40 protein-coding genes and 1 pseudogene (2 of these 41 cut by a window edge) are annotated in these 57,671 nt (G+C 64.0%); 19 read left to right on the top strand and 22 right to left on the bottom strand.

Features of this window, described 5'->3' with window-relative positions; translation table 11 throughout:
* Positions 1 to 1,371: pseudogene (locus GA615_RS27375) on the top strand (hypothetical protein); its annotated part reaches 248 nt to the left of the window's first position; the annotation flags it as partial.
* A 44-nt stretch (positions 1,372 to 1,415) separates the two neighbouring features.
* Here GA615_RS27375 and GA615_RS06120 read toward each other — a convergent pair.
* Positions 1,416 to 2,360 carry a WD40 repeat domain-containing protein gene (locus GA615_RS06120; RefSeq protein WP_161602197.1) on the bottom strand — a complete coding sequence of 315 codons (945 nt, stop codon included), beginning with the start codon at positions 2,358 to 2,360 and terminating at the stop codon, positions 1,416 to 1,418.
* A gap of 525 nt (positions 2,361 to 2,885) precedes the next feature.
* Here GA615_RS06120 and mutL point away from each other — a divergent pair.
* Together mutL and aroE are read left to right on the top strand one after the other, a co-directional pair.
* A complete protein-coding gene (mutL, locus tag GA615_RS06115) occupies positions 2,886 to 4,871 on the top strand; it encodes a DNA mismatch repair endonuclease MutL (RefSeq protein ID WP_152050376.1) in 1,986 nt (661 codons plus the stop codon).
* Positions 4,872 to 5,040: 169 nt separating this feature from the next.
* Complete coding sequence (aroE, locus tag GA615_RS06110; protein WP_152050375.1) at positions 5,041 to 6,537, top strand: shikimate dehydrogenase; 1,497 nt, start codon at positions 5,041 to 5,043, stop codon at positions 6,535 to 6,537.
* Positions 6,538 to 6,563: 26 nt separating this feature from the next.
* On the opposite strand, the gene GA615_RS06105 is transcribed toward aroE, so the two are convergent.
* The 5 genes from GA615_RS06105 to GA615_RS06085 form a co-directional block, all read right to left on the bottom strand.
* Positions 6,564 to 9,128, bottom strand: a complete 2,565-nt coding sequence (locus tag GA615_RS06105) for a YfhO family protein (protein ID WP_235905135.1) — start codon at positions 9,126 to 9,128, stop codon at positions 6,564 to 6,566.
* Positions 9,129 to 9,140: 12 nt separating this feature from the next.
* Positions 9,141 to 10,796: a hypothetical protein gene (locus tag GA615_RS06100; RefSeq protein WP_152050374.1), complete on the bottom strand. Its 1,656-nt coding sequence runs from the start codon at positions 10,794 to 10,796 to the stop codon at positions 9,141 to 9,143.
* Positions 10,797 to 10,910: 114 nt separating this feature from the next.
* Complete coding sequence (locus GA615_RS06095) at positions 10,911 to 11,510, bottom strand: hypothetical protein (protein WP_152050373.1); 600 nt, start codon at positions 11,508 to 11,510, stop codon at positions 10,911 to 10,913.
* A 39-nt stretch (positions 11,511 to 11,549) separates the two neighbouring features.
* Complete coding sequence (locus GA615_RS06090) at positions 11,550 to 12,110, bottom strand: Uma2 family endonuclease (RefSeq protein ID WP_152050372.1); 561 nt, start codon at positions 12,108 to 12,110, stop codon at positions 11,550 to 11,552.
* 48 nt (positions 12,111 to 12,158) lie between these two features.
* The gene (locus GA615_RS06085; RefSeq protein ID WP_152050371.1) at positions 12,159 to 13,952 is read right to left on the bottom strand and encodes a TIGR03960 family B12-binding radical SAM protein; all 1,794 of its coding nucleotides are present in this window, start codon (positions 13,950 to 13,952) and stop codon (positions 12,159 to 12,161) included.
* A 383-nt stretch (positions 13,953 to 14,335) separates the two neighbouring features.
* Here GA615_RS06085 and GA615_RS06080 point away from each other — a divergent pair, with 383 nt between their 5' ends.
* The 3 genes from GA615_RS06080 to pdxA are packed head-to-tail and all read left to right on the top strand — an operon-like array spanning position 14,336 to position 17,180.
* The gene (locus tag GA615_RS06080) at positions 14,336 to 15,823 is read left to right on the top strand and encodes a DUF2254 domain-containing protein (RefSeq protein ID WP_152050370.1); all 1,488 of its coding nucleotides are present in this window, start codon (positions 14,336 to 14,338) and stop codon (positions 15,821 to 15,823) included.
* The gene (locus GA615_RS06075) at positions 15,820 to 16,122 is read left to right on the top strand and encodes a hypothetical protein (RefSeq protein ID WP_152050369.1); all 303 of its coding nucleotides are present in this window, start codon (positions 15,820 to 15,822) and stop codon (positions 16,120 to 16,122) included. Before GA615_RS06080 ends, GA615_RS06075 begins: the two co-directional genes overlap by 4 nt.
* Positions 16,122 to 17,180, top strand: coding sequence for a 4-hydroxythreonine-4-phosphate dehydrogenase PdxA (pdxA, locus tag GA615_RS06070; protein WP_235905133.1), 1,059 nt, complete (start codon positions 16,122 to 16,124; stop codon positions 17,178 to 17,180). The genes GA615_RS06075 and pdxA overlap by 1 nt, the downstream gene beginning before the upstream one ends.
* Here the strand turns inward: pdxA and GA615_RS06065 are convergent.
* Both GA615_RS06065 and GA615_RS06060 read right to left on the bottom strand, forming a co-directional pair.
* Positions 17,167 to 18,384, bottom strand: a complete 1,218-nt coding sequence (locus GA615_RS06065) for a hypothetical protein (protein ID WP_152050368.1) — start codon at positions 18,382 to 18,384, stop codon at positions 17,167 to 17,169. The genes pdxA and GA615_RS06065 overlap by 14 nt on opposite strands.
* Before the next feature lie 135 nt (positions 18,385 to 18,519).
* Positions 18,520 to 19,632, bottom strand: coding sequence for a PfkB family carbohydrate kinase (locus tag GA615_RS06060; RefSeq protein ID WP_152050367.1), 1,113 nt, complete (start codon positions 19,630 to 19,632; stop codon positions 18,520 to 18,522).
* 138 nt (positions 19,633 to 19,770) lie between these two features.
* Between GA615_RS06060 and GA615_RS06055 the strand changes: the two genes are divergently transcribed.
* Positions 19,771 to 20,646 carry an MBL fold metallo-hydrolase gene (locus GA615_RS06055; protein WP_390622216.1) on the top strand — a complete coding sequence of 292 codons (876 nt, stop codon included), beginning with the start codon at positions 19,771 to 19,773 and terminating at the stop codon, positions 20,644 to 20,646.
* A 42-nt stretch (positions 20,647 to 20,688) separates the two neighbouring features.
* Here the strand turns inward: GA615_RS06055 and GA615_RS06050 are convergent, their stop codons facing one another.
* The gene (locus GA615_RS06050; RefSeq protein WP_152050366.1) at positions 20,689 to 20,997 is read right to left on the bottom strand and encodes a Rieske (2Fe-2S) protein; all 309 of its coding nucleotides are present in this window, start codon (positions 20,995 to 20,997) and stop codon (positions 20,689 to 20,691) included.
* Positions 20,998 to 21,131: 134 nt separating this feature from the next.
* Here GA615_RS06050 and GA615_RS06045 point away from each other — a divergent pair, with 134 nt between their 5' ends.
* The 6 genes from GA615_RS06045 to GA615_RS06020 all read left to right on the top strand — a co-directional run bounded on the left by GA615_RS06045 (position 21,132) and on the right by GA615_RS06020 (position 29,903).
* Complete coding sequence (locus GA615_RS06045; RefSeq protein WP_152050365.1) at positions 21,132 to 22,058, top strand: NHL repeat-containing protein; 927 nt, start codon at positions 21,132 to 21,134, stop codon at positions 22,056 to 22,058.
* 66 nt (positions 22,059 to 22,124) lie between these two features.
* Positions 22,125 to 25,250 (top strand): VWA domain-containing protein, encoded by a 3,126-nt coding sequence (locus tag GA615_RS06040; RefSeq protein ID WP_152050364.1) that lies wholly within the window; start codon positions 22,125 to 22,127, stop codon positions 25,248 to 25,250.
* An 81-nt stretch (positions 25,251 to 25,331) separates the two neighbouring features.
* Positions 25,332 to 26,357 carry an AAA family ATPase gene (locus tag GA615_RS06035; protein WP_152050363.1) on the top strand — a complete coding sequence of 342 codons (1,026 nt, stop codon included), beginning with the start codon at positions 25,332 to 25,334 and terminating at the stop codon, positions 26,355 to 26,357.
* 49 nt (positions 26,358 to 26,406) lie between these two features.
* Complete coding sequence (locus tag GA615_RS06030) at positions 26,407 to 26,778, top strand: hypothetical protein (RefSeq protein WP_152050362.1); 372 nt, start codon at positions 26,407 to 26,409, stop codon at positions 26,776 to 26,778.
* A 60-nt stretch (positions 26,779 to 26,838) separates the two neighbouring features.
* Positions 26,839 to 27,732 carry a DUF58 domain-containing protein gene (locus GA615_RS06025; RefSeq protein ID WP_152050361.1) on the top strand — a complete coding sequence of 298 codons (894 nt, stop codon included), beginning with the start codon at positions 26,839 to 26,841 and terminating at the stop codon, positions 27,730 to 27,732.
* A gap of 23 nt (positions 27,733 to 27,755) precedes the next feature.
* Positions 27,756 to 29,903 (top strand): vWA domain-containing protein, encoded by a 2,148-nt coding sequence (locus GA615_RS06020; RefSeq protein ID WP_152050360.1) that lies wholly within the window; start codon positions 27,756 to 27,758, stop codon positions 29,901 to 29,903.
* Between the two features lie 15 nt (positions 29,904 to 29,918).
* Here GA615_RS06020 and GA615_RS06015 read toward each other — a convergent pair whose 3' ends face one another.
* Together GA615_RS06015 and GA615_RS06010 are read right to left on the bottom strand one after the other, a co-directional pair.
* A complete protein-coding gene (locus tag GA615_RS06015) occupies positions 29,919 to 31,118 on the bottom strand; it encodes a metallophosphoesterase (protein WP_152050359.1) in 1,200 nt (399 codons plus the stop codon).
* An 87-nt stretch (positions 31,119 to 31,205) separates the two neighbouring features.
* Positions 31,206 to 32,924 carry a response regulator gene (locus tag GA615_RS06010; RefSeq protein ID WP_152050358.1) on the bottom strand — a complete coding sequence of 573 codons (1,719 nt, stop codon included), beginning with the start codon at positions 32,922 to 32,924 and terminating at the stop codon, positions 31,206 to 31,208.
* A 279-nt stretch (positions 32,925 to 33,203) separates the two neighbouring features.
* On the opposite strand from GA615_RS06010, the gene GA615_RS06005 reads away from it, so the two are divergent.
* Together GA615_RS06005 and GA615_RS06000 are read left to right on the top strand one after the other, a co-directional pair.
* A complete protein-coding gene (locus tag GA615_RS06005; protein WP_152050357.1) occupies positions 33,204 to 33,833 on the top strand; it encodes a hydrolase in 630 nt (209 codons plus the stop codon).
* Positions 33,834 to 33,948: 115 nt separating this feature from the next.
* The gene (locus GA615_RS06000) at positions 33,949 to 35,154 is read left to right on the top strand and encodes a pyridoxal-phosphate-dependent aminotransferase family protein (protein WP_152050356.1); all 1,206 of its coding nucleotides are present in this window, start codon (positions 33,949 to 33,951) and stop codon (positions 35,152 to 35,154) included.
* A 77-nt stretch (positions 35,155 to 35,231) separates the two neighbouring features.
* On the opposite strand, the gene GA615_RS05995 is transcribed toward GA615_RS06000, so the two are convergent.
* The 3 genes from GA615_RS05995 to GA615_RS05985 form a co-directional block, all read right to left on the bottom strand.
* The gene (locus tag GA615_RS05995; RefSeq protein WP_235905128.1) at positions 35,232 to 37,094 is read right to left on the bottom strand and encodes a CRTAC1 family protein; all 1,863 of its coding nucleotides are present in this window, start codon (positions 37,092 to 37,094) and stop codon (positions 35,232 to 35,234) included.
* Positions 37,091 to 40,273: a tetratricopeptide repeat protein gene (locus GA615_RS05990; protein WP_152050355.1), complete on the bottom strand. Its 3,183-nt coding sequence runs from the start codon at positions 40,271 to 40,273 to the stop codon at positions 37,091 to 37,093. The genes GA615_RS05995 and GA615_RS05990 overlap by 4 nt, the downstream gene beginning before the upstream one ends.
* 168 nt (positions 40,274 to 40,441) lie before the next feature.
* Positions 40,442 to 40,837 carry a hypothetical protein gene (locus GA615_RS05985; protein WP_152050354.1) on the bottom strand — a complete coding sequence of 132 codons (396 nt, stop codon included), beginning with the start codon at positions 40,835 to 40,837 and terminating at the stop codon, positions 40,442 to 40,444.
* A 342-nt stretch (positions 40,838 to 41,179) separates the two neighbouring features.
* Between GA615_RS05985 and GA615_RS05980 the strand changes: the two genes are divergently transcribed.
* The gene (locus GA615_RS05980; protein ID WP_152050353.1) at positions 41,180 to 43,135 is read left to right on the top strand and encodes an ABC transporter permease; all 1,956 of its coding nucleotides are present in this window, start codon (positions 41,180 to 41,182) and stop codon (positions 43,133 to 43,135) included.
* Between the two features lie 127 nt (positions 43,136 to 43,262).
* Complete coding sequence (locus tag GA615_RS05975) at positions 43,263 to 46,250, top strand: PVC-type heme-binding CxxCH protein (RefSeq protein WP_152050352.1); 2,988 nt, start codon at positions 43,263 to 43,265, stop codon at positions 46,248 to 46,250.
* A gap of 66 nt (positions 46,251 to 46,316) precedes the next feature.
* Here the strand turns inward: GA615_RS05975 and GA615_RS05970 are convergent, their stop codons facing one another.
* The 3 genes from GA615_RS05970 to GA615_RS05960 form a co-directional block, all read right to left on the bottom strand.
* Complete coding sequence (locus GA615_RS05970) at positions 46,317 to 47,270, bottom strand: hypothetical protein (protein ID WP_152050351.1); 954 nt, start codon at positions 47,268 to 47,270, stop codon at positions 46,317 to 46,319.
* A gap of 54 nt (positions 47,271 to 47,324) precedes the next feature.
* Complete coding sequence (locus GA615_RS05965; RefSeq protein ID WP_152050350.1) at positions 47,325 to 47,588, bottom strand: hypothetical protein; 264 nt, start codon at positions 47,586 to 47,588, stop codon at positions 47,325 to 47,327.
* 218 nt (positions 47,589 to 47,806) lie between these two features.
* Positions 47,807 to 49,912 (bottom strand): carboxy terminal-processing peptidase, encoded by a 2,106-nt coding sequence (locus GA615_RS05960; RefSeq protein ID WP_152050349.1) that lies wholly within the window; start codon positions 49,910 to 49,912, stop codon positions 47,807 to 47,809.
* A 397-nt stretch (positions 49,913 to 50,309) separates the two neighbouring features.
* Between GA615_RS05960 and GA615_RS05955 the strand changes: the two genes are divergently transcribed.
* Positions 50,310 to 50,732: a hypothetical protein gene (locus tag GA615_RS05955; RefSeq protein WP_152050348.1), complete on the top strand. Its 423-nt coding sequence runs from the start codon at positions 50,310 to 50,312 to the stop codon at positions 50,730 to 50,732.
* A 21-nt stretch (positions 50,733 to 50,753) separates the two neighbouring features.
* Here GA615_RS05955 and GA615_RS05950 read toward each other — a convergent pair whose 3' ends face one another.
* From GA615_RS05950 to GA615_RS05930, 5 genes are all read right to left on the bottom strand, one after another.
* Entirely contained in the window at positions 50,754 to 51,449 is a 696-nt protein-coding gene (locus GA615_RS05950) for a hypothetical protein (protein WP_152050347.1), read from the bottom strand.
* Positions 51,450 to 51,503: 54 nt separating this feature from the next.
* Positions 51,504 to 52,529: a DUF933 domain-containing protein gene (locus GA615_RS05945; RefSeq protein ID WP_152050346.1), complete on the bottom strand. Its 1,026-nt coding sequence runs from the start codon at positions 52,527 to 52,529 to the stop codon at positions 51,504 to 51,506.
* Between the two features lie 66 nt (positions 52,530 to 52,595).
* Positions 52,596 to 54,932 carry a transglutaminase TgpA family protein gene (locus tag GA615_RS05940; protein WP_152050345.1) on the bottom strand — a complete coding sequence of 779 codons (2,337 nt, stop codon included), beginning with the start codon at positions 54,930 to 54,932 and terminating at the stop codon, positions 52,596 to 52,598.
* The gene (locus tag GA615_RS05935) at positions 54,929 to 56,344 is read right to left on the bottom strand and encodes a DUF58 domain-containing protein (protein WP_152050344.1); all 1,416 of its coding nucleotides are present in this window, start codon (positions 56,342 to 56,344) and stop codon (positions 54,929 to 54,931) included. Before GA615_RS05935 ends, GA615_RS05940 begins: the two co-directional genes overlap by 4 nt.
* Positions 56,345 to 56,438: 94 nt before the next feature.
* Positions 56,439 to 57,416 (bottom strand): AAA family ATPase, encoded by a 978-nt coding sequence (locus GA615_RS05930; protein WP_152050343.1) that lies wholly within the window; start codon positions 57,414 to 57,416, stop codon positions 56,439 to 56,441.
* 214 nt (positions 57,417 to 57,630) lie between these two features.
* Between GA615_RS05930 and GA615_RS05925 the strand changes: the two genes are divergently transcribed.
* Positions 57,631 to 57,671 carry the beginning of a glycosyltransferase family 4 protein gene (locus tag GA615_RS05925; protein ID WP_161602196.1) on the top strand. 1,045 nt of this gene lie beyond the right edge of the window, so only the first 41 of its 1,086 coding nucleotides appear in the window; its start codon is at positions 57,631 to 57,633; its stop codon lies off the right edge, out of view.

Raw genomic sequence — 57,671 nt, 5'->3', positions numbered from 1 at the left:
CGCGCCGCCGTCGCCTCGGTCACCCTCGACCGCCTCGACGCGGCCCGCGAATCGACCCGCGCCGAGTCGGCCCGCGACGCCGTCCAGACCTGGGAACGCCGCCGCCAGGCCCGCGCCCGACGCAAGGCTCAGGACCTCGCCCGCGACCCGGTCGGCACCGTCGCCGATCTCGAAGCCTCCGCCTTCGGCTGCGACTGGCTCATCCGCCAGTGGGAACAGCTCGACGCCCCCTTGCGGCTCGGCACCGCCTGGACGCAGACAACCCTGCTCCGCGCCCAGCTCCTGCTCGGCCTGCCCGCCGAACACCCCGGCCCCGACGCCGAAGCCCCCGTCCGCCAGTTCTGGCGGCTCGCCTCGGCGATCACCCCCGACCGGCTCGCCCCGCTGCCGCCTCGGGCCGACGATCCCCCCCTGCCCCCCGATCCCGCCGCCGCCCGCGCCTCCCTCCGCGCCGCGATCGCCGCGCAAATCGCCCGGCTCGAATCCCTCCGCGCCGAGGCCTGGAACGCGGTCGAAGGCCCCGAATCCCACGCCCTGCTGATTCGTTCCTCCGCCGCCGACACCTCCCCCGACGGCCAGCTCCGCCACCGCTACGCTCGCGACGCCGACCGCTCCTGCAACGCCGCCGTGCGGCTCTATCTGAACCTCCGCGACCGCCGCCGCCGCGAACTGCTGGCCATCGCCAAGGAAGCCCGCCAGTGCGACACCCCCCGCGCCCCCGTCGGCGGCGGCTGGTGGCGTGAAGCCGACAGCGCCCCCGCCCCCCCCGGCTTCACCCGCCTCCCCGTCCCCTCCACCGAGGCCCACACCTCCCCAACCCTCGCCCCCGGGTGCGGGGGAGAGGGTGGCCGCAGGCCGGGTGAGGGGGCCGACGCCCCAACATACTGCGACGCACCAGCAGAACCCCCCTCCGACACTGCAGAACGGCACTTTCACGAAAGCATTGCCACAACGTTTCCTTACGCGGAGTTTACGCTCTCTTCCGCTCCCAGTGCCTTCGTGCCTGGATCGCAGGTCGAGCCACCCCGCAACGCATCTCTCACGCTTGGTTCAATGGTCGCCGACTCCCGCGCCACATCGCCCTCGATCGAATCGGCCCCGATTCCAACGACATCTCCCGAATCGTCCCGACGGAGCGAACCCATTTTATCCGCGAACCCTCGGGAGGGTCCGTGCTGTAACTCTCATGATTCAAGAGACTTAACGCGATCTCTCTCCTGGGGTGTTGACCGCCCACCTCAGCGCACCGACCCCTTGCCAACCCCTCGACTCCCCGGCGATCCGCCGGTCGAACCGCCGGCAAGGTGGGACGCTCGCGGTGAGAACCACCCGGCCGGGCCTCCTTCGCCCCGGCCGGTTCGTCGCCGCTGACCACGCTGCGATGCGCCGTCTTGCGATTGTGCCGCCGTGCTTCCTCAGGGGTTCCAGACAATCAGCCCGGAGAGAAGCCCACCCACAGCGACAAATCTCCCATCGTGACTAAAATCGAGGGCTTGGATTGGGTTCGGCTGCTTCTTGAACCGGTGAGTTACCTGAAGTGTTTTCCAGGCTCTCAGGTTGACCTCTCCCTCCGAGGTTCCCACGGCAACCGTTGTCCCATCGGGAGAAAGTGCGAACGAGGTCAGCCGATGATGCTCGTCGAGCAGGACCTCCGATTCCTCCTGGTTCAACGCCCACCTTCGGAGCTGTTGGTATCCGACATCCAGCCAGAGCACCTGATCATCGCCGGGCAGAAACTCCAGGGTTCGAACAATACTGCGCGGAGCCAAGCGCAACTGCTGCCGGGGCTCGCCGCTCGGAAGGTCGAAGACCAGGAGCCTTCCCCCCTGGGAGTCGAGTCCCGCCGCCGTCACCGATCGGGAATCGGACGACACGTCGAGGGCCGTAATCATTCGGAATCGTGTTTCGTGAACCTTACGCAACTGTCCCGACGCCACATTCCACAGTGAGAGGCTTCCCGTGACATCTGCTGAGACCAGCGTCTTGCCGTCAGGCGAGAATTCGAGAACCGAGATCGACGCCTCCCGATCATGCAGGGTTCGTGTCCGCGTCCGAGTCTTCAGGTTCCAGAACACGATGCGACCGTCCCAGGTTCCCCAGGCCATGAGGTCCCGATTCGGCGAGAAGGCCACACATTTGATCTTCTGGTCCCTTCCCCCCCACTCATCCCAGGGGCGATCCTCCGGAAGCTCCCAGAGCGTCAACCGGCCACTCGTATCGCACGAGGCGATCTTCAATGCCACTGGAGAGAAGCAGAGCGACTGGATCGGAGTGGACGGCGCCTTCAGGGACCGGACATTCTTCAAAGATGGGCCAGAGCGTTCTCCGGTCATGACGAACAGAACGACCAGGCTGGTCATCCCCGACATCAGCCAACCGTTCGTCAGAAGCCTGATTCGCCCCGTTCTCCCGATCGACTGCGCAGGACGGCGAATCCCTTCCGGGATCCCAAAGCCCTCACAAGATCGTCTTGGATCTTCCATCGTCACTCCTTTGCATCAAAGCATGGGAGATCAACCCTCTAAGATTGCCCCTCCAAACGAGGAGCAAAACCGCGACACATTTTCAGCGAATCATCACACACATGCATTCGCCCTCGCGCGTTTGCAAAGGCGGCTCATCGGCACGCATGTCACAATGGCCCCGAAGGCTCGGGCGATTCCGGCCTTCGAGGCGCCTCGTCAAAAAAAAAGACCCCAACCCGATCGATCCTTACACCCGCCGTTGCGCCGGATCAAGACCGGACCGCTCGATCCGGCCCGATTCTGAAGCGGTTCCTCGTCATCCCGACGCGGTCAAGTCGGACCCGGCCCTGTCTCGTTCTCTGTTCGTTTGATCAGAAGGTATAATGGACCAAGGGTGTTGCGTCCGAAGGAGCGATCGAGATGGGAATGATCCGGGAACTGTCGCCGTCCGTCGTCAACCAGATCGCCGCCGGCGAGGTGGTCGAGCGGCCTGCGAGCGTCGTCAAGGAACTCCTTGAAAACGCAATCGACGCCGGGGCCACCCGCATCGAGCTGACCGTCGAGCGAGGTGGGCGCGACCTAATCCGGATCGCCGACAACGGCACCGGGATCAGCCGAGAGGATCTTCCCCTCGCCTTTCGTCCCCATGCCACAAGCAAGCTCTCCGAGGCCGACGACCTGCACCGCATCCGGACCCTCGGCTTTCGAGGCGAGGCCCTGGCCGCCATTGCCGAGATCTCCCGGGTCCGCTGCCAAACCCGCTCGGCCGATGCCGAGGTCGGCTCGGAGCTGGCGATCGAGGGGGGTGAGCATGCCGAGATCCGAGACTGCGGCTGCCCCGTCGGCACGGTCATCGAGGTCCGCAACCTGTTCTTCAATACCCCTGTTCGCCGCACCTTCCTCAAGGGAGACTCGACCGAAGCTGGTCACGTGGCCGAGATGTTCACCCGGATCGCCCTGGCGCACCCGACCATCCACCTGACCTTCCGCTCCGGTTCCAAGACCCTGCACGACCTGCCCCCCGTCACCGGTCTCAAGGATCGGGTCGCCGTCTTCTTCGGTCGAGAACTGGCCGACGCCCTGCTCTGGGTCGAAAGCGAGGTGAACGATATCCACCTCTGGGGATACGTCGCCCACCCCTCGCAGAGCCGATCGAGCACCAAGGGGCAGTACCTCTTTGTCGGCGGCCGTTTTGTCCGCGATCGCTCCCTCGGGCACGCCCTGACCGAAGCTTATCGCGGCCTGCTCATGGTGGGTCGCGTGCCGGTCGCTTTCCTTCACCTCGATCTTCCGCCCGAGGAGGTCGATGTGAATGTCCATCCCACCAAGGTCGAAGTTCGCTTCCGAGACTCCCAGCGCATCTATGGTCAGCTCCTCCGCACCGTCCGCCAGACCTTCCTGACCAGCGACCTGCACAGCCGACTCCAGGCTCCGCCTTCCCGTCCCGAGCCGAACCCCCCCGGTCCCGCCGAGTCGGGTGCGGTGGGGGGGCCATCGGCTCGGGACCCCGGTTTCGCGCTCCGGTCCGATCCGATCGACCGGCAGACGGTCGCCTCCTGGTTCCCCCCCTCCACGGGGGCGGCTTCGGCTCCTCCTCCGCCCCGACCGAGCAACCTCGACGACCTCCCTCGCCGCGAGGAGCCCGAGTGGGCGAAGTCGCTGCCACCGACCCCGACCCCGTCGCCCTCCTCCTCCTTCGACGAGTTCGCCGAGGAACCGGCGAACCCTCCCGCCGAATCAACCGAGCCGACTTCGGCGGTTTCTGCCTCCGAGCTTCCTGCCGTGTCTCCGGCGTCGACGACCTCCGGCGTCCCCGTGCAGAATGTCGGCGGCCTTCCTCCCCGAGCAATCCAGGTCCACGACAGCTACCTGATCGCCGAGACCGAGGACGGGATGGTGGTGATCGACCAGCACGCCCTGCACGAGCGCATCCTGTTCGAGGAGTTCCGCTCCCGGGTCGAACGCGGTGGGGTCGAGTCGCAGCGTCTGCTGGTTCCCGAGCCGGTCGAGCTGGGAGCCGATGAGGCGGCCGAGGTCCTCGAACGCCGAGACGTTCTGGCCAGGCTCGGCCTGGAGGTCGAGCCGTTCGGCGGCGGAACGGTTCTGGTCGGCAGTGTTCCGGCGATGCTCGGCTCGGTCAGTCCCACGCGATTGCTCCGCGATCTGGCCGATCAACTGGTCGGCCGCCCGGTTCCCCCTTCGGCCGACGCGGTTTTGAACGACGTGCTGAGCCTCATGGCCTGCAAGGCCGCGATCAAGGCCGGCCAACGCCTATCACCCGATGAGGTTGCGGCCCTGCTCGCCCGGCGCCATCTGGTCACCGACGCCCACCATTGCCCCCACGGCCGACCGACCGCTTTGATCTTCACCAAGGAGGAGCTGGAAAAGCAGTTCGGCCGCGTCTGACCCTCGCGCCGATGCTGAGGAGTTCCGATGACTTTCGCCTTCCCGGTTGCCGTCGTATGATGAGACCATCATTCCCCTTCACGGGCGGCGGTCGTTTCCTGGGTCACCGTCGACATCGTTTGCCCGATCAACCTTCCCTTGATGACTGACTGAGCCGGAGCGTTTCCCGATGATCTGCGTCACCCTCGGCCGAGGCCGGCACCGCACGCTGCTGGAAGAGTGGGGCCAGGCCGCCGAGGCCGGTGCCGAGCTGGTCGAGCTGCGCATCGACTGCCTTCGCAGCGAGATCAACCTCAAGCGCCTTCTGACCGACCGCCGCACCCCGATCGTCTTCACCGTGCGCCGAGGAGCCGACGGCGGCCTTTGGCGGGGCAACGAGGAAAAGCGACTGCTCTTGCTCCGCGAGGCGATCGTCACCGGCGTCGAGTACGTCGACCTGGAGCTGGACATCGCCAGGTCGATCCCTCGCTTCGGCAAGACCAAGCGGATTGTCAGCTACCACAATTTCCGCGAGACCCCCGCCGATCTGGATGCGATCGCCGATCAGGCCCGAGAGGCCAATGCCGATGTGATCAAGATTGCCACCATGGCCAAGTCGGTCGGCGATGCGAGCCGCATCCTGGAGGCCGCGGCTCGGTCGTCGGAGAAGGTCCCGACGGTCGGTATCGCCATGGGGCCGCTCGGGGTGTTTACCCGGGTCCTGGGTCGCAAGTTTGGCGCACCGTTCACCTATGCCGGCTTCAACCCCGAACGGATCTTCGCCCCCGGCATGCTCCAGTTCGACGAGCTGCACCGCGATTACGGCTACGATCGAATCAACGCCGAGACCGAAATCTATGCCGTCATCGGCGACCCGATCGCCCATAGCCTCAGCCCGGCCGTCCACAACGCCGCGTTCCAGAAACTGGGAATCAACGCGGTGTATGTCCCGCTCTTGATCCCAAACGGGAAGCTCAAGGATTCGCTCGATGTTCTCTCATGGCTTGATTTGAAGGGAATGAGTGTCACGATTCCCCACAAGGAGGCCATCCTCCCCTTGCTTCGCCAGGTCGACGGCGCGGTCGATCGGCTCAAGGCGTGCAACACCGTCGTCATCAAGAACAATGTCTGGACCGGCCACAACACCGACTACCACGCGGCCATGAGCGTCTTGGAGGAAGCCTACGGCGGCTCGACCAGTGACGAGATGAGTGTTTTGATGGACAAGCAGGTGCTGATCCTCGGCGCTGGCGGTGTGGCCCGGACGATTGCCTATGGCTTGACCCGTCGCGGTGCCGGTGTCGCCCTGACCAACCGCGACGATGAGCGCGCGGCCCGCGTCGCGGCCGAGGTGGGGTGTCGACATATCTCCTGGGCAGCTCGGGCGAGCACTCCCTGCGACATCCTGATTAATGGAACCCCGGTGGGGATGCATCCGAACGTCGATGACTCGCCGGTCCCCCCCGCGGCCTTCCGCGCGGGGATGGTGGTCTTCGATACGATCTACCATCCCGAAAACACGATGTTCCTGAAGCTCGCTCGCGAGCGCGAGTGCAAGACAGTGACCGGAGTGGATATGTTCGTCCGGCAGGCGGAACTCCAGTTCGCGCTCTTTACCGGCCGGAATGCCCCGACCGACCTGATGCGACAGGTGGTTGCCCGGAAACTGGGAGTCACCCGCGACTGAGCTTCAGGAACCGGTAGTGGTTCGGTTCAGCGATCCTCGACAATCGGTTGCCGCTGCATCGCTTCCAGCCCCGCTCCCCAGGTGAAGCGGTGCAGCCCGCCGGACCATCGGGAGTGGGGTGCCACCCCATCCGGCCCGATTGTCACCGCCGAAGCTCCCACAATCACCCCGAAGCCGACCGCCAGCAACCACGGCCACCACCCCCGCCAACCGATCGCCGCGTGTTCCTCCTGGAGCCGGACCATCGGACGACGGACGACGAGCATCCCCAACGCCACGAGGGCACCCATCGTCGAAACGACTAGACCGGTCAGAAAGCCGGCCGGTCGATATTGGAAGACGATCTCATGGCCCCCCTCGGGAACCAACACGGCCCGGAAGTTGACGTGGGCCGGGCGAATTGGCACGGCCTGGCCGTCGAGCGTCGCCGACCAGCCAGGGTCGAACGTGTCGGCCAGAAACAGGTACGAATCGCTCGTCGATTGCGTTCGGATGACCACGCGCTCCGGGATCTCCTCGATGATTTCGGCGGTTCCCGAAGGCTCGGCGTCGATCGGCAAGGGGCGGTCAGGATCTTCAACGACCAGTTGATCCCGGATCGCCGGGCCCAGTTCATTGAGCAGCGCGACGGCCTCGTCCTCGTCGCTCGCGTAGATGGGACGGCCCATCAACCGAGCGCGCGGCAGTCGGTCGGGGTTCGAAAAGACGTAAGCCGTCCCGATCTTTTCCGGAGGCGGCCAGTTTGCCACCTGGCCCGAGAATCCATAAAGCAGGTGCGAGACGCTGGCGACGGTCGATTGCTCGACCACTTCGACCGTCGCATCCATGTAGCGTTTCCAGCGCGAGGGGATCATCGGGGTTTCACCCATCAACGAATCCAGACCGAAGACGGGGGGCAAGCTCCAGGCGAGCGTATCCCGAACTGGCATGAAGTCGATCGGGAACGAGGCGTAACCAGGCTCTCCGGCCGAAAAGCGTCCAAATCCCGAAACGCGTTGATGCTCGGGGTCGGCCAGGATGAACTCGGCCGACTCGGGCGGAACAGTCCAGTAGCTTGGGTCGATAGTCGGGGCATCGTGCCAGTGCGAGCCGAACAGGTCGGCCATGACGAGCACGGGCAATGCCGCGGCCAGCAGTGTCCGCCGCACGCCCGACGCGCGAGCCGCCCAACCGGCCAGGAGCAGGCCGGAGAGGGTGAGCAGGCCCGTCCGGAGGCCCGCCTGGGTCAGCTCCTCGCCGAGCCATCGGTAGCGGTCCTGGTGGTACGGCTTCGGCCAGGGGTCAGGGACGGCGAAGGCAGGGGCGTAGACGATCGTCATGATCGGAACCGACGCGAGCACCAGAACCATGACGGTCAATCCCGCCCATCGGAGCCGGACGCGGCCCGGTCGGGCGAGACGATCGGCCCCAATCGCCGCCAGAGCCGCCACGGCCAGCGAAACCCACAAGTGAAAGCGCACCGGAATGCGAGAACTACCCAGCACGGGAATCCTGTGCGCGTAATCCATCAGGAAGGTGAATCGGCCGAGCATCAAGAGCGTTCCGACCGTTGCCAGGATCGGCCAGAAGGCCCCCCAGCGGTTGCGGCGTCCCGAAAGGCCGATCACGGCCAGGGCGATTCCGAGCACGCTCATGTAGGTGTTCATCTCATGGTACGGGTAGAACCCGTCCATCCAGTCGGTGTCTCGGGCTCGGGTGCCGTAGGCTTCGCGGAGGACCAATGTGGGCAACAGCTCGGGGCTCCACGAGCCGTAGGTCAATCCTTCCCAGGTCAGACCCTCGGCGCGGGGAGATCGGTCGAGCAGTTCCTTCGAGGGAATCCACTGCACGCTCGACAGGATTGCGCCCATCACCGGAATGCCCGCGGCAACTCCGAGCGCAAACAACCGATTGCGCGTGCCCCGCTCGATCGAGGCGCGATACAATCCATAAACACCCAGGAGCATGCTGGTCAGCAAGAAGTCCTGAAGATGGCCGGCGAAGATCTGGCAGGCCATTGCCAGTCCTCCCAGGGCGACGGCCCGCAGCCGCCCCCCCTGCCAGGCACATTCGAGGGCCCAGACCGCCAGGGGAACACTGGCAAGGGCGTTGACCATGCTCGTGTGGATCAGATGCGCCCACATGAAGCCGCTCAGGCCGAAGATCGCCCCGCCCGTCAGGGCGCCGATCGGCCCAACATGTCGCCGGAGCCAGCCGAAGGTGCCCACACCGGTCAGCCAGATCGAGAAGACCGTATCAAGCCCGAACGCCTTCCAGGTTTCCATCCAGGGGTAAAACAGGTATTTGAATGGATGGAAATATCCGGCCTGGCTTTCGCTGTAGAGCGGCATCCCGCAGTAGAGGCCGGGGAACCATCGAGAGAACCGACCGGCCTTCAGTTCGCTGGCGAAGAAGTCGCGATACGGGAGGTTGATCTCGGTGACGTCGAAGTAGAAGAGCGCCGCCTTCATGGCGACCAGGTCCCAGAAGAAGGCCGCGATGGCGGCCGTCCAGACGAGCAGAGCCAACACGTCTCCCCCGCCGAGGGGGCGGGAGGCTGGGGTCCAGGCGGATTCGAGGGGCCGGTCAGCTTCGATCGGTTCGGTCGCCACGGTCGCGGAGTCTCAGGGGGTGATGAGGGTGATTTGATCCAGTTCGTTCGGGACGCGTCCCTCGCGTCGCCACGATTCGATCAGCATGGCCCGCCAGTCAGGAGCGGGATCGAGCACCACCAGGGCTCCTTGCCTCGGCTCCAGGCCGCTCGACCAGCCTTCAAAGCGGTTGGGGAACCTTGGGGATGGTACGCCGACGACTCGTCCACCCGAGAGGAAGGCAATCCGGTAGACCTTCCAGTAGTCGCCGAACACGTGCGAGGTTCCAGAGGGCAAGACGGTCGCGCCGGCCGGGACGGCGGGTTCTTCGCCGTCGGCAGCCACCGGTTCTTGATCCTGGAACACCACGAGCTGCTCCGACGAGGCAGACGTTCCTCGGAGCAGGTCGATACTGAGCCAGCCCAGGCCGACGTACCACGAGACGACGCTCGCGGTCATCACGGCCCCAACAAGGGCGGAAAGAAACAGAGTTCCCGCCCAGGCGGCTGCTCCTCGTTGGGCAATCGATCGCATCAGGAGGCCAAAGCCGAGCGACCAGGGAACAAGCAAAAAGATGATGTAACGGTAGTTGTCCGAATTGAAAATGTTCCGATTGATCACGAACGCAAGGAGGATCAATCCCGCCGAGATCAAGACCCCTTGTTGTACCGCCCGCGCCGCGGAGCCCGGTGGCGATCGATCCAGAATTAGCCGGGCGATCGCCGCGACAAAGAGCAAGAGGCCGAGGGCCGTGGCATACGGCCCGGCGTTGAGCGAGGGGGAGGGAGCCTCCGGGCCTTTCCTGGTCGGTTGGCCGAGATCGGTGAGCGCTTCCGGAGAGGGTTCCAGGCTGGGAAGTTCGTGGCCGACGATAAGCCGAGGGACGCATTCCATGACCAGAATGCGAGTGTGATCGACCAGCACGTCGGGCTGGAAGATGGGTGTGAATTGCTGGCCGTACGCATCGTACGGATCGGCACGTTTGCCGAGTTCCCGAGGAGCCACGCCGAGGACCAAGCCCAGCACGAAGACCACCGCCGCCACCTTCCCGGCGTTCGACTTGCCACGAACCGACCACGAGACGATCGCCGCCGGCACGAGTCCGGCCAGGGTAACAAGGAACATCGTATCGACATAGAGGCCGAGTCCGCACCAGAGGCCCAGCAAGCCCGATCGCCAGGCCCCTCCTTTTGCGAGACACCCGACCATCCCCGCAAAGGCCGCCGCGTGCCAGGCGAGGGTGAGCAGGTGGCCCCCGGTAATCCGTCCCGAAAGCCAGACCGTTCCGACCGACGAGAAGACCAGAGGGACGATCGCCCAGCAGGCCACCCCCGCGCCGAAGGCTCGCCAGGCCAGGACGAAGGTGGCCGTGATGACCAGGAGCCAGGCCACCAGTCCACCACTGACCAGCGTGGCCGGACTCACTCCCCAGATCAATGCTTGGGGATACGAGAGCAAGACCGGCAGGATGCCCATGTGAGGGGTGCCGGGGTAATGCCATCGCCAGGTGCCGTTGACGGCGTCGAGCAAGGTCAAGCCATCGACGGCGAGGTCACTATCGAGGTGATCGGCCGCCGAGAGGATCAAAGGGATCCTTACGACCGAGGTCCAGAGCAGGCCCATTGCTAGCACCAGCCAAGGCCATCGAGGAGATCGGACGGGAATCGGCGAAGCGTTGGGGGTGGTCATTCGAGAAGCGCCGAAGCGATGAAAGGGCGGGCGAGAATGAGGGAGGATCAACGGATCAGGGAACAGCGCGGTGTGATCGCGGCCGAGGAGGTTCCGTGGCAGGTCTTGCCCGGGTCATCGGGGTTCGCGTCGTCCCGGCTTCGGAGGCTTGCCCCGGTCTCGCTGAGTCGGACCGTCTGCCGGGTCGATGAGGGTGCCGTCGATCCGGAGGGTGGCCAGGATGGTGTCCCAGACCTGGCGGCAGCGAGGGGCATCGTTTTCCCAGAAGTCGAAGGTGATCAAGGGCTGGAGGGTTCCGCATCGAACGAGACAGGTGCGGGAGAAGGCGGGGCGGGCCTCGTTCGGGTCCATGAAGCGGATCTCGGACCAGGCAGCCTCGATCGGACCGCGTTGAAACGTGATGATCTCTCCTCGTTCGAGGACGAACCGGGTTTCCTGTTGCAGGAGCGTTTCGATCATCGACGAGAGCGAAAGCCGACTCCAATCGACGTTCGGGTTCAGGTCGAAGATGGTCATTTGCAAGGTGCAGTCGTCGTCGGGGGGCTGGCGGTCGTGCAGCCTGAGGGTCCCGTGGTCATCGGGAATCACGACCCAGTCGTCCGGGTAGTCGAACGGCACGGCGCTGCGATCCGTCACCAAAACGTCGCAACCGACGCGGGTTTCCCGGCCGTGCTCGTCCTTCAATCGAAGTGGCTTTTTCACCCAATCGGCCATGACGGAAAACTCCGGAAGCGATCGGATCGTGGATATCCGTCAGACGAAGAACTCGGCAACATCGCAGCGAAAGCCGGGGAGTTCGGGAAGCTTCTCGACCGTGTCGTCCGGGCCGAGGACCATCGGGACCGGGTCGGCGGCGCGATCGATCCTCAAGGTCCGACGTTCCGGATACAAGACCCAGACCATGGGGACCCCTGCGTTGAGGTACTCGGAAATCTTTTCACCCAACTTGCCAGGGCGGTCGCTTGGGGAATAGACCTCCACCACAAGATCGGGAACGACGGGGGGAATGCCCTCGACGATTTTCGACTCGGGCAATCGCGCATGAGTGAAGTAGCACACGTCGGCCCCGCGCACCGAATCTGGCGATCGCTCGGTTTGAACGGCAACGTCATTCGTGGCCACGTAACCGTGCCCGGTTTCGATCCCGAAACGTTCGAGGATCATCGCGGTCTTGAAACAAATGCGACCGTGTCTTTGACCAGCGGGTGGTACGTCGAGAATCTCCCCTCGAACAAGTTCATGCAAACCGTCGCCGAGGTCCATTTGCATGAACTGTTCAGCGGTGATCAGGCTGGGCTTGGTCTCGGTCGCCATCGGTTGGCTCCGAAGAGGGGAGAGTGTCCAGGTCGGGTTCGGATTGCGTCAGACGGCGCCGGCCATGGCGTCGAGCTGGACGACGGCGCGGCCTTGCTCCTTGGCCAGGTACTCGCGGCCTTTCTTGATCCGGATGAGATCCCAGGGAAGCACCTCGTCGACGCCTCGGGTGCGGTGGACGTAAAAATCAAGGTCGATGCCGAGATCCTCGAAGGTTTGCCACCAGAGCTGGGGGTTGAAGTGTTCTCGCCAGGCGTCGAGCCGGGCCCCGCGGCGCCAGGCTTCTTCAAGGGCGGGGGCCAGGCGGCGGTCACCTCGGGTGAGGACACCTTCGAGCATACTCGTGTCAATGTCGTGGCACTTGATCTTGACCGATCGCATTGAGACTTTCGATCGCAGGTACTTGTGAGCCCATTCGAAATACTCGCGCCGTTGCATGCCGTTCCATTGATAGGGGGTGGCTGACTTGGGCACGAAGTTCGAGACGCTGGCCGTGACCTCGACGTAGCGGCCGGTTTCTTCCTTGCCGATCCGGGAGATGATCTCGGCCATCTCGACGATGCCATCGAGATCGACCGGCCGTTCGCCTGGCAGGCCGCACATGAAGTAGAGCTTGACCTTGCGCCAGCCGCGTCGGAAGGCTTCGCGGCAACCGTCGTAGAGATCTTGATTTTTGACGGGCTTGCGGATCTGCTCGCGCATGTCGTCGCGGGCAACCTCGGGGGCGAGTGTCAGGCCGCTGCGTCGGCCTTCTTGCAGGAGGGCCGGGATCTTCTTGAGCATCTCGGTGATTCGCAAGCTCGGCAGCGAGATCTTCACGCCGAGCGGGGTGAAGACCTCGCTCATCCGGGTTACGAGTTCCTCGAACTTCGGGTAGTCGCTGGTCGAGAGGGAGAGCAGGCTGATCTCGTCGTACCCGGTGTTCTTGTAGGTCTCGAGCGCGGCGTTGACAATGGTTTCGACCGAGCGATAACGAAGCGGTCGTTTGATGGTGGTACTTTGGCAGAAGCGGCACTGCCAGGGGCAGCCTCGCATGATCTCGATGGCGATGCGATCGTGGGCCGTTTCGACGTAAGGGACGACGGGCCTGGTGGGCAAGGGAGAGGCGTCGAGGTCGGTCTCGACGCATTGACGGATCGAATCGGGCACGTCGTCTCGGGTCCGGACGGTGTCGATCTGGATGCCGTCTTCGTTGTAGATCGGCTCGTAGAAGCGAGGGACGTAGGCCCAATCGACGGTGCTGGCGATCCGGGCGAGCTTCTCGGCCCGGCTGAGGCCCGAGCCTTGCATCGCCTTCCACTGTTCGCTGACGAAGGGGAGGCTCGGCTCGCCGTCGCCGAGCACAAACAGGTCAATGAACGGGGAGATGACTTCCGGGTTCTGAGCGCCGGGGCCTCCGGCGATGACGAGGGTATCATCCGGCCCTCGGTCCTCGGCATGCAGGGGGATGCCGCCAAGGTCGAGCATGGTGAGGATGTTCGAGTAGCTGATCTCGTACTGGAGGGTAAACCCGAGCACGTCGAAGCGATTCAAGGGGGTGAAGGTTTCGAGGCCATAGAGGGGAACCCCGTGGTCCCGGAGGGCGGCCTCGAAGTCGGGCAAGGGGGTGAAGGCCCGTTCGCAGGCCCAGCCGGCCTCGTTCATGATGCTGTAGAGCACCTGAAGGCCGTGGTGGCTCATCCCCATCGCGTAGGTATCGGGAAAGGCGATGCAGACGGAGCCTCGGCAGCGGCGGTGGTCCTTGCGAACGCTGTGCAGCTCACCGCCGAGATATTGCGCCGGCATCTGGACGTTGGGCAGGATCCGGGAGGTCACGAGGTCTTTGAGCGGCGTGTTCAACATCGTGATCGTGCTTCGCTGCGGTCCAGGAAACGCGGCGGGGCGAGGCCGCGGGGATCGGAAGAAGCAGGGATCGCCGCCCGGAGCGTCTCCCATTGTGAGGCGCACTCCGAACCATCCATGCGATCAACGGGTATCCCCCTGCTTCGGAACCATCATACCCGGCCGAGCCTCGGTTTGGACAGTTCCTGTGCCTTCGGCTCGCGAGTGGCGGTTGCTGGTCGATCGAAACGATTTTCTTTCGATCGGCGCGAAGAATGCGTCGCCTGTCGATTCTCAACGGGCACTCTGCGATGATCGGCAGGGGGCTGATCGGCGGTCGGATTCCATCGAGGAGACCACGAAGATCGTCCGCAAGGCCGTCTCTGGGAAGGAATTTTGAGTTCATGAAAACGCCATCGAATCTCCTGATTCAAGTCTGGGACAGGTTGCGGTCGAGCCTCTGGTTCGTGCCCAGCCTCCTTGTCTCGGGCATGATCGCGCTGGCGATTGTGCTGGTTTACGGCATCGGCACACTCAACGAGACGATCGTGGAGTACTTCCCGAAGATCCTGGGCGCCGGGGCCGATGGAGCCCGGGGCCTGCTGACGGCGATTGCCTCGTCGATGATCACGGTGGCCGGCGTGACGTTCTCGATCACGATCGTCGTGCTCTCTCAAACGGCGAATCAGTACTCGCCTCGAATCCTCCCGAACTTCATGAGAGATCGGTTCAACCAGGCCGTGCTCGGGACGTTTGTGGGAATCTTTGCCTATTGTTTGGTCGTCGTCCGGACGATCCGAGGCGGCGACGACGAGTTCGTCCCGTCGCTGGCGGTCTTCGTCAGCGTCGTGCTGGCGTTGATCGGAGTGGGCGTGTTAATTGCGTTCATTCATCATATTATTGCCTCAATTCAATCCGGGCAGATCATTGCCGAGGCGGCCGTCGAGACGCTCCATGCGGTCGATCACCTCTTTCCCGAGCCGATCGGAGAGCCTCTACCGGAGGACGGTGATCCTGCGATCGCCCGATTCCTCGGAGAGACGGCATGGCTGCCGATTCCTGCCAGGAGGTCCGGCTATCTCTGTCGGGTCGACAGCAACCTGCTGATCGAGCTGGCCGAACGCTTCAACGCCGTGCTTCGTATGGAGTATGCGCCGGGAGATTTCTGCGTGGTCGGCATGCCGTTGGTTTCGCTCGCAAGCGTGCCGGTATCGATAAGCCCGAGGGGGGAGGTTGAGAACCGACGCGTTCTGCTCGACTCCATCGACGGAGAGCAACAGCGCGACGAGGCGAAGATCGATCAGCTCGCCAAGGACCTCGATGGCCTGTACAGCTTCGGCCGGAACCGGACCGTTGGGCAGGACGTCGGCTTCGGCATTCAGCAAATCGTTGACGTTGCCTTGAAAGCGCTCTCGCCGGGAGTTAACGAGACGACGACCGCGGTCACCTGCATTCATCATCTGACCGTCATCAACTCCCGGCTCGCCGCTCGAAAGATCGAGACCCGGCAACGGGCCAAGGACGGCCGATTGCGGGTCATCGCCCAGCGGCCGACCTTCGAGAGCATCCTCGATCAGTCGTTCGATGAAATTCGGCGGAACGCGGAAGGCAATGTCACCATCCTGGAAGAACTGCTTACTGCCATGCAGACGATTGGTGTGTTCGCCCGCGACGAGCATCGTCGTCGGTCCGTGCTGCGGCATGTCGATACGATTGCCGAACTGGCCGACCGGAGTGTGGTGGCACCATCGGATCGCGCCGTGATGGAACCGCGGATTCGGCAGGTCCTCGAATCGCTTGGCGATCCGAACGCAGGCTCCTGGACGATGGGCGCCAAGCCCTCGAACGCGATTGCCCCACCAGAGGGTCGCAACGAAGTCAATGGCTCATGACCGCAGGACGGCAACAGACGATCGCCGTGGGACGGGCGTTTCCCTATGATGGAAGCATCACGTTTGATCGCGGCGTTCGGACGCGCTGGGCCGCTCACGAGGCTTCATCGAGACGATTCACCATGATTCGCCCCGCCCTTCTGTGGTTCGTTCTGATCGCGTCGGCCGGCTGTGCCGATCGTCCCGATCAGACCCCGCCTGCCCAACCGGTCGAGTCTGATGAGGTGGTGTCGGATTCGGCGTCGGTCGGTGACCCGCTGCCGACGCTCCGGGAATCGACTCGGATCGAGACGCACTGATGAGAAACGCGGAGGAGCTGACGTTGGCTGACGATCGCCCCCTCGTGGCGCTGACGATGGGAGATGTGGCCGGAGTCGGGCCCGAGGTGATTGCCCGCGCCTGGCCCGATTCTCCCCTGCGAGACCTGGCTCGGCCGGTCGTGATCGGCTGCGCCGAGGCCTTGCAACGGGCGGTCGGCTCGTGCGGTCTTGATCTGGAGGTCAGGCGGGTCGATCGTCCCGAAGCGGCCGAGCCGAGCGACCGGGTGATTCCTTGCCTGGAGGTTCCGGGGGTCGATGTCCTCGACGTGCCGCTGGGGAAGGTGGATGCTCGGGCCGGTCGGGCGGCGTATGAGTTCCTGATTACCGCCATTGATCTGGCCCTCGCCGGTCGGGTGGACGCGATCACGACGATGCCGCTGAACAAGGAATCGCTTCACGCCGGAGGGGTTCCGTATCCGGGACACACGGAAGTCCTGGCCGATCGCTGCCGCGTTCCTCGCCACGCGATGATGCTCTATCTGCCCCCTCGAGACGGATCGAGCGGAGGGCTGGGGGTGATTCACGTGACCTTGCATGTCCCCTTGAGCAAGGTGTTCGATCTGCTGACGGTGGATCGGGTGTTTGAGACGATCCTGCTAGCGTCCGACTCGATGCAGCCGTTGCTGGACGGGCGGGCGCCTCGGGTGGCGGTCGCGGGCTTGAACCCGCACGCGGGGGAGCACGGTTTGTTCGGCGATGAGGAGATCCGGATCATCGCTCCGGCCGTGGCAAGGGCCCTGGCCGAGGGGGTGGCCGTCGAGGGGCCGATCGCGGCCGACACCCTCTTTGCCCGCGCCCTCGACGGCGAGTTCGATGCCGTGGTTGCCATGTATCACGATCAGGGGCACGTGGCGCTGAAGACGATCGGCTTCGATCGGGCGGTCAACATCACGCTCGGCCTGCCGATTGTCCGGACGAGCGTGGCGCACGGGACGGCCTTCGACATCGCCGGCATGGGAATCGTGCGGACCGACAGCTTGATCGCCGCCGTCCGGGTGGCAGCGCAGCTTGCGAGGCCGAGGCTCAGCGTCGGATGAGGCGGACCGAGGACCAGTCGGTCGTGATCGCCTCGGGCCAGAGGGATCGGACGTCGGGATCGGCCCAGCCGAGGTCCGGATCGGGTTCCAGAATGACTCGGAGGCGAATCTCCCTCGGCCGATCGAACGTCTCGGGGGGCAAACCGATGACGGGGCCGAGCGCGACCTCGATCGGGCCGAGGTTCTGGCCGCCCGCCCTCTGCTCCGAGGTGACGACCACCTGACCGGCGCTGGCTCGATCGGCGATGCCTTCGAACTCGATCGTGATGCGATGGGCCAGGTCGCTCGGCAAAGGGCCGTGGATCTGGAGCACCGGCGGATCGCGGACGACGAACTCCCCCGGCAAATCCAGGAAGCGAGGTCCGTCGTCTTCGGGAGTCGAGGGAGCCGAGAGACGGATCGCGGCGGCGATTGCCTCGCCCTTCGAGGCGTCGGGCATGGTGAATAGGGCTTCGGGAGCAAGCCGCGGGTCGAACTCGATTTGGAACGGGACGTGAGGCGGTTCGGCCTCCCAGTTCGAGGTGAGGCGAGGCCCGGTCCGCCCTGTGGCCTTGAGGATCAGGCGATGCGGGCCGTTGGTCGGGAAGTCGCTCGGGTCGATCGTGAACGAAGCGCGACCGCTTCCGGCCCGCCAGTCACTCGGCATTTCGAGGGCGGCCCGCTCGGCCCCGGCGACTCGGTGCGACCATTCGAGGTCGTCGGGCTGGATGCCGGGTCCGCCCTCTTTGAGGAACGGTAGGCCGTAGGTGACTTCGATCGGAATGGGAGCGGTCATGGCTCTCGGGTAGCGGCGTCGGGCGCGCCAGCGGACGTCGAACCCTCGGGTGAGGACGGCTTTTTCCTCCTCGGGGATCAGGTCGTCGTGGGCCCAGACGATCGCCAGGGCGCGACCGGCGGCCGATCGAATTTCGGGGGTCGGCCCCTCGGCCAGCAGGCGGAAGAACTCGATGAGGCCGGAGCGGCCGTGCTCGGCGGCGGCGACGATCTCGTCGGGAGTGACATCCGGTTCCGCCAGACGATCGACCGCTTTCCTCGCCCGGTTCGCCATCAAGAGGCGACGGCCGCCGCCGATCAGGACGATCGAGCCGAGCACGAACAGAACGGTCGTCCTCGGGTCGGCCAGCCAGCCCCAGTTGCGTCCGCCCTCGGCCTCGGCCGCTTGCTGTGCGAGCAAGAAGACGGTTTCGATCATCGGTCGTCCCATTCGCCACGTACTCCGAAACCCGAACCGCCGAAGCTCGGTCCGCTTCGCCGCCGAACCAAGGCCGATTGGCCCATTGTAGAAGGGACCGGCGACGATCGGCAGGCCGAGCTGCCGGTGGTTTCGTTCGGAAGCCGATCAGCCGATCCGGCCGAGACGGACGGCGTCGTCGATTTCTTCGGCCGTTGGGAAGCGAAAGTCCTCGTGGCCGATCACCAATCCCGCGGCGGCCGCGGCCCGCCGCGCGGCAAGTTCGATGACGCTGGCCTCGACCTGTCCGGTCTGCCAGCCGGCATCGAGCAAGGTGGTGAGCAGGGTCGAGGCGTAGGCCTCTCCGGCCCGGTTCGTGTCTCGGGGGGGATGATCGCGGGGGAAGGCCGGCTCGTGGTGATCTCGAAGGGCTCCGGACGGGTCGTGGAAGCGGACGATCCCGCCATTCGGGCCGTCGGTGATCGAGAGGATCGGGATGATTTCGGCCACCGCCTGCCGATCGGCCAGCGCCTCCCACTCGTGCCGGTTGCAGCAGAGCAGATCGACCCGATCGGCAAACGCGGAGAGCGGCGGATCGGTGTCGGTCATGTTCTTCAAAGTGGGGGCGAAGACCCGGACGCGGGCCGTGACCGATTCGAGGGCCGATCGAACCAGCCGGTTCGTCAACGAGGCGACGATGAGGACGTCGAAACCCTCGTCCCGTGGCCCCGGATAATCGGAGAGTGAGGCGTGGCATCCTCGGAAGCCAACCGGGAGCTTGTCACCGTACGGACCGCTGGTGACCAATAGGGTCCAGTCGGCCTGAACGTCAGGAACCCGGATCGGATGATGCCGGATTCCCTGCTCGGCCAGCATCGAGGCGATGCGAGCCGAGGTCGGGTCCGATTCCGGGCCAAGTGCACTGACCAGGAGCCCCCCCAGTGCCGAGGCAAAACCGGCTCCCATGCCCCCCAGGTCGTCTTGCCACTCGATTCCCTTGACCATGTGAACCGAGGATCCCTTCCCCTGGAAAACGCATCGATCGAGGTCGATCCGCGAGGGAAGCTCCTTCGGCCAGCCTTCGGGCAGCTCGATTTCAAGGTGAACGTCGTTCGGATCGGTCAGGCGAAGGATCGTGCTCGGTCCGCTCTCGCCCGCCCATTTCCCACCGACGCTCAGATCGAGCGGTCCCGCGTTGAATTGGGGAGGCACGAGCGGGCGATCGACCCGGAGCACGCGATCGAGGTAGGCGGGACCGAACACAAGCACGCGACGCGACATCAGAGCGGCACCTCAGGAGCGGGACTCCCCGGGGCGATCCGAGCGCGAACCGATCGCCAGGCCGGGGCCTCTCATGCTATCATCGCTCGGGAACCTCCTCCAGAGAACGAGATCGAAGGACGGAAAGACGTGGCAGACGTGCTCGAAGGGGCCGCCCCCGAGGAACTGGAGCACCCGGTCGATAATGCGCCGGTGCGGTCCTTTGCCCACAACGGAATGACGATCGAAGGCTACTCGCGGGCTGCCGTGCAGACCTACTGGCGCGTGCCGGAGTTGAAGCTCGGGTTCGACCTCGGCTTGCAGCCCTGGAGCTTCATGAGTACGCCCACCTGGTTCGTCTCGCACGGGCATCTCGACCACATTGCCGCCCTGCCGGTCTACGTCGCCCGCCGTCGCCTGATGAAAATGGAGCCGCCGACGATCTACATGCCCAGCGAGATCGTCGAGCCGGTGCATGCCCTGCTCCGAGCCTGCCAGCGCCTCGACCGGGGGAAACAACTGGCGAACGTGGTCGGTCTGGAGCCGGGCATGGAAGTGCAACTCGGCCGCGACCTGATCGTCTCTGCCGTGGCGACGAAGCATACGATTGCGTCGCTCGGTTACATCGTCTGGGAGCGTCGGAAGAAGCTCCTGCCCGAATATCACGGCCTCTCCGGCCCCGAGATCCGCGATCTCCGCCTCTCGGGAACCGAGGTGACGAAGGAGATTCGTCTGCCTCGTCTGGCCTACCTGGGGGACACGAACCCGGTGGGCCTCGACCAGAACCCCGAGGCCTTCGATGCCGAAGTGCTCATCCTGGAAATGACCTTCGTCGCCAAGGGAGAACGGCCCGACCGCATCCACAAGTACGGCCACATGCACCTCGATGACTTCGTGGCCCGCGCCGACCGCTTCAAGAACGCCTGGATCATCGCCTCGCACTTCTCGACCCGGTTGCATCCCGACCTGATCCAGAAGATCGTCACCCGCACCCTCCCCGAAGGACTCCGCGAGCGGGTGAAAATCTGGCTCTGAACCGCGGCGAATCCCGTCGAAGCCGCCGAACCCAAGCGGCGATCAACCGGTCAACCAGACCCAACCCTCGCGGACCTCGACCGGGAGGCGAGGGACCCCCTCGCCTCCTTCGACTCCCAGGCATCGGCCGTCAATCAGGGAGAATCGCCAGCGGTGCAAGGGGCAGACAACCGCCCCTTCCTCGATCCAGCCGTTCCCAAGCGAGGCCCCGGCATGCGGGCAACGATCGTCCAGCGCGACGATCCGATCGCCGTCCCGGAACACCGCGATGACCCGATCCTCAAGACGGACCACCCGCCCCCGGCCTTCGGGAACGTCCTCGAATCGACAGACGGCCACCGATCTCCGCACCAGCCTTGCTCCCTTTGGTCGATCCGGTTTTCTCAGCGAACGAAACCCTTCGGAGTTGCTGATCCGACGGTTGTCTGGGTATCGTAGAGAAGAGTCGATCCCTTCGCTAACAAGTTCCTTGCTCAGAGGACGCCATGCCGTCGCGACGCCGATTTCTGGGGGGCCTGCTGGCCTCGTCGGCGACGTGCTGGGGCTCGGGGTGCAATCTCGGTCGAGAATCGTACGCGGAAACGGTCTGGGGGATTCACGGAACCAAGCCCGGCTGGCTGCAAAAGCCTCGGGTGGCCGCTTTTGATGCCGACGATCTTCTCTACATCGCCGACCTGACCGACCGTATCCAGGTCTTCGATCGAGACGGCACCTTTTTGCGACACTGGCGGACCCCAGACCTGAATATCGACGGCCCGAGTGGATTGACGGTCGATCGCCTGGGGCGCGTCCTGGTGGCCGATACCCATTTCTACCGTATCCTGGTGTATGATCGGTACGGGTCGCTCCTGTTTCAGATCGGCGACGGGATTCAGGGATCGACCCCCGGCCGGTTCGACTATCCGACTGACGTGGTGATCGACCGCGACGGCTGCTTCTACGTCAGCGAGTACGGCGAAAACGACCGCATCCAGGTCTTCTCTCCTGATGGAGAATGGCTTAGACAGTGGGGGGGGCATGGGCACCGCCCCGGTCAGTTTGTCCGACCCGCGGCGCTCGACATCGACGAGGACGATCGCCTTTACGTCGCCGACGCCTGCAACCATCGCATCCAGATCTTCGACACCCAGGGAGAGTTGATCGACCTCTGGGGTTCCCGAGGTTCCGAGCCGGGCCAGATCAACTACGCCTACGATGTGGCAATTGGGCCGGATGGCCATCTGGCAGTCTGTGAGTATGCGAACTGCCGCGTCCAGAAGTTCACCCGAGACGGCCAGAGCCTTGGCACCTGGGGACGCCCCGGTCGAGGCCCCGGAGACCTGAACAACCCGTGGGCGCTGGCGATCGACAGCCAGGGAGCTGTCTCGGTGATCGACTCGAACAACCATCGTGTCCAGCGGTTCCGGTTCTGATTCCGCAGCGATCAGCCCCAAGTGACTGGACTGCCCGGCCGGGATGACGACAGAGGATCTCTTGCCATGCTCGACAGCCTCGGGACGCTCCGGCTCACCTTTCTGGAGCCCTGGTGGTTGCTCTTGATCCCCGTCTTGCTGCCGCCGCTCGTTTTGCTCAGCACGAGGAGTCTGGCGGGTCTGGGGTCAGTGCGTCGGGGGATCGCCATTCTGTTGCGGGGGAGTGTCGTCACCCTGCTGGCCCTTGCGTTGGCCGATCCGCAACTGGTACGCCGGAATGAATCGCTGACGACCATCTTCCTGCTCGACGCCTCGCGGTCGATTCCCGGCGACCTTCAGGGGCCAATGCTGGAATTCATCAACCGGGCGATCAGTCAGCATCAGCGGCCCGGCGACCGGGCCGGCGTGGTCGTCTTCGGCAAGGAGTCGAAGGTCGAGAGCCCCCCTGCCCCGTATACCGAGACGTTGACCGGCATCCAGAGCACGATCGACACCGAGTACACCGACCTCGGCTCGGCGCTGAAGCTCGCGCTGGCGACCTTCCCCGATGATTCGGCCCGTCGGATCGTCGTCGTTTCCGACGGCAACGAGAACCGAGGCACGGCCTACGAGCAGGCGTTGGCCGCCGCCGGACTCGACGTGCAGATCGACGTCTTGCCGGTCGATTACCTGTATGACCGCGAGGTCCTGGTCGAGAAGATCGCCCTGCCCCCCGACGTGAAGAAAGGGGAGACGGTCAACATCAACGTCGTCGTCCGCGCCTCGGCTCCGGCACGGGGACGATTGGAAGTGTATCAAGAGGCCGACAACTCAACGATTCCGATTGATACCCTCGATGATGTCGAACTCCAGCGAGGGGTGAACGTCTTCCGGATCAAGCAAGACATCACTGATCCCAACTTTTACACGTATCTCGCGCAGTTCATCCCTGAGGAAGATCTTCGTCGCGGCTATCGGGCCGACCGGGCCATGAACAACATGGCCGAGGCCTTTACCCAGTACCGGGGTGAGGCCAATGTGCTCCTCATCGAAGGCACGGCAAATGAGCATGAATCCCTGGTCGAGGCCCTGCGATCGAAGGAGCTGGCCGTCACGTCTCTGGCCGCCGGAGATGTGACTGGCGCAGGCCTCGTTGGCGGCGACCCGCTGCCGACCGACCTGGCCGAGCTTCAGAAATACGACGCCATCATCCTCGCCAACGTTCCCAAGGACGCCTTCACCGACCAGCAGCAAGACCTGATCGCCACCGCCGTGGAGGACCAGGGGATCGGCCTGATCATGGTCGGCGGCGACCGGTCGTTCGGCGCCGGCGGCTGGATGAACACTCCCATCGAAAAAGCCTTGCCGGTCGACATGCAAATCCCCTCCCTGAAGGTCAAGGGGAAGGCGGCGATGGTGATGGTCATGCACGCCAGCGAGATCCCCGAGGGGAACTACTGGCAGGCCGTCGTCGCCCAGGAGGCGCTCAAGACCCTCTCCAGCTACGACTACGCGGGCCTGACCTACTGGTCCGGCCAGGAGGCCTGGCTCTTCACCCTCCGCGAGATCGGCCCGTCGAAGCCGGCGATGCTCCGGGCGATCGACCGCATGACCCCCGGCGATGCCCCGGACTTCAACCCCTTGCTCGTCATGTCGCTGCGCGGCCTGCGTCAGAAGACCGACGCGATGTCCAAGCACATCGTCGTCATCTCCGACGGCGACCCGGCGGCACCGACGGCCCAGGTCGTCAACCAGCTCAAGGCCGCGAAGATCACCGTCACGACCGTCCTGACCGCCGCGCACGGCAACGACCTGCGGTCGCTCCAGGTCATGCAACAGCTTGCCGAGGCCACCAACGGCCGCTTCTACAACGTGACGAATCCGAAGGCCTTGCCCCGGATTTACCAGAAAGAAGCACGCTTGATCTCTCGTCCGTTGATCTATGAAGGCCCTCCCCCGGCCTGGAATCCGACGATGGTCTACCAAAGCGAGCCGTTGCTCGGCCTGCCGCAAGACCTGCCGCCGATCAGCGGCCTGGTCCTCAGCAGCGTGAAGGAAAACGAACTGGTCGAGGTACCCATCGTCTCGCCGAACCCGGCGGGGCAGCTCAACCCGGTGCTGGCCCACTGGAATTACGGCCTCGGCCGCGCCGTGGCGTTCACGTCCGACGCCGGACAGAAGTGGGCGACGCAGTGGGCGGGCTGGGAGAATTACTCGGCCTTCTGGTCGCAGGTGGTCCGCTGGGCGCTCCGGCCCGTGGATCGCGGCAACCTGAACGTCGCGCTTCGTCGTGAGGAAGGGCGGATCAAGGTGGTGGTCGATGCCGTCGACGCGGAGAACGACTTCCTCAACTTCCTCCAGTTCCAGGGAATCGTCAATCGCCCGAATCGCCAGCTCGACGCCCCGGGCGAATCGGTCGAGCTGGTCCAGGTGGCCCCCGGCAAGTACGAAGGGACGATCGAGAACGCCGAGGCTCGGGGAAACTACTTCGTGACCCTCGGGTATCGAGGCCCCGACGGGACGCAGGGAATTCGCACCACTGGTCTGTCTGTCCCGTACTCGGATGAGTACCGCGATCTCCGTTCGAACCCCGTTCTGCTCGAAAGCCTCGCCGATGCGACTGGAGGCGAGGTCTTCTCGTGGGCAACCAACCCCGACGGCCGCCTCAGCGGCGAGCGAACCGCCGCGCGGGCCGATGTCTTCCGGCGCGATCCGAACGTTCAGCCCCCGCGTAGCTATCGGCCGATCTGGCACTGGATGCTGTTCAGCGCGGCGCTTCTCTTCGTGGGAGATGTGGGTGTCCGGCGGATTGCCCCCGATTTTGCTCGGATGCGACGGAATGTTGCCGATGCCTTGAAAACCCTGCGCGGCAAGGAGGTCGCCCCGCGAGAGGAATACATCGAGAAGCTCAAGAGCCGAAAGCTGGAGGTCGGCCAGCAGATCGACCGCTCGCGCGGAGCCACCCGGTTCGAAGCTCCCGCCGTTCCCCCGCCGACCGGCAGCCCGACGGCCGCTCCTGGCTCGGCGGCTGATCGGGCCGGTGATCGACCCCGCTCGGCTCCCGAGTCGCGTCCCGGCGGCGGACTCGGCGCTGATGCACCAACGCAGAAGCCCGGCGAGGAGTCGTACACCAATCGCCTTCTCAAGGCCAAGAAGAAGGTCTGGGAAGAACGCGACCAGGACAAGGACAACCCCTCGGGACGATCCTCCTGAGCTGGCTCCCTTCGCGACACCGACCCATTTCTCCGGTCATTGTTTCTCCACCTCGCACGATCCTGCAACCGGAACCGCACCATGAGCGACACCGCAACGAACGACTCGATGGAAGCCCGAGCCGATGCCTTCCGCCTGGCCTACCGCCGCGTCAAGGACGAGATTGGCAAGGTCATTGTCGGGCATGACGAGATTGTTCATGGCGTGTTGACGTGCCTGTTCGTCGGAGGTCATGCCCTGCTCGAAGGGGTGCCGGGCCTGGGCAAGACCCTGCTCGTGCGGACCCTGGCCGACGCCGTTTCGCTCGACTTCAACCGCATTCAGTTCACCCCCGACCTGATGCCGGCCGACATCCTCGGCACGAATGTGGTGATGGAAACGCCCGACGGCCGCCGCATGTTCGAATTCCAGCGCGGGCCGATCTTCTCCCAGATCATCCTGGCCGACGAGATCAACCGCGCGACTCCCAAGACCCAGTCGGCCCTGCTCGAAGCCATGCAGGAGAAATCGGTCACCGTCGGCGGCACGATCCACACCTTGAAGCAACCGTTCTTCGTGCTCGCCACGCAAAACCCCATCGAGCAGGAAGGCACTTACCCCTTGCCCGAGGCTCAGCTCGACCGCTTCCTGTTCAAGCTCGTCGTGGGCTACTCGACGCGAGAAGAACTGGCCACGATCCTCGACCGAACGACCCGAGGTGAAACGCCTCACGCCGAAAAAGTGATTGATGGTGACACCTTGATGCAATGCCAGGCCCTCGTGCGAGAGGTCCTGATTGCCCCTCACGTGCAGGACTACGCCATTCGGCTGGCCCTGGCGACTCATCCCGAAGGACCATTCGCCGTCGATGTGACCAATCGTTATATCCGCTGGGGGACCAGCCCGAGAGGGGTGCAAACCCTTGTCCTCGCCGCCAAGGTCCGCGCCTTGCTCGACGGGCGCTATAATGTCAGCTTCGAGGATATTCGCCGCGTCTACCTGCCGAGCCTCCGCCATCGGGTCTTGCTCAACTTCGAGGCCCAGGCCGAAGGGATTGACACCGATGAATTGCTCTTGAAGGTCCTTGGGGCCGTCTCCGAGAAGGCCGAAGACCCGGTCGCCGCCTGATCGACGCTGAGGGCTTCCCCTCACCCCTTCCCTTCGTGATGCTGCTTCCATGACCAGTCAGCACGACATCTACGACCCTCCTCCGTCCGGCACGTCCTGGTTGCCGCCGAGGAACGAGCCGCTCACCTTCACCCGGGGGGACCTGGCGTGCTTGCTCGTGCTCGGGGGGTTGGTGCTGGTCGGTGCGGTGGTGGCGTTCCTGTTCGAGGTGTTGCTGGGCATTCTCGTTCTGATCGGCGGGTCGCTGGTGGTCCTGGAGAGCTGGTACACGGCACTCGGCTTTCTCAGTCGGAGGCCCACCGACCAGACCTGGCAACGCGTGGTCATCATCCTGGCGGCACTGGTGCCCTGGATTGTCGGCCTGGGACTGTCGGCGGCGCTCATGATCGGGTTGTTCGTGTTGACGGATATCGCGGCGTGAGCATCCCTCGTCCCGCGTGTGGCGTTCGACGATGATTCTCTGTGAATGAAGGCCGACCCCATGTCCACCGCGACTCCCTCTCCGCTGCTCGATCCCGAGTTCCTCACGAAGCTGGAGCAACTCGAACTGATCAGCCGGAAAATCTTCGTCGGCCGCATGAAAGGCGAGCGCCGGAGCAAGCGACGCGGCTCGTCGGTTGAATTTGCCGATCACCGGAATTATTCCGTCGGCGATGACCTTCGTCACATCGACTGGAACGTGTACGGCAGGCTCGACAAGCTGTTCCTGAAGCTCTTTCTGGAAGAAGAAGACCTTCATTTCTACACGCTTGTGGATACAAGCCTTTCGATGGACTTTGGCGACCCGACCAAGCTGCACTATGCCAAGCAGGTCGCTGCGGCTCTCTCGTTCATCGGCCTGGTCAACCACGACCGGATCGTGATCGACTCGTTTAGCAGCACCCTTGAACCGGGGCTTTCCAGCGTCCGGGGCCGATCGCAAATGTGGCGCGTGGTGCAGTATCTGGATCAGCTCCAGGCCCACGGCGGCAGCGATCTGACCGCCGCCGCGCGCTCCTTCGCCATCAAGCACCCTGGCAAGGGGATTGTCGTCGTCATCTCCGACTTCATGGATAAACGTGGTTATGAAGACGCGTTGCGTTACCTGATCGCTCGCAACATGGACATCTATGCCGTTCAGGTCCTCAGCCGCGAAGAGGTTGAGCCCGAGTTGACCGGTGACCTCCGCCTCGTCGATTGCGAGGATGACGACGAGGCCGAGATCACCGTCAGCGCCCCGCTCCTGAAGCGGTACAAGGAAACGCTCGATGCCTACGTCGGCGGCTTCCGCGAATGGTGTACCCGACGCGGCGTCTCGCATATCTTCACGACCAATCACGCCCCTTTCGATAAGCTGATCCTGAATTACTTGCGCGAGCGAGGGCTCGTCAAGTGAGGACGATCGCGGAGACCGGCCCGATGCTGCTGCTGGCACAGGCGAACCCCCTGGGAGGGTTGAACCTCCAGTTCGACCCTCCGGTCCCCTGGTCGTCGGCCTGGGGGCCGACCTTCTGGTCGATCCTGGTCGGCGTGCCGGTCACGATCATCCTGCTCTACTTTCTCAAGCTGCGCCGAAAGCCGGTCCAGGTTCCCAGCACGTTTCTTTGGAAGCGGAGCATGGAGGATCTTCATGTCAACAGCCTTTTTCAGCGCTTAAGACGAAACCTCCTGCTCTTTCTGCAACTGATGGCGGTGTTCTTCGTGCTGCTCGCCCTGCTTGGGCCTCAGATGAAAGGCAGTACCCGCGTCGGTCAGCGCTACGTGATCGCCATTGATACCTCCGCCAGCATGTCCGCGACCGACCTCGAACCGAACCGGCTCGACGAGGCGAAGACCCGCGCCCTCGATCTTGTCGATTCGATGGGGTCGCAAGATCTGGCGATGGTGATCGCGTTCTCCGACACGGCTCGGGTCATCTCGACCTACACCGGTAACAAAGGCCAGCTGCGCGACCGGATCGCCTCCATCGCACCCAGCCGCACCGGGACTTCGCTCCGAGAAGCGCTTGAGGTTGCAGCCGGCTTGGCCAATCCATCGAAGCAATTCGGAGAAGGAGAGATCGCCAGCGAGGTTCAACCCCCCCGACTCATGGTGTACACCGATGGCGGTTTCCCCGATGTCGAGGGATTCAGCCTTGGCAACCTGATTCCCGAAATCGTGGTCCTTGGTCAACCACCGGCCCAGGGTCAATCACTCCCCTCCTCGAACGACGGGGAAACGACCGATCCGGCGGTCCCCCCCTCGAACAATGTCGCCGTTCTCGCCTTGCAAACCGCCCGCAACGAGGAGCGGCCCGACCAGATCCAGCTGTTCGGTCGCGTGCGGAATTACCGCGACGAGCCCGTCGAGACGGTCGCCCGCCTGCTGCGCCACGAGCTGGACGAACCGATCGGCGAGGGCCGATTGATCGACGCCATTGAGGTCTCCTTGCCTGCCCGAGGGTCTCGCTCCTTCAAGTTCGACTTGCCCGACCCTGGCCCGGTGGGGCTTGAGGTCCGGCTCGACCTGCAGGATGACCTCGAACAGGACAATCATGCTTATGCCGCGATTGGTCGACCCCGACAGGCTCGCGTCCTGGTTGTGACGGCGGGCAATCGTTACCTGCTCAATGCCCTGACCACCGCGACCGCCGGCGATGCCGCCGAGGTCGTCGAGATTCGTCCCGAGGATCTCGAAACCGACGACATTCAGCGGGCCTTGCTTGCCGGGCTCTACGACCTGATCGTCTTCGACCGCGTGGCGCCGAGCGATCCTCCCGTGGGCAATACCCTTTACCTCGGCGCCATGCCACCCGGCGAGGCGTTCGAGCAGGCCCGGCCGGTCGAAGCGCCAATCGTGCTCGACTGGGACATCAGCCACCCGATGTTGCAGTATGTCCGCGATTTGCCGCTCGTATTGATCCGAGAGGCCCGCGTGGTGGAGCCGCCGCCTGGCTCAACCACCCTTATCGAAAGTGACAAGGGGCCAATCGCCTTCATCACGCCTCGGGAGGGGTATTCCGATGCAGTGGTCGGCTTCTCGATCTACGGCGAGGAGCGGGCCTTGAACACCGACTGGCACACGAAGCTCAGCTTCCCGGTCTTCCTCTACAACACGTTGCGCTTTCTTGGCAATGTCGAGGAGGGGCTCGGCGATCAGGTGCAGCAACCTGGTCAGCCGGTCGTTCTTCGAGCGGCCCCGACGGTCGATGAGATTACCATTGACCCTCCCCGGGAACCTTCCAGCGATGTCCGCCGCTCCGATCTCGGGACCTTTGTCTTCAACGGTGCGGACGAGCCGGGACTCTACCGGGTTTCCTGGGAAAGTGGAGACGCGATCGAACAGAGTGTCTTTGCCGTCAACCTGTTCGATGCTCGGGAAAGCAATCTTGCCCCTCGGGGGATTCCGCCCGAAGGGGTGACGGGGAGAGAGGCTGAGCCTTACCTCATCAAGATTGGCTATACCGAGGTCGCCGGGACCCGTACCTCGCAACCGGCCCGCCTCGATCGCTGGTGGTGGCTGGCTCTGGGCGCGCTCGGCTTCGTGCTGGTGGAATGGTACATCTACAACCGCCGCGTCTACATCTGACGGCTCCGCGTCGAATCAACCGGGCCCCTGCAAGGTCATCACTCGGGTTGAGGACCGCAACGAGGCGGGCGTTGTCAATCGAGACGAGCTTCGGAGGGTCAATCGGCTGATCTCGGCCGGGCAGTTGATCCGCAACGGGTGCTGCGCGGCGATCCCTCGGGAAACGAACAGGACGGTGGCGTCGCGTTGAAAGAACCCGCAATCATAGCGCCGGCTGTATCGGCTCGGCAGCAAGATCGAGCCGATCACCGGAAGCCGGTACTGACCGCCGTGCGTATGTCCTGAGAGCATCAGGTCGATCCCCTGGCGAGCGGCCCAGGCGAGCGGGTCGGGTGAGTGACTGAGCAGGATCCGGACGTCGGCCTCGGGCATCGCGTGAGGGTCGGGAAGCGGACCCCACGGGTTCGACGTGCCTCCGATCGCCACTCGGGATCCGTCGTCGGTCTCGATGAGCCGCCAGAGCCCTTCGATGACCGTGTAGCCAGCCGATCTCAAGGCGACGAATGCGCCGGAGGCGTTGGTCCGGTAGTCGTGATTGCCCAGAATGGCGAACTGCCCGTAGCGACCTCGGAAACGCCCGAGCAATGGCTCGACCCGGTCGAGCAGCTCTGAGTCGTCGATCAGGTCGCCCGTGAAGACGACGAGATCGGCGTCGAACGCCTCGGCCTGGGCCAGCATCGAGTCGAAGAAGCGATCGGAATACGCCGGTGTCAGATGCAAATCCGTGAGATGAAGTATGCGAAGCCCATCAAGCGACTGCGGCAACCCGGTACGCTCGATCTGCCAATCGGTCAGGTCCAGGTGAAAGGCCTGGTTGCCGGGCAGCCGCAGCCAGAACGAATCCCAGGCGGTGCCGATCAAGTCGTCTCGGGAGACGGATTCGGTCAGGTCGACCCTTCGAGCGTGTCCCGAGACTCCCGTCGGCAAGCGTCGGCGGTATCGGGCCAGCGTGACCAGCGGCAAGCCGACCAGGCCGACCAGGACGCAAAGCATGGTGTAGGCTCGTGCGATGGTCGGCCAGTTCTCCCAGGGGCGGACCAGGAACAGCGCCATCAAGGCCAACGAGATGGACGTGAGGAACGCCAGACAGAGCCCCTTGACCACCCGTGCTGGTGTGCCCTCGGGAACCCCGATCCCATGAAAGACATTGACGGCCAGCACCGCGAGACAAAAATGCCCTACCGCCACAACGACGAGGATCGAGCCATCGATCATGGTTGACCTCAATGTCAGTCAGAGTGTCACAGGTCCACAAAACCTACGCGACGATTGCGAGTCCAGGACAGAGGTTTCGTTTCGGCATCAGCGGGGGGCCGGGGGGAACCCGTCGGCCGGGGGGATCGGCTCAGGGGACCGGACGGCCTGTTCCACGGCATCAATCAGTCGATCGACATGAAACGGCTTGTACAAAACCGTGCGCAATCCTTCCTTGCGCGCTTTCACGATCGAGTGCGTCGGGTCGTAGCCGAAGCCGGTCATCAGGATGACGGGAACCCCCGGTTGCACCTCCCGGATGCGGCGGTACGCCTCGTAACCGTCGAGGTCGGGCAGACGGATATCGACCAGGGCGGCGGCATAAGGGGTTTGGCGGGCCAGAGCGATGGCTTCAAGCGCGTCTCGGGCGGTCTCGACGGTCGCTCCTTGCTGTTCGAGCAACTGGTGGGCGGCCCATCGAATCGATTCGTCGGCATCAACGACCAGGACTCTTGCATCGGCCAGCCGCTTCGGCGGCCGGGCGTTGCGCGAGCCTTCAGGCAAGACGGTCGCCCCGGCTCGACGGATCAAGCCCCGGATTTCCCGGGCTCGATACAGCAGGTGCCGCAGGCGGTTGACGATGTCCTCGTCGTGACCGGCGTAGCGGTCGAGCGCCGTTGTGGCATCGCCGAGGATGTCGTCGAGCGGCAGGGCCAGTTCCTTGACGATCGCCTCGACCGAGGCCCGGGCGGTGCTCACCTTCTCGGCTTCGAGCAGCTCCAGGGTCGTCAGCGCCGACGCGATGTTGCGGGCATAAATTTCGAGGAACTGCTGGTCGCGGCGATCGAAGGCGTTCGGCTTCGGGCTCTCGACGTTCAGGGTGCCGATGACCCGGCCGTGCCGCACCAGGGGCACCGTCAAGGAGCTTCGGGCGTTGATCGCCCCTTCCAGGTAGAGCGGGTCTCGGGTCGTGTCGTCGCAGAGATACCCCTTTCCTGTCGCCGCCACGTAGCCGGTCACGCCGTTCCCGCTTTCCGAGGCAAACAGCTCCCGATCGGCCGCCAGGGGGGTCATTCCTTCGGTCAAGAGGGGTTCGAGTTTGCCCGACGGTTTGAGCAGTCGGATCTCGATAAAATCGAGCCCGAGCAGGTCGCGCATGTGGCGAACGATGTTGAACTTCAACACGTCGATTCGCTCGTCGACCCGAAGGGCGGCCAACTCCTCTGGAGTCAGATCGGCCAGTTCTTCGCCGGCCTTGTTGATGGCGCGAACTTTCTGTTCCTGCAGGACCTCGTCGGTGATTTCTCGGGTCAGGGCGATGAGCGACTGCAACCCGCCTTCGCCATCGAGGATTGGGGTGACGTTCAGCCGGAAGTAGTTGCCGGTTCCCAGCTTCAAGACGCACCCGGCGGGTTGTTTCGTCGCCTGAGATTGCTGAAACGGACAGAGATCCGGCTCGCAACGCTCAGGGAATGCCAGCACCTCGAAGAAGGGCCGGTTAATCGGATCTCCCTCGGTGGCCACCAGATTGCGGAACTCGGGGTTGTACCAGAGCACTCGCTGACTGTCCGGTTCGACCACGGCGACGCCATCGGCGATCGCTTCGAGGATCTCATCCGATTGCAAGAGCATACCCGCCCAGCGCAGCGGGGGAAGCTGCGAGGCGGTCACGAACACCCCCTCGAACTGCTCTTCGCGGAGCAAGTACAGAGCCCGGGCCATACTGCGTGCCTGAACGATCTCGTAAGAGTCGTCAAAGGCCGAGCGAGACAGCCAGGCAGGGTCGGACTCGCGATCGATCACCAGAACACGAGGCTTCTCGGACACGCGAGACGACCTCCTTGGCACCGCAACGCAATCGAACCTCGACGCCAAGCACGCCTTGGGCGCATGGTCTTCAAGCAGATCAATGATCCCCCGATCGAGACTCATCCTAACGCAGCCGAGCCCGATCGGACAAGTCACCTACCGATCCCCCCTGCGGTCCGTGACGCTGCGTTGGCTCCCTGGGTTCCGTCCGCTTGACACGTCCGATTGGCTGGCCTTAGCATCGGCTTCGGTACCCTTCGGAATGCCCGACCGAGACGACTCAAAGGACGCATCCCAATGTCCTCTCCCGACCGCCTGACCGCCCGAGAGGGGGGCCTGCTCGTCATCGACCTTCAGGCGAAGCTCCTGGCCTCGATGCGCTATGGCGACCTGGTCGTGGCCAACGCGGTGCGCCTGATTCAAGGCGCCCGGTTGCTCTCGGTTCCGGTCTGGGCCACCGAGCAGTACCCCGAAGGACTTGGCCCGACGGTTTCCGAGGTGCAGGAACTGGTCCCCGATCGGCCCTCGAAGCGGACGTTTCATTGTCTTGGCGTGCCGGGACTGGAAGATCAGGTGCGCGAGCGAGATCTGCGCCACCTCACGCTGACTGGCATCGAGACGCACGTTTGTGTTGCCCAGACAGCTCTCGAACTGATCGACCGCGGCTTCCGGGTGCAGGTGCCGGCCGATGCCGTCGGCTCCCGAAACTCGATGGACTGGGAGTTCGCCCTGCGACGCATGGAACGCGCGGGGGCCGTCCTGACCACGACCGAGGCGGTTCTGTTCGAATGGGCTGAGACATCCGATCGCCCCGAATTTAAGGCCATCAGCGCCCTCGTCCGCGACTTCATCCCCCCTCGCAAGCGCAAAGACAAGCACAAGGACCGCCCTCGGCCCAAGGATACCGACCCGGACGAGGATGAGTGATCTCCCTCCTCGCGGTCCGTCGTCCCTTGAGACTCGGTCGAGGCGCCTCGCCCGGTTCCCTCGCCCGTCTTCAACCCGTTGACCTCGTTCCCGACCTCTCCGAAGGACCCTTCCCGTGACCACACCTGCCGCCAAGCCGCTGGAGCCCTCTCCCCGAGTCCTGCTCGGCCCCGGGCCGTCGAATGTGCACCCTCGCGTGCTTTCGGCGCTGGGAATGCCGCTGGTCGGGCACCTCGACCCCGAGTTCGTCGCGTTGATGGACGAGATGCAGGGAATGCTCCGCCAGGTCTTCCGAACCGAAAACCCGATGACCCTGGCCGTCTCGGGCACGGGATCGGCCGGCATGGAGGCGGTGGTCGTCAACGTGATCGAGCCGGGCGACAAGATGCTTGTCTGCGTCAACGGCGTCTTCGGCGGCCGGATGGTCGATGTCGCCCAGCGCGCCGGGGCCGAGGTGACAGCCATCGAACGCCCCTGGGGAGAGGTCTTCGATCCTCAGGAAGTGGAAGACGCCATCAAGAAGGTCGGCCCGAAGCTCGTCGGCATCGTTCACGCCGAGACCTCGACCGGTGCCCATCAGCCGGTTCAGGAGATCGCCCGCATCGCCCACGACCACGGCGCGATGATCGCCATCGACACCGTAACCTCCCTCGCCGGTGTTCCTGTCGAGATTGACGCCTGGGACATCGACGCCGTCTACTCCGGCACCCAGAAGTGCCTGAGCTGCCCCCCTGGTCTGGCTCCGGTCTCGTTCGGACCGAGGGCGATCGAGGCGATCAAGAACCGCAAGAGCAAGGTTCAGTCCTGGTATCTTGATATGACTATGATCGGCCGGTACTGGGGTTCCGACCGCTTCTATCATCACACCGCGCCGATCAATATGACCTTCGCTCTTCGAGAGGCCCTCGCCCTGGTCCTCGAAGAAGGGCTCGATGCCCGCTTCGCCCGCCACGCCCTGAACGCCCGAGCCCTGGCCGCCGGTCTGAAGGCGATGGGGATCGACTACGTGACCGCCGAAGGTCACCGCTTGCCGCAGCTCAATTGCGTGAGCATTCCCGAAGGGGTCGATGACCTCGCCGTGCGCAAGCGATTGCTGAACGACTGGAACATCGAGATCGGCGGTGGCCTGGGCGACCTGAAGGGCCGCGCCTGGCGGATCGGCCTGATGGGCTACGGCTCGCGTCGTGAGTCGGTCACGCTTGTCCTCGCGGCACTGGAAACCTGCCTCCGCGACGCCGGCATCTCCATCGAGCCGGGCGCGGCGCTGGCCGCTGCGTCCGAGGTCTATGCCGAGGCCACCACCGCGGCGGCCTCGGCCTGATTGGCGATTCGATTCGGACGGTCGTCCTTGACCGTCCGACTGATTCCGGCTCGACCGGCGAAGGAGAGTCGAACGACTCAGCCTTCGCCGGGGCCGTCCTTCGGCTCGACGGACGAGACAATCCCTTCGGCCTCGTCGATCGTGTAAGAGCGGTTGACCTTCAGGTCACTCAGTTCGGTCGAAGCGCCCGAAGGCCAGGTGATCCGAAGGGATTCCACCCGATCGGCCTTGCCCAGCCCGAAGGTGATCGGGAACTCGACCGACGACAGATACCCCTTGCCCGGGAAGTGCTGGCGGAGTTGTTCGACCCCGCCGGCCTTCAGGGCCAGCTTCGCGCCGATGGCGTCGCGGTTCGAGTCGTGCCCGATCAGCTTGAGGCGCACCCAGGTGTTGTCGTTGCCACCGTCGTTACGGAAGATGCGGGCACGTTCACCGTTGGATGTCATCACGACGTCCAGATCGCCGTCGCCGTCGAAATCGACATAAGCACTGCCTCGCCCGACGATTGGCGTGAACAGGTCGGGCCCGACCGTTTCGGCCGTCACCTGAGTGAACAGGGTCGGCCCCGGTCGGCCGCTGTTCCAGAACAGTTGCGCCGACTGGCGATAGGTTTCGCTCGCCTGGGTTTTCTCGATGTCCGATTCGAGGTGGCCGTTGACTGACAGGAGATCGAGTCGGCCGTCGAGGTCGTAATCGAAGAAGAACAGGCCGAACTTCAAGGGTGGCTGGGTGGGCGCCCCGAGGCCGAAGACGTTTGCCAGGTCGATGAACTGCATCCGCGACGGGTCGTCCGCCACGTAAAACGCTGTCATCTCGTTGGCGAAGTTGGCGATTGCCAGGGCCAGTGACCGATCATTGCGGAAGTGGGCCCAGTCAATCCCCATCGCCCCCCGGACCTGCCCCGACGGATCGAACGAAACGCCGGAGACGATCCCCAGCTCCTCGAACGTGCCGTCGCCGTTGTTCCGGAACAGGAAGTTCCGCACGGTGTCGTTCGCCACGGCAAGATCGACGAATCCGTCGTTGTCGATGTCGAACGGGGCCACACCCAGGGCCTTCGCCATCGGATCCTTGAGCTCAGGGGTCACGAGCCGGATGCCGGCGGCTTCGCTCACGTCGGTGAAGGTCCCGTCTCCGTTGTTCTTCAGCAAGACGTTGTGGTCGCCTCGGAACGCGGTCGGCGGTCCGTAGGCTCGCTCCGACCCCGTCCCGGTGAGTTGGAACCCCTGAGAACTGTCGTACTCGGCCGACCAATCGACATAGCAGCACAGGAACAGGTCGAGAAACCCGTCGTTGTCCATGTCGAAGAAGGTCCCGGACGTTAGCCAGCCGTAACCGGCTCGTGCGTTCGCCTCGTCGGTGATCTCGACAAACACGCCTTCGTCGTTACGAAAGAGCCGACCACCGGAAATCGTGGTCAGGTAAAGGTCGGGGTCGCCGTCGTTGTCGATGTCGCCGACGACCGCACCCATGCCGTGCATCGGAATCGCCAGGCCGGCGGCGGAGGTCACGTCGGTGAAGTGGCCCGTGCCGTCATTTCGGTAGAGGGCCATGGTGGGCGCACCGGCATCACCTTCCTCGGCATCCCAGGGAAGCTGGTTCACGAACAGGAGGTCGGGGGCGCCGTCGGTGTCGTAGTCGATGACCGCCACGCCAGAGCCCATCGTTTCGGGCAAGAGTTTCTCCCCTCTCGCCGCGTTCTCATGAACGAATTCGATGCCGCTGTCGTTGGTCGTTTCCACGAATCGCACCGTCGGTAAGGCTGCGACTTCGACGACCGGAGCGCGATCAGGGGCGACGGCCTCGGGCACGTATTCCGTACTCGCCTCACCGGCACAGCCGGTCAGTGACAGGGCAATGGCGCCGACCACCGCAAGAATGATCGCCCAGTTCAAGACGTCAAAGGTCGATCCGCCGGAGTGGTTCATCTGTGGCGTCATTCCGTCACCTCGCTGCTGGCTCGAACCTCGGACTCGGTTGCGGACTCGGGACGGCTGGCGTTGTCAGGAAGTCCCGGCGCTCCGGGACGATGCAGGTCATAGATTACGATGGGCTGGGCGTTCATGTCCGCCGCGGGATTTTGCTGTCGGGCTGTCTGGATGGCCCGGCCCTGAGCAGTGTCGTCTGGTCGAACCAGGTCATGCAACGCCTTATGAGCCGTCTCCAGCGCCCTCGACAGTTCCGCGCGGGCCTCCCGGTTCGCCTCGGTTTCCCAGACGGGGCCAAGCTGCGAGGTCACTTCGATCAAGGTTCCGACTCGGGACGAATACGGAGGTCGAGGACCCTCCATGAACGCCTCGATCGACCGTGCCAGGGAGCGATACTGCTTGGTTCGTGCCTCGGCCTGCTGGATCGCGGAGCGATCTTCGGCCGAAGCGGTTTCTTTGGCGATCGTTTCGGCAAGTTCGATCAGATCCTCGGGAAGCGGAGGAGCCCCTTCCCACGGTTCGAACGCTGATCGGGTTGGAACGAACTCGGCATACGCCTGGCCGATCCCGAAGTGGGCCGCCTCGTTTTCGGAGTCGAGCGCCAGGGTGCGCTGGAAGGCGGCTACGGCCTGGCTCATGTAGCCGAGCCGAGCGTCGCTGTCGATCGCCTCGATGCGTCCCCGGCGGTCGAGTGCCCGTCCGAGGTCATTGATGACGATGTAATCCTTGCTGAAATCGAACTTCCGGGCCGGATCGCGGGTGCTCAGCACGTCTTGAAAGTTCTTGATGGCGGCATCAAGGTTTCCTTGATCCATGTTGATCAGGCCGGTGAGCCAGTTAATCGTCCACGACGCCCGGAACTCGGGATCGGCCGCGGCCTTTTCAAGGGCTTCCAGGGCCTCGGGAATCCGGCCTTCGCGCCGATAGACGCGAGCGAGGTTCACCCAGCCGTCAGCCTTGCCGTACTGTTCGGCCACGGTCAGGAAGACGGGTTCGGCCTGTTTCAAGAGCCCCTTCTGAGCTCCTCGCTCGCCTCCTTCAAGGAACAGGCCGATGCCGTAATCATTCCAGCGTTGCCATTCGTCTTTGATGGGTGAGGGCGGGTTCTCCGGAGTCGGACCGCCGGCGATCGGCAACCGGATCGAATCGCTCGCCATGACAATGATCGGCAAGGGGTTTGGCTCGCCGTCGCCGTCGGGGTCAGGCCATTGCCCTTCACCGTAAACGAAGTCGAGATAGGTTCGGTCAAACTTACGGTAGTTGACCTTCGCCTCCAGTTCGATTGGCCCGGTGACGCCTTCCTCCGGAACGTCGATTCGGAAGTGAACCACCTGACCGGCCCCTGGAGGTATCTGCCGGTTGTAGAGGGGAACGAAGATGTCTTGAGGATTCCGCCGCTCGATCCGGTTGCCGTGGCGATCAAGCATGTACACGTTGATGAACCGTGAGTAGGGGTCAACGTGTCCGTCGTCGGCCATTCCCCCCGACTTGCCGATCACTCGGCCGTCGCTCGACGCCGTCAGCTCCACCCAGATCTCGTTCGAATCAACGGTCCCCTGCGAGAAGTGGTGACCGACGCCCAAGGTTCGCACCACGACCTCAATCAGGTACGACTGTCCCGGCGTCAACTCCGGAAGCTCTGGCCGAAGCGGCGCGATCAATTCCCCGTCGATCGTGCCGCCTTCGATCACGCCGAACAGATCGACGCGGATCTTGTTGTCCTGCAGGTATTCCGTATGAGCCTTCAGTGCCTTCTCGTCCCCCAGGGCGGCGGCCAGTCCGGTATTGGCTCCCAGGAACAGGTGATTGTGGATCTCTCGGCCGGGTTCGCCGTCGAAATTGCGGGCGCCGAACTCATCGGAGGGAATGAAGTTCATGTGGCATTCCGCACAATTCGTCTTTGCCACCTCGGGATAGTAGAAGCTTCTCGCGCCGTGTCCCGACACTCCGGAAAGCAGATACGAATCGTGGTGGTTCTGGCCCCGAGTGAAGTCCTTGTACTGGTTGAGCTCGAACGGCAAGCTGACCTTGTGACAGGTCGAGCAAAACTCGGTAGTCTTGTGCAGGGGTTTGAGAAAGGTCTGCTTGTGCAGTTCCGGCTTGGCTTTCACCAAGGTGTGGTTGATCCACTTCAGGACCGGGTGGTCGCTCTTGGCGAAGGGGTAATGCTGCGGTTCCTCGATCGTGTAGTCGCCGTTGCCCCTCGTGCTGTTGACGTGGGTGATCGAATGGCACGACGTACAGGTAATCCCGGCGTGAGCGGTTGGGTCATTCACGTCATCATAGTTCGGATCATCAAACTTGCCCGAGAGGAACGGCACCGGGTCGTGGCAACCCGCGCACCATCGAGCGGCCTTGGTTGTGCCGTCCCGGGCCACCGATACCTCTCGCGTTTCCCGAACGCTCGCCAGGTACAAGGGGTTGTTGAACGAGCTGAGATGGTGCGATGAGTGGAACCAGCCGTCGTACGAATCCTGATGGCAGTCCATGCAGTACTGGTCCATCATCAGGGTGTCTGCCGGAATGAGGTTGCCGTCGGCCGTTTTCACCTCCGACGGGAAGAAGTACTGCGCTCCTTCGCGAGGCCCGACCTTGTTCGTCTCTCTCGGGTCGAAGGCGTGCATCATGCCCATCATGACAACCACCACCCCAACCACCGCCGTCCAGAGCCTCGCATAGTGCCACTTGATCCGAGGCCCGGCCAGGCGATGGCGCACATACAGCACAATCGCCAGCGGAGGAGTGATCAGGTGCAGCCAGTAGCCGATTTCCCGGAGGACCGGATCACGGACCTCAAATCCACCCATCCGGATCAAGACGATTCCGGAAATCAGCACGATGACCGACGTGCCCAGCAGCCAGTATCCCTGTCGAATTGCTGACCGGTTCGGACGATTCCAGGAGGTGACCAGGTGGCCCGAACCAAAGACGATGAACGGAACAATGATGACAAAGCCCAGAAAGAGATGCAGGGCCACCATCAGCATGTAGAAATACGTGTCTTGGGGCGCTCCGCTGAGCCAGGTCAGAAGTGTGACGCTGGCCATGTAGATCCCCGTCGCTCCCAGCACGGCGAACCCGATCAGGACGATCCAGAGCAAGGGCCGAAGTCCCTTGCCGATTGCCGGCTTGTAGATGAATCCCCGGCGATCGCGCAACGGGCGGGGCGCAGGACGTTCGGTCGCAGACATAGGCAAACCCTCCTCGGCATCAGGGGCCGATACCTTTTGCTTCTCAACCTGTGAATTGAAACACGAGCCGGGCCGACCACCCGGCGCATTGCGTCAATGCTTCGACGGTTCTTGCTCGCTGGTCTTGGCGAAAACCATCAACGCATCGAAAGGGCACAACACGGTGTTTCAGGGGGATTGAGGAGGGCGATCAATGCGCGAGCACCGGCGAATCGGCCTGGCCGCTTCCGGTTCCGCGCAAAGCTGCGTTGAGGGATCGTTCCCGATCGGATCGATCCAGAACAGCAAGGGGGGATCACCCGACGACGCAGAGGGTCGCATCGGCGGACGCTCGGGATCACTCGAAGGGCACCGACGCTCCAGTTCGAGGGGAGTTGGTGCCTCGACGATCACGGTGCCTTCGATCGTCACGATCCCCTGATCGCTCGAGAGGCCGAAGACCGGACGATCAGCCACATGGCACGATGCTGCCTGCGTCTCTCGGGCCGGACCAAGGGCGAGCGCGCACCCGATCAGGGTGGCGAGCATCGCGGCCTGCCGAGCCTTTGACGAGAGGACGGGCACCGGGATCGGCTCCGATCTCAACTTCGAACGACGGGACCATTGGGCGAGACGTGCATTCTCAACTTAGTCTGCGAACGGGAAGGCTCGAAGTCAAGGACGATCACCACAAAGCATTCCCGGCTCTGAACGACCATCGTGGGTTATGGTGAGCGATTCCGAACCGAGCAAGCCAATCATGAGCAATCCCCTCGACCGACTCGACCCCTCCCGCCGTGCTTATGCTATTCTGGGAGGTCGAGGCGCGCCGAGGCTCGTCTCGATCCATCCTCGCCCCTCGACCGGGGATGAGTCCTTTGCACCGCTTCTTGTTCTGCTGCCCAGCCCACCGAGGAGGACCACGCGTTGTTCGCCGGACCCATCATCGCCCGAGAACTGCTGACCGCTCCCCGGCCGCCGCGCTACTATGCCGCCCGGGCGTCTTATGCCGGCGGCTTGCTGATCGTTATGCTGACGGTCTGGCAGGTCCTGGTCGGCTGGGACGAAGGCAACGCGCTGAGTATCCTTTCCCGATTCGGGGCCATCCTGTTCTCATTCTTTGCCTATCTTCAACTGACGTTGATGCTCTTTTTTGCCCCGATCGCCGCCGCCACGGCCGTGGCTCACGAAAAGGATCGGCGGACGTTCGTGCTTCTGCTGATGACCGACCTCCGCGACATTGAGATCGTCGTCGGCAAGCTGGTCGCCAGTTTGCTGCAAATTCTCACGTTACTGCTCACGTCGTTGCCGGTCTTTTGCCTCTGCCTCCTGCTCGGTGGCGTCTCGTTTGGTCAGGTGATCGACGTGTTTCTTGTCACGTTCGCCGCCGGCTTTTTCGGCGGGGCGCTGGGGATGATCGTCGCCCTCTGGCGTGATCGGACCTTCCAGTCAATCGCTCTGACCGTCTTGCTCGTCGTGCTCGTGTTGATCCTGGGCGAAGCCGCGGCCCGCATTCTTCCCGAGACCGCGCTGATTACCTCGGCCCTGAGCCCGTTTCAGGCCATTGCCGAGGCGATCCGTCCCCGTCCCGAACGCTTGGTCGGACCGCTCGGTGGTTCGAGCCTGGCCTTCACCGGCATCTATCTGGGGGCCGCCGCGCTCATTGTGCTGGCCTCGATCATCAAGCTCCGCGTCTGGAACCCCGGAAAGAACGAGCCTCGGGAGCAGCGTGAAGGAGACGAGGAAGGCGAGACCGAGGTGGTCGAGCAGCTTTACGAGGTGGACGAGGCCCAGGCCGTGGCCGAGTCCGCCCGCCGCTCCCCCGCGGCCGTCAGTGCGGTCATCGCTGAGCAGGTGTCCGAAGCGCGCGGTGATCGTCCCGAATCGCCCGGCCTGGGGGTCGCGGGGTCGGTCGAGGCCCCCGAAGCCGAGACTTACGTTCGTCGAGAGACGACCGGCCTGCACGTCCCTCGCCGCACGCATCGCCGGGTTGTTCGGAAATTCCGCCCGTACCGAGAAGTCTGGTCGAATCCGATCCTCTGGCGAGAGCTTCGAACCCGAGCCTACGGCACCAAGCCCCTGATCATCAAGGGAGCCTATGTTCTGGCGTTCGCGCTGGGAGTGGTGGCCTATTTCGGCAGCATCGGTCCTGGCTCCGGTCCCTGGGACGGTGCCAAGGCGGCCATTCCGGCCTTGCTGGCCGTGCTCAGCCTGATTCTCGTCAACGCCCAGGGGGTGACAGCCCTGACGAGTGAGCGCGACACCGGAGCCCTCGACTTGCTGCTCGTCACCGAGCTGTCGCCGCAGCAGTTCATCTACGGGAAGCTCTACGGCGTGCTCTACAACGCGAAGGAGATGATTCTCCTGCCCATTGTCCTGGCCATCGGCATCTGGGCGATGGGTTACATGAAGCTCGATTCGCTCATCTTCGTTCTGATCAACTTTGCCGTGCTGGTCCACTTCTCGGCGATGCTCGGCCTGCATGCGGCGATTACCTATACGAACAGCCGGCAGGCGGTGGCGAACAGCCTGGGAACGATCTTTTTCCTGATGCTCGGCATTTTGTTCTGCGCGGCCCTGATTATTCAGAGCCGTCAGGAATTCGCCCGGCAGTTGCTCAGCTTCCTGGTTTTCATCGGGGCAGGCAGCGTGGCGCTGTACGGATCGCTCGGCGCGAAGAATCCGTCACCGGCGATCGGACTGGTGGCCTTGCTCACCCCCTTCTGGAGCTTCTATTGCATCATCAGTATCCTGCAGGGAGACTTCGGGGCGGCCTTCCTGGTCAGCCTGGCGGTCTACTCGTTTGCCCTGCTGTCGATGCTGATCCCGGCGGTCAGTGACTTCGACATCGCCTTGGGACGCACCAACGCGATCCAGGGGTAGCGCCTTTCCGCCGCACCGACTGGGCCTTCCGGCCTCCCGCCTTCCGTTGACCCCCCGGCTTCCATCCGCCTGCTCTCCGAGAGAATTGAAGCCGGGGGGAGCCTTCTTACCCTCCGAGGGATCTCCGATGCAGCATCGGTTACGCTGGGCCCTCCTCTCCCCGGCCCTTTTGCTCTGCGTCGCGGTTTCGGCCGCGCCGATTTTCTCTGAAGACACCGACGACGATCTGGCCCGCGAACTCCCTCGCCTTCCGGCGACCGAACCGGCCGACGCCCTCGCCACGTTCCAGGTCCAGAACGGCTTCTCGCTGGTCCCCGTGGCTGTCGAGCCGCTCGTGACCGACCCGGTCGACGTTTGCTACGACGCCGATGGTCGGCTCTACGTGGTCGAGATGCGTGGCTATCCGTATCCTCAGGACGTACCCACCGGCCGCATTCGCCTGATCGAAGACACCGACGGCGACGGCGTGTACGACTCCGGCACGACCTTCCTTGACGACATCTCCTGGCCGACCGGCATCGTTCCCTACGACGGCGGCGTGTATCTGACGATCGCTCCCGACATCATCTATGCCAAGGACACCACCGGCGACGGTGTGGCCGACGTGCGAAAGGTCGTCTTCTCCGGCTTCGGCCTGAGCAATGTTCAGGGCCTGCTCAACGGCCTGCTCTGGGGACCGGACGGCTGGATCTACGGCGTTGCCAGCTCCAACGGGGCCGAGCAGGTGATCAACCACACCCGGCCCAATGATCCCCCCATTCCCCTCGGCCGCCGCGACTTCCGCTTCAAGCCCGACGCTTCGGTCTTCGAGCCGATTTCGGGAGGAGGTCAGCACGGCCACAGCTTCGACGACTGGGGCCACCGCTTCACGTGCTCCAACAGCAATCACATCCGTCAGATTGTCCTGCCGGCCGATTCCCTCGCCCGCAACCCCGATTACGCCGCCAGCACCCCGGTGGCCGACATCGCCGTCGAAGGCCCCGCGGCCCCGGTCTTCCGGATCAGCCCGGTCGAGCCCTGGCGGATCGTTCGCACCCGCCAGCGGGCCGCCGACCCCGAGTTCCGCCGCCGATTGCCCCCGAATGAACTCGTTCCCGCCGGCTATTTCACCTCGGCCACCGGCGTGACGGTTTACCGAGGCTCCGCCTACGGCCCCGAGTACCTCGGAAACGCCTTCATTGGCGATGTCGGCGGCAACCTCATTCACCGCAAGACGATGGAGATCGACGGTGCGGTCTTCAAGGCCACCCGAGCCGAGGATGGCGTCGAATTCGCCGCCTCGACCGACAACTGGTTCCGCCCGGTCGGTTTCCGCAACACTCCTGACGGCACCTTGCTGGTCATGGACATGTACCGCGAGACGATCGAGCACCCCGCCTCGATCCCCGAGCCGATCAAGAAGCACCTCGACCTGACCAGCGGCTACGATCGCGGCCGGCTGTACAACCTTGTCCCTTCCGGCTTCACCCGCCGCGAGCCTCCTCGGTTGAGCCGGGCTGCTTCGAGTGAACTTGTTCCCTTGCTCGCCGATCCCGACGCCTGGTGGCGCGAAACCGCCCAGCGGCTCCTGATCGAACGCAACGCCGTTGAGGTCGCCCCGGCCCTCCGCGCATTGGCCGCCGCTCGCCCGACGGCCCTCGGACGGATGCACGCCCTCTGGACCCTCGCCGCCCTCGGTCAACTGACGGCTGATGACCTCTTGCCCGCCCTCTCCGACGACGAGCCTCGCGTTCGGGAAGCCTCGGCCAAGCTTGCCGAGCCGATCGTGGCGGACAATGCCGCCCTCCGCGAGGCCCTGCTCGCCCTGGCCAGCGACGACGACTCGATGGTGCGATTCCAGGCCGCCTTCTCGATCGGAGCCGTGGACGGGCCGGACGCCATTGATGCTCTGGCCGCCATCGTCGAACGCGACACGAGCGACCGCTGGACCCGATCGGCCGTGATGAGTTCGCTCTCCGGGCGGGCCGACCAGTTGCTGACCGCGCTCGTCGATCGACCCGCCCTGCTTGATCGTCCCGAGTCCTCGGCCTGGATCAGCGAACTGGCCCTGCTCGTCGGGGCCTCGGCCGATCGGGGAGCGCTTGACGCCCTCCTCTCCCGGATCGCCGGTCCCGATGCCCGGCCTTCGGTCGTCCTTGCTGTTCTGACCGGCCTCGGCGAAGGGCTCCGACGCTCCGGAGGATCGGCCGCCACCTTGCTTTCGGGAGAAGCCGGAACCGCGCTCATTCCCGTTTTCGAACGCGCCGCCGAGACCGCCCTGGGCGAGACCGAAGGCTCTGACCGGGTCGAGGCTGTGCGACTGCTCGCCCTCGCTCCGAGCGACCTGGCGCTTGACGTGCTTCCCGAGCTGATTGACGGCCGACAGCCGGCCCCGGTCCAGCTTGCTGCCATGCGGACACTCGGCGACCGGACCGAAGCCGAGGTCGGCCCGATCCTGACCGCCGCCTGGCGGGCGCTCAGTCCTGCTGCCCGTCGCGAGGCCACCGAGGTTCTGTTCGCCCGGCCCGACCGGATCGTGGCCCTGCTCGACGCGATCGAAGCCGGCGACATTCCCGCCGGTCAGCTCGATCCTGCCCGACGGGATCAGCTCCTGCAAACCCAGGACGCCAAGCTCCGCGCTCGAGCCGAGCTGCTCCTGGCCAACATCGGCTCGTCCACCCGAGCCGAGGTGATTGATCGCTACAAGGGGGCCCTTGCTCTCTCTGGCGCGACCGATCGCGGCCAAATCGTCTTCCGGGCTGCCTGCGCCACCTGCCACAAGGCCGAAGGGTTCGGGGCCGAGGTCGGCCCCGATCTGGCGACCGTCACCAACCGAGACGAGGAGGGACTGATCATCCACATCCTCGACCCGAACCTTGAGGTCCTTCCCCAGTACCTCAACTACAACGTCGCCACGATCGACGGCCGCATTCTCAGCGGTCAGATCGCCTCGGAAACCCCCACTTCGATCACGCTCAAGCGCGCTGAAGGGGTCACCGACGTTGTCCCCCGCGACCAGATCGACGAGCTCGTTTCGACTGGCCAGTCCCTCATGCCCGAGGGGCTTGAGGAGCAGGTCTCCGTCGAACAGATGGCCGACCTGATCACCTACCTCAAGAGCCTCTCCGGCGGCTGATCCGAACCGATTGAGCCGAGGGTGGCGAGGGTCGATTTTCCGGTCCTCGCCACCCGTCAACCGATCTCACGGATCGAGATACCCCGGCAAGTACCGACTTGCCTGAGGCGCGATCCGGTCGGCCGGGTTCGAACCGTCGACAAGGGTGAACGCCACTCCCAGCGGCGACCGTCCCGGCCGGGCGACTCGGGTATACGGGCCTTCTCCCCAGTGGTCCCCCAGCGCCACCACGTCAACGCGGGTGATTGACTTGGAGGAGCGATCTACCTCGATGTCGCCGAGCAAGCTCGCGTCATACCCGCGACTGGCCTGCGACACATCGGCTGAGGTGGCGAGCAGCACGCTGCCGACGAGCCGGAGACGCACTCGATCGGGCGACACGTCCTCGACCGTCAGGGTCATCGACGCCTCCCGAACCTCTTCGTTGCTCCAGAACGGGGGTTCGCCTCGCGTGTTGTCGACCAGGTGGAAACGAACGATCCGCTGCACGACCCGGTCGGGAATTGGAACGACCTGGCCAGGCTTCGGGTCCTCGGGAATTAGTGCCTGCCAGTCCGACCGAGTCAACCAGAGGTGGTCGCGAGCGGCCTCCCCTCCTCGACCGGGGGCACAGGAGTAGACATCGGGATTCGCCCCCGAGTCGTCTCGTTCCAGCGCCCGGGTGAAGACCTTGACGATCAAACCGTCCTCTGGGGGCGTTCGGTCGTACTGCGCGTCGACCGTTCCCAGTTCCTCCGAGGCGATCGCCCCCGGGCGGCGGCGCGATTCCGGCAGACGCTCCCAGGCGTCGAGTGCGCCCCTGAGCACCTCTCTCATGACGTCCGGGGCCTGCCCGGCGTTTTTGTAGGCGAGCAAGGTGCCATCAGGTGTCAGCGTGTAAATCCCCTGAAGCGTGCCGCCACCCTGGCCGCCTCGCGGGCCTTGCTCGGCGACCTTGCGGAGAAATTCCCCTTCCGCGTCCTGTCGTCGCCGTTGATACCAGTCGTCGCCGACGACCGGGATGAAGTCTTCCGAAGCCATCCGGATGATCTCCGGATCCGAGAAACTGAGCGCACGGCCCAGAACCCCGTTGTTTCAGGTGCAGCCGAGCGGGTTGCCGTCCATCTCCCAAAGGAGAATCGGCTTCCCCTTGGCCGAGGCCTTGCGGCGTGCTTCCCATAGACTTGTTTCCCAGGGAATCTGCAGCCATTGCTCCTCATCCGGCCTTGGCTGAATGGTCCGATGAAGCGTCTCGAACCGCGCCGGATCGATCGGCTCCGACGCCCGAAGGCTCGGCCCCATCATGAGGGCCAGGGTAGCCCCCGCGATCGCGATTCGTCGAGAATCAATTCCAAGCATCTATGGTGTCTCCTGCGGAGTGATCGCGTCCCCCGACCCGCGACCGAGGGGCCACGATCTCGGCGATTCCATGCTACGAGTGTCGGGGGGCTCCCTTCAACCGCTCGCGCGGTTCGCTCCTCGGTTCTCTTCCAAGAACAAACGCCCCGCGAGGAGGCGGTCAGGCCGCTCCCCGCGGGGCGTTTGCGTGCGAGTCAGAGAAAAAGAGTTGCGCCGGGTCAGTTCCGATCGCCGTCTCGAACTCCTGCCGGGACGGGAGCCGAAGCCACCACCTCCGCGCCGATCGTCACGTAGTCGCCGACAATCTTCTCAACTTCCTGATTGTAGAACGACTCGCGGTTCCAGACCTTCTTGTCGTCGGCCGCAGGTCGGGCCATCGACTCGGGCTGATCGATCAGATCCTCGACCTCATCATCTTCGTCGCTCTTGAACTCGGCGATGAAGAGGTCCTTCTTCAAGGGCAAGTCCTTGCGGGTCTGCCGGTCGATGAACTTCTGGATCGCCTCGGCCTGCTTCTGGAACTTCTCGTCTTCCTCCCGACGCTTGGACGAGCGGTCGATCAGTTGCGAGATCAGTTCCGGAGAGACACGGCCCCAGTGTTCGTGCGGCAAGGGGTCGATCTCGTCGAAGGCCAGGGCGTTGTCCATCTCCCCTTCGCCGAGCTTCTCGATGTGGTCGGCCACGCTCGGGATGTGGATGTCCGGCGTCACGCCTCGAACCTGCGTGCTCATGCCGTTGGCCCGGTAGAACTGCTGAATCGTCAGGCGAAGGGCCCCCAGGTTCGGGAAGCCTTCCGGATTCCGGAGCCAGTTGTTCAGGTCGATGATGCTCTGCACCGTGCCTTTGCCAAAGGTGCTGGAGTCGCCGATCACCAGCCCTCGGCCGTAGTCCTTGATCACCCCGGCGAAGATTTCCGAGGCACTCGCGCTGGTGTGGCTGATCAATACGGCCAGCGGACCATCGTACGCCGTACCGGCGTCCTCGTCGTTGTACGGCAAGATGCCGTCGGCGTCTCGCACGCGGACCACCGGACCGGTATCAATGAACAGGCCCGACAGCGAGATCGCCTCCAGCAACAGACCGCCGCCGTTGCCTCGCAGGTCGATCATCACACAGTCGACGCCCTGTTCCTCGAACTCGGCGAGCAGCTTCTTGCAATCGCCCGTCGCGCTGACGGCGTTGGCGTCGCCTCGGCGGACGGCGGCGGTGTCGCCGTAGAAGCTCGGCAGGTTGATCACGCCGATCTTCAGCGGGGTGCCATCCGGAGCGGTGGTTTCAATCACCTCTCCCTTGGCGTGCTGGTCGGCCAGTTCGATCTTCTCGCGGACGATGTCGTACGTCTTCCGCTCCTTGGTGCCGGCCGGTTGCACGATCAGCTTGACGGTTGTGCCGCGCTTGCCGCGGATGACCCGGACCACGTCGCTGATCTTCTTCTCGTAGAAGTCCTCGATCTCACCGTCTTCCTTCTCGACGGCCAGAATCTTGTCCTCCGCCTTCAAGCGACCATCCTTCGCGGCCGCGCCGCCAGGAATGATCTCCTTGATGACCGGCAAGCCGTCTTCCATCGTCAGCGACGCGCCGATGCCCTCCAGCGAAAGCTGGAGCTGCTGGTTCATCATGTCTTCCAGGTTCTTCCAGCCCATGTACTCGCTGTGCGGGTCGATCGACTGCGAGAGGGCCGACAGGTAGAACTCCATCAGCTCCAGCATCTCAAACTGACGGAAGTACCTGTAAAGATTGTCCTTGTAGCGAATCTTCAGCCGCTTGACGGCCTCGTCGTACTCGGTGTCGTTGAGCATCTGCACCAGCAACTGGTACTTCAGCTCCTTGCGCCAGCGTTCGTTGGCTTCCTCGGCATCGGCCGGGTAGTCGAGCAGTTCGGGGTCATCGATGTAGGTCTCCTCGACCTCGAAATCGAAGCCCTCGTCGAGCATCGCGTTGATGGCTTCAAACCGCTCGTCAAGACGGGTCCGGAATCGTTCGAAGACCATCTGAGCAAACGAAAGGTCGCCGCGCCGGATCTGGTCGTCCAGCTCGTCCTTGAACGGTTCGAACTCGGCCAGGTCATCCTTCGTGAAGAACAACTTGCCGCGGTCGAGTGACTCGATGAACTTCTCGTGCCACTTGGCCGAAACCTCGTCGTCGATTTCCGGCTTGGAGAGGTGGGCCCGTTCGATCAGTTCGGCCACAATCCGTGCCGTGATCCGGTCGGCCTGCGACGGGTCAATCTTTGCGTCCTGCGCTCCCAGCATTGCTGAGACGCCCACGACGACCCCGAGGGCCGCCGCAATTCCTTTAAACCGATGTCGTGAAATCCGGGGCATACAGGCGGCTCCCGTTACGATCGCGTGACGAACTTCTTGCAAGTGGGACGGAACGATCCGCTCCCAGCCGATCCGATCAACGCGACGCAGACCTCCCAAGGGCCAACGCCGACGGGCGGGCTCCAGACCAGACCAACCGTCTCCAGACGGCCGGGGTCAAGAACATGGTTATTGTACGCACAATTTCGCAAATTGTGCGAGAAGACTTCTCATGACTCCGAATTCCTTCTTTTTCGATGCGAAAGCTCGGAAAAGCAGGAGGTTTGGGAAATCCGCCGTGTATGCTTTTCCTGGGGTGTTGGTGACGTTCGGTCCTCAATCAAGACGTCGTGCCCGAACGCCCCGCTCCTCCTTCTTTGATGATGCTCACCCAAGATGATGTTCGGAGCGAAGACCGATGAGCCGCCAGGCCATCCTGAGCATGCCGCTCAGTTTCGCCATTGTCCTGGTTGCCGCGATGGCCCTTTCCGGCACCGCTCGACAGGCCGAGTTGGGCCTCCCGGTCGAGAACCCCGGCGACCCGCTCCCGGTCGCGGACGAGGCGATCCGTCATGCGCCGCCTGAGGCTCCCGTCGAGGTCGAGCAACCGATCGCCGAACCCTCGGCAGACCCGCTTCCCGTCGAGGAGCATGGTTCCGTCCCGGAATCGCCAGACCTTCCCGATGCAACCGCTCTCCCGCCCGACGATACCTCGGCCCACTCCGCAGTTCATGCCGCGCCCGAACCGCCGCCAGCGCTGACGTCCCCGGAATCCTCTTCGTCTCGGGATCGGGAACACTGGCGGCCGATCGTTCCGCGCTCGACACTCCCTTCGCCCTGATCGCAACGGTTGGCGACCCGATCAGTCCTCCGCCGGTCGCCCTGCCTTCTGGCCCCAGATCCGAATGTTCCGGAACTGACCCGAGTCGTCGAACGACCCGACGCCGATCCGACCGGCCCCGAACGTCTCATCCTCGGTGGTCATGATCGGCGTCTCCATGTCGTCGAAGTAGACGGCAATCGTCCCGTCCACGACGTTTCGGACGAGCCGAACATGGTGCCAATCGTCCGTCCACGGCGTGCCTTCGGTCCGTTCCTTCGCAATCGAGACGCGGGGCTCGCCGTTGACCAGGAAGATGCTGTGCGCGTGCGGATCGGCTTCCTTGCCCAGATGGACGTAGTAGAAGTGGCTCGGGTCCTGATGACCGAAGAACAGGCAGAGGTCCCGGTGCCCGTAGTCTCGGGTCGTCGAGCGCACTTCCAGGTCCATCACGAACGAACCGAGCCAGAGGTGCTCCATCAGGGCGATGTTCAAGGGGGATCGCACCTCAGGCTGATAATCGCTGCCCGTGTGCTGCTCCAGCACCTTCTGGTCATCGACCTCGGTGATCCGCCAGGCGTCGGGGTCGGTGAATTCCCAGCCTTCGAGCCCGTGCGAGTCGAAGGTGGACGCTGCGACCAGAGGCCAGTCATACGCGGCCTTCGGGCGTTCCGGCTCGTCGGCCTGAAGGGAGAGCGAGCCTAGCACCAGCACCATCGAAGCGAGGGATGCGATCATTGGACGCCTCCGGATCGGTTCGGAAGGGAGAGGGATCGAACGCAGGCAGCGTCGTCACACACTGCTGCGGAAGTACATCACGTCCCCATCCTGGACGATGTACCCCTTCCCCTCAAGGCGCTGGAGGTTCTGGGCCTTCGCCTCTTTTTCGGAGCCGGCCCGGATCAGGTCGTCATACGCCGTGACCTCGGCGCGAATAAATCCTCGGGCCAGGTCGGTATGAATCTTGCCAGCCGCCTCAACGGCGTTGCTCCCCCGCTCCAGGTTCCAGCCACGGACTTCCGGATCGCCGGCCGTGAAGAACGTGATGACCCCGACCGCGTCATAAGCGGCCCGGATGATCCGGTCGCGGCCCAGCTCGGTGATCCCCCATTCCTCCATGAACCCGGCCCGCTCGTCGGGGGTCATCTGCTGCAGTTCCAGCTCCAGTTGGGCATCGATCGCCAGCGCGTTCGGGAACATCGCGGCGACCTTCTCCGGCACCCCTTCCCCTTGCGGAGCGTTGACGACCACCACCATCGCCTTGTCGGTGAGGATGCCGAACGACCGCATCGGTTTCTTTTCTTCCTCGGTCAGCTCCAGATCGGCGATTGCCTGCTCGCTCTCCAGCGCGGCGGCGCATCGCTTGACGACCTCAAGCTCCTTGATCAGGGCGTCCCGATCGGGCCTCGGTTTCTTGACCTGGCTTTCGAGCGTCTCGGCCCGCTTGGTCAACACGCTCAGATCGGCGAAGACCAGTTCATCGCGGAAGTTGGCCAGCTCGACGGCGGGGTCCTGATCGGGGGTGAAGCCATTCAGAACGACGACCAGCGCGTCTCCCTTGCGGATCAGGGCAAGCCGCTGCGGGTTGTCTCCGCTGCTTCCGGGCAAGAGGCCGGGCGTGTCGAGGATTTCGAGGTTCGCCCTCGTGATTTTCTTCGGCTTGAACATTGCCGCCAGCGTGTCGATCCGCGGGTCGTTCAACTCGGCGATGCCGACCTGCCCCGAGTGAACCTTGCCGGGGTCGGGCGTGACGCCGGTCAACAACTGAAACAAGGTGCTTTTTCCGCTGCCGGCGAAACCGACCAGACCCGCTTGCATCGACTTGGTGTCCTTCCAATCGTTCGGAATCAAACAAGAAAAGGGCGCGCGACGCGCTCGATCCGATTAGCCCGGACTCGGTTTCAGGCCGAGTTCCAGGGCATCCAACTGCGCGTCGAGCTGCGCCATCGCGTCGGGGCCGAGCGGCAAGTCGCCGAATCGGACCCGGTAAAAGGCCTCGACCACCCGACCGGGTACGTCGGTCAAGGGGCGGCCGTCGTGGTCCTGAATCCGGTCGCCGAGCAGCAACGAGGCTCGCCGGGCGAACTCTCTCGGAGTCTCGGTCGCCGGACGTTGCAGGCCATACTGTTCCAGCACTCTCACGAGCCGCACGTAGGCGGCCAGGGCTCCCGAAAGATCGCCCGCCAGGTTGTCCTCCCCTCCCAGGCGGCGGCTCATCATCCGCCAGACCCGACGGCCCAGCGTGATCAGGCCGACCAGAAACAGCATTCCCAGCGACGAGACGATGAACCCTCGGATGCTGAAAAACGCCGTCGGGCTGGGAAAATCGGTCAGCCACCGCACAACGTTCATCAAGGCCATCCGCATGATCCGGAACCCTTCGCGGGCCTCGGCCACCAGGGTTCGGATGGGCTGATACAGCAGTTGCTCCTGGCGATCGGCATTGAAGCCGGCAATGTAAAAGACCCAGATGTACCGCACGAAGTCGACGAGTTGTCGCAGGCTCTGCGGCAATTGGCTGACCAGGGCCACTTGTTCCTCCCGCTCGGCCGCGGGGGCCGGGTCGAGCGTCAACCAGATCGGAGAGCGGTCGGAGGTACTGGTCGAGCCGACGTACGCTTCCACCCAACTATGCGCGTGCCGCTGGCGGATGGTGAGCATCTGGGCCAGGTCGTTCCAGTCTCCCCCTTTGAACCCATTGACGACCCGAGACGGAATTCCCTGGCTTCTCAGCAACAACGCCAGCGCGCTGGCAAAGTATTCGCAGTGCCCTTGCTGCGTGTTGAGCAGGAAGTCGAGGTTTGGATCCAGGCCTGGATCGCTCCGGGTCATCTGAAGCGTATAGCGAAATGTTCCCGAATCTCTCAGATAGCGTTCGAGCGCCTGAGCCCGTTCGACCACGTCTTCCGGAGGAATCCCGGCCACCACCCGATCGGAGATTTCCCGGAGCGGCTCCTGAAGTTCCGGAGGAACGTCTCTCATGCCCCCCGCATCGGGGAAATAGTTCAAGACATCGTTCTCTCCCGGTTGGACCGAAACGGCTCCGGTGTCGAGATCGGACTTGATGACATAGTCGAGCGGGCCGTAGTTGCGCCGAAATCCCGTGATCCGCCGCACCCCCCGGTCCGGGTCGCGGATCAAGGTTCCGTCGTGCGAGTTCAGGGCGATCAACCCCTCAGGGCGAACTGAGATGTCCAAGATCGGCCGAACGCCGAAGATCACCCGCTCCGCGGTTTCTTCCATGCGGATGCGTTGTTCGAGGATCTGATCCGGAGCGCGTCGAGAGGCCGGAGGCGATCCCAGTTGAATCGCTCCTCGGTCGCGTGCCCAGCGGCCGTCGTCGTACCGGGAAAGCGTGACGCCTCTCCAGAGCAGTTCCCCCTCCTCGGGCTCGTACCGATTGCCTCCCTTGAACAGCTCTGCCGTGAAGACGACCGCGTTGTTTTCGAGGATCTCCCCCATCTGACCGAGTTGCACCTCGTCGCTGAAGCCGGTCAGGCTCCTCGGCGCCGAGGCCCCTCGCGGGGATTGCGATCGCACCTCCGACCGCGGCATGATCAAAAAGATGAACATGCCCAGGAGCAAGGTCATCGTTGCCGCTCGGGCCGTCGAGATGTAGAACGGCAAACCAAAGAGACCCGGATACGGCTCCGGCTCGGTTCGGCCGATCGCATCTTCCGGCAGACGCACCGGCCCGCTCCGCTGCCACTCGGGACCCGATCTCAGCGACTCGCGGTGCAGATAAAACAGGCTCAACACCCACAACGCCAGGATCGCCCAGATCACCAGCAACATGCCGACGCGGTCTCCCTGGCTGAGAAAACAGCCGACGAGCACCTGCATCAGCCCCAGGACGATCAAGTACCAGTCGTCCGACGGTTCTTTCGGACGGAACATCTTCACGATCGTCAGGTAATACAGCCAGTGGCCGCACGCCAGAACCAGTTGACTCCGATCCAGTTGATACTCGATGTAGACCAGCACCAACGACGCAATGCCCAGCAGGTTCGCCGCTCCGGTGGTTAGCCCCTTGCCGGGACGACGATCCACCGTGAAGAAGGCGATCATCCCCACCAGCGCCATCACCAGCGGATAGAGCTTCGGATAATGGACAAACGAGCCACCCAGGTCGATCGTCGCGTCCGAGTCGATGTTCAGGATCAAGGAGGAGAGGAACAGCAGCAAGTACATGCTGATTCGATAGAGTGACGCAAAGCTCACGAGCGCCCTCCCCCGTCGTGCGACGGTTCGGAAATGGTCCCATCACGATCGGCGGGCACGTCTCCATTGCCTGCGAATCTCGACTCGGCGAGTGGTTCGGCTTCGACCTCGGCCTCCTCCTCCCGCTCACTGGCGCGATCGCTCAACGGGCCGACGTCGAGGCCAACCCCGCGACCGCCGTCGAATCGGATGTAGTGGTCCAGATCGCCCCGAGAGGCATCCAGCACCAACGTCCGCCCTGTCAGCCTCAGGCCGGTCGATTCGTTCAGACGGGTCGATCGTTCGTATTCCTCGGCGAGGTTGGTGGCCCGGGTCGAGACGATCAAAATCATCGCGTCGCGCAGCATGGCCGGCGGCATCACGTCGAGCAAGCCTCCCACGTGCCCTTCCGGGGTGGGCCGCAGCAGGGCCAGGGCTTCGAGCAGTTCGTGCAACAATCGGATCGACGCCGGGCCGTGCCGGATCGCTGGGGTCGGCCCGGTCCAGCCGAGCAAGAGCCGTCTGCCTTGCGATCGGCACGTCTCCAGGCAGACCGTCGCGCAGAAGCGAATCGCCCGCTCGACCGCCTCGCGCTGCTCGGCCGTCGCCTTGGTCCGGGGAAGCCACGGATCGAGCAGAACGGCGAGATCCTGATCGCTCTGCTGTTCAAACTCCTTGACCATCGGCTGGCCAAGCCGGGCGCTGGTCCGCCAGTGGATCCACCTCGGGCTATCTCCCGGCCGATAGTCGCGCAGGCCGTGATATTCCTGCTGCTGCGACGACCGATCGTGTCGGCGTCCCCGTCTTGTCTCGGTCGCCTCTCGGAATATCCGCCGCCAGCGTCGCGTCAACGTCCCCACGGTCGGATAGACGATCAACGAGCCCGGTTGTTCGATCGTCACCCGACGCTCCAGCAGGCCGAACGGCAATCGCGTCACCAGCTCGATCGTCCCGAACCGATACCGACCCCTCGCCGGGGCCTGTCCTCTCCAGGAGACCCGCAGCCGATCTTTCCCCGGCACCCTCGAAAAGAAGACCTTCGGGTAAAGCTCTCGGGCCGAAGGGGTCCCCGGCTCGTCGGGAGTCAACAGATCAACCGCCGACATCGCCAGCGCTTCCCGCCATCGGTGCGGATTTTCGAGTGTGTAGTCGATCACCAGCGGATCGTCGGCGAAGACGTACGGCGGCCCTCGCCGGATCACCAGCAGCCCTCGAAGCACCGAGGCGCTCACGAAGATCGATCCCACGATCGGACCGGCCGCCAGCCCGGCGATCAACAGCACCAGGTTGATCTGCTGATACAGCCCCGTGCCGAGCAAGATCAGCCAGACCGCGATGTATCCCACCCCCTCGATCGTCCAGCGCAATGTCTGACTCGGCCGCAGCGCGGCGGTCGCAGCGCGAGCGATCTTACCGATCGGGCTTCGGGCCATGCGATGGTGTCCCCGACGGGTTCAGGTCCGTCCGGTTGGGCGTGGAGACGAACGGGTGAAGTGGAGCAACAATGGCTCGGACGCGGGCCGAGCCTCAGGACGGAACCCGGATCCGATCCACCAGATCGCGGATGATCGCTTCCGAGGCATTGAACTCACCGGCCTGCAAGAACGATTTGCCAACGACCCGGTGCGCGAGCACCGGCAAGCTCATGGTCTTGATATCGTCGGGCACCACGTACGATCGGCCGGAAACCAGGGCAAACCCCTGCGCCGCCCGGTAGAGCGTCAACGCCCCTCGGGTGCTGACCCCCACGTTCAGGTCTTCGCTGTCTCGGGTTGCGTGGACGATCTCCAGCAGGTAGTCGGCGATGGAGTCGTCCACCTTGACCGACCTCGTCGCCTGTTGCAGCTTCAGGACCTCATCCCGAGACAGCACCGGCTGCAGCGATTCGACCGGCTCTCCCATGCGGTGGGTCGTCAGGATATTCCGCTCCTCGCTCGGCAACGGATAGCCCATGCGGACCCGCATCATGAAGCGGTCGAGCTGGCTCTCGGGTAACACGTAGGTCCCTTCGAACTCGAACGGGTTTTGCGTGGCCAGCACCAGAAACGGCGGTTCCAGCGGATACGAGTTCCCCTCGACCGAAACCTGGCGGTCCCCCATCGCTTCGAGCAGGGCGCTTTGCGTTCGCGGAGTCGTCCGGTTGATCTCGTCGGCCAGAATCACGTTGGCGAACAACGGGCCCGGCTTGAAGACGAATTCCCCCGTCCCCGAGTTGTACACGCTCGATCCCAGGATGTCCGACGGCAGCAGGTCGGGCGTGAACTGAACCCGTCGGAAACTGCAATCAATACTGGCCGCCAGGGCTCGGGCCAGCAGCGTCTTGCCCACACCCGGCACATCCTCAATCAAAACGTGCCCTTCGGCCAGCAGTGCCACGGCCACCAGCCGGATCACCTCCGGCTTGCCCAGCACAACCGAGCCGACGTTCTCGATCAGGCGATCGAGCAACGCGAGCAGCGATTCCAGTTCCGGCGCGGACAACTCGTCGGTGGTCGGAGCACTCATAAACGTCTTCCGCGAAGGTCGCTCGATCGGACGGGGCCGGCGATTCACAATCGGCCGATTATACAAACGGTGATCTTCGGTTGCTACGCCCCGGAACTTGCCACTCGCGTCCGCCCCGTGACGCAACGCTCCGCGTATGGTATGGTGCGCCCCGGAAGAAGTGGGCGGCTCGACGGTCGATCGCCCCGATCTAGTTCGGAAGAGTATCGGGCCGATGGCCGAGGCACCGCCGACGGTCGCCCTTCTGGCCGGCCA

Source organism: Tautonia marina (assembly GCF_009177065.1).
GTDB classification, from domain to species: domain Bacteria; phylum Planctomycetota; class Planctomycetia; order Isosphaerales; family Isosphaeraceae; genus Tautonia; species Tautonia marina.
Note: the sequence above shows the minus strand (reverse complement) of the source record. Positions and strands in the feature narration are given on the sequence as shown.

Coding starts and splice junctions, on each gene's coding strand:
- GA615_RS06120 (WP_161602197.1), bottom strand. CDS start 2,360: ATGACCAGCCTGGTCGTTCTGTTCGTCATGACCGGAGAACGCTCTGGC.
- mutL (WP_152050376.1), top strand. CDS start 2,886: ATGGGAATGATCCGGGAACTGTCGCCGTCCGTCGTCAACCAGATCGCC.
- aroE (WP_152050375.1), top strand. CDS start 5,041: ATGATCTGCGTCACCCTCGGCCGAGGCCGGCACCGCACGCTGCTGGAA.
- GA615_RS06100 (WP_152050374.1), bottom strand. CDS start 10,796: ATGACCACCCCCAACGCTTCGCCGATTCCCGTCCGATCTCCTCGATGG.
- GA615_RS06095 (WP_152050373.1), bottom strand. CDS start 11,510: ATGGCCGATTGGGTGAAAAAGCCACTTCGATTGAAGGACGAGCACGGC.
- GA615_RS06090 (WP_152050372.1), bottom strand. CDS start 12,110: ATGGCGACCGAGACCAAGCCCAGCCTGATCACCGCTGAACAGTTCATG.
- GA615_RS06085 (WP_152050371.1), bottom strand. CDS start 13,952: ATGTTGAACACGCCGCTCAAAGACCTCGTGACCTCCCGGATCCTGCCC.
- GA615_RS06080 (WP_152050370.1), top strand. CDS start 14,336: ATGAAAACGCCATCGAATCTCCTGATTCAAGTCTGGGACAGGTTGCGG.
- GA615_RS06075 (WP_152050369.1), top strand. CDS start 15,820: ATGACCGCAGGACGGCAACAGACGATCGCCGTGGGACGGGCGTTTCCC.
- pdxA (WP_235905133.1), top strand. CDS start 16,122: ATGAGAAACGCGGAGGAGCTGACGTTGGCTGACGATCGCCCCCTCGTG.
- GA615_RS06065 (WP_152050368.1), bottom strand. CDS start 18,384: ATGGGACGACCGATGATCGAAACCGTCTTCTTGCTCGCACAGCAAGCG.
- GA615_RS06060 (WP_152050367.1), bottom strand. CDS start 19,632: ATGTCGCGTCGCGTGCTTGTGTTCGGTCCCGCCTACCTCGATCGCGTG.
- GA615_RS06045 (WP_152050365.1), top strand. CDS start 21,132: ATGCCGTCGCGACGCCGATTTCTGGGGGGCCTGCTGGCCTCGTCGGCG.
- GA615_RS06040 (WP_152050364.1), top strand. CDS start 22,125: ATGCTCGACAGCCTCGGGACGCTCCGGCTCACCTTTCTGGAGCCCTGG.
- GA615_RS06035 (WP_152050363.1), top strand. CDS start 25,332: ATGAGCGACACCGCAACGAACGACTCGATGGAAGCCCGAGCCGATGCC.
- GA615_RS06030 (WP_152050362.1), top strand. CDS start 26,407: ATGACCAGTCAGCACGACATCTACGACCCTCCTCCGTCCGGCACGTCC.
- GA615_RS06025 (WP_152050361.1), top strand. CDS start 26,839: ATGTCCACCGCGACTCCCTCTCCGCTGCTCGATCCCGAGTTCCTCACG.
- GA615_RS06020 (WP_152050360.1), top strand. CDS start 27,756: ATGCTGCTGCTGGCACAGGCGAACCCCCTGGGAGGGTTGAACCTCCAG.
- GA615_RS06015 (WP_152050359.1), bottom strand. CDS start 31,118: ATGATCGATGGCTCGATCCTCGTCGTTGTGGCGGTAGGGCATTTTTGT.
- GA615_RS06005 (WP_152050357.1), top strand. CDS start 33,204: ATGTCCTCTCCCGACCGCCTGACCGCCCGAGAGGGGGGCCTGCTCGTC.
- GA615_RS05995 (WP_235905128.1), bottom strand. CDS start 37,094: ATGACGCCACAGATGAACCACTCCGGCGGATCGACCTTTGACGTCTTG.
- GA615_RS05990 (WP_152050355.1), bottom strand. CDS start 40,273: ATGTCTGCGACCGAACGTCCTGCGCCCCGCCCGTTGCGCGATCGCCGG.
- GA615_RS05975 (WP_152050352.1), top strand. CDS start 43,263: ATGCAGCATCGGTTACGCTGGGCCCTCCTCTCCCCGGCCCTTTTGCTC.
- GA615_RS05970 (WP_152050351.1), bottom strand. CDS start 47,270: ATGGCTTCGGAAGACTTCATCCCGGTCGTCGGCGACGACTGGTATCAA.
- GA615_RS05965 (WP_152050350.1), bottom strand. CDS start 47,588: ATGCTTGGAATTGATTCTCGACGAATCGCGATCGCGGGGGCTACCCTG.
- GA615_RS05960 (WP_152050349.1), bottom strand. CDS start 49,912: ATGCCCCGGATTTCACGACATCGGTTTAAAGGAATTGCGGCGGCCCTC.
- GA615_RS05955 (WP_152050348.1), top strand. CDS start 50,310: ATGAGCCGCCAGGCCATCCTGAGCATGCCGCTCAGTTTCGCCATTGTC.
- GA615_RS05950 (WP_152050347.1), bottom strand. CDS start 51,449: ATGATCGCATCCCTCGCTTCGATGGTGCTGGTGCTAGGCTCGCTCTCC.
- GA615_RS05945 (WP_152050346.1), bottom strand. CDS start 52,529: ATGCAAGCGGGTCTGGTCGGTTTCGCCGGCAGCGGAAAAAGCACCTTG.
- GA615_RS05935 (WP_152050344.1), bottom strand. CDS start 56,344: ATGGCCCGAAGCCCGATCGGTAAGATCGCTCGCGCTGCGACCGCCGCG.
- GA615_RS05930 (WP_152050343.1), bottom strand. CDS start 57,416: ATGAGTGCTCCGACCACCGACGAGTTGTCCGCGCCGGAACTGGAATCG.